Annotated in this window: 59 protein-coding genes, 1 tRNA gene and 1 pseudogene (1 of these 61 running past the window's edge); 24 read left to right on the top strand and 37 right to left on the bottom strand. The window is 53.8% G+C overall.

Annotated elements, in window-relative coordinates:
* The 4 genes in view from HX773_RS12210 to hemA are tightly spaced (at most 41 nt apart) and all read right to left on the bottom strand, a layout consistent with a single transcriptional unit that may run on beyond the window.
* Positions 1–133: the 5' portion of a SirB2 family protein gene (locus tag HX773_RS12210; RefSeq protein ID WP_101764112.1), read on the bottom strand. The gene continues 266 nt to the left of window position 1, outside the view; 133 of the gene's 399 nt are visible here — the first part of the coding sequence; the start codon lies at positions 131–133; the stop codon falls past the left edge of the window.
* 2 nt (positions 134–135) lie between these two features.
* Positions 136–975, bottom strand: a complete 840-nt coding sequence (gene prmC / locus HX773_RS12205) for a peptide chain release factor N(5)-glutamine methyltransferase (protein ID WP_176971702.1) — start codon at positions 973–975, stop codon at positions 136–138.
* A complete protein-coding gene (gene prfA, locus HX773_RS12200) occupies positions 975–2,057 on the bottom strand; it encodes a peptide chain release factor 1 (protein ID WP_176971701.1) in 1,083 nt (360 codons plus the stop codon). The genes prmC and prfA overlap by 1 nt, the downstream gene beginning before the upstream one ends.
* Before the next feature lie 41 nt (positions 2,058–2,098).
* Positions 2,099–3,355 (bottom strand): glutamyl-tRNA reductase, encoded by a 1,257-nt coding sequence (gene hemA / locus HX773_RS12195; RefSeq protein ID WP_176971700.1) that lies wholly within the window; start codon positions 3,353–3,355, stop codon positions 2,099–2,101.
* A gap of 216 nt (positions 3,356–3,571) precedes the next feature.
* Between hemA and lolB the strand changes: the two genes are divergently transcribed.
* From lolB to HX773_RS12175, 4 genes are all read left to right on the top strand, one after another.
* Complete coding sequence (gene lolB, locus HX773_RS12190; RefSeq protein WP_101764109.1) at positions 3,572–4,195, top strand: lipoprotein insertase outer membrane protein LolB; 624 nt, start codon at positions 3,572–3,574, stop codon at positions 4,193–4,195.
* On the top strand, positions 4,192–5,061 hold the full coding sequence (ispE, locus tag HX773_RS12185; protein ID WP_176971699.1) for a 4-(cytidine 5'-diphospho)-2-C-methyl-D-erythritol kinase: 870 nt from the start codon (positions 4,192–4,194) through the stop codon (positions 5,059–5,061). The genes lolB and ispE overlap by 4 nt, the downstream gene beginning before the upstream one ends.
* Positions 5,062–5,185: 124 nt before the next feature.
* Positions 5,186–6,133, top strand: a complete 948-nt coding sequence (gene prs / locus HX773_RS12180; RefSeq protein WP_006118899.1) for a ribose-phosphate diphosphokinase — start codon at positions 5,186–5,188, stop codon at positions 6,131–6,133.
* A gap of 228 nt (positions 6,134–6,361) precedes the next feature.
* Complete coding sequence (locus HX773_RS12175) at positions 6,362–7,537, top strand: GGDEF domain-containing protein (protein WP_176971698.1); 1,176 nt, start codon at positions 6,362–6,364, stop codon at positions 7,535–7,537.
* Here HX773_RS12175 and ychH read toward each other — a convergent pair.
* Positions 7,534–7,809: a stress-induced protein YchH gene (gene ychH, locus HX773_RS12170; protein ID WP_061723496.1), complete on the bottom strand. Its 276-nt coding sequence runs from the start codon at positions 7,807–7,809 to the stop codon at positions 7,534–7,536. The genes HX773_RS12175 and ychH overlap by 4 nt on opposite strands.
* Positions 7,810–8,066: 257 nt before the next feature.
* Between ychH and pth the strand changes: the two genes are divergently transcribed.
* Together pth and ychF are read left to right on the top strand one after the other, a co-directional pair.
* Complete coding sequence (pth, locus tag HX773_RS12165; RefSeq protein ID WP_176971697.1) at positions 8,067–8,654, top strand: aminoacyl-tRNA hydrolase; 588 nt, start codon at positions 8,067–8,069, stop codon at positions 8,652–8,654.
* A gap of 111 nt (positions 8,655–8,765) precedes the next feature.
* The gene (ychF, locus tag HX773_RS12160) at positions 8,766–9,857 is read left to right on the top strand and encodes a redox-regulated ATPase YchF (protein ID WP_008107633.1); all 1,092 of its coding nucleotides are present in this window, start codon (positions 8,766–8,768) and stop codon (positions 9,855–9,857) included.
* A 229-nt stretch (positions 9,858–10,086) separates the two neighbouring features.
* On the opposite strand, the gene HX773_RS12155 is transcribed toward ychF, so the two are convergent.
* The 3 genes from HX773_RS12155 to HX773_RS12145 are packed head-to-tail and all read right to left on the bottom strand — an operon-like array spanning position 10,087 to position 13,008.
* On the bottom strand, positions 10,087–10,962 hold the full coding sequence (locus HX773_RS12155) for a transporter (RefSeq protein ID WP_176971696.1): 876 nt from the start codon (positions 10,960–10,962) through the stop codon (positions 10,087–10,089).
* Entirely contained in the window at positions 10,959–12,008 is a 1,050-nt protein-coding gene (locus tag HX773_RS12150) for a phenylacetaldoxime dehydratase family protein (protein WP_176971695.1), read from the bottom strand. Before HX773_RS12150 ends, HX773_RS12155 begins: the two co-directional genes overlap by 4 nt.
* Before the next feature lies 1 nt (position 12,009).
* Positions 12,010–13,008, bottom strand: coding sequence for a nitrilase (locus tag HX773_RS12145; protein ID WP_218168227.1), 999 nt, complete (start codon positions 13,006–13,008; stop codon positions 12,010–12,012).
* A 154-nt stretch (positions 13,009–13,162) separates the two neighbouring features.
* On the opposite strand from HX773_RS12145, the gene HX773_RS12140 reads away from it, so the two are divergent.
* The gene (locus HX773_RS12140; RefSeq protein WP_176971694.1) at positions 13,163–14,128 is read left to right on the top strand and encodes a helix-turn-helix domain-containing protein; all 966 of its coding nucleotides are present in this window, start codon (positions 13,163–13,165) and stop codon (positions 14,126–14,128) included.
* A gap of 77 nt (positions 14,129–14,205) precedes the next feature.
* Complete coding sequence (locus tag HX773_RS12135) at positions 14,206–14,592, top strand: cupin domain-containing protein (RefSeq protein WP_176971693.1); 387 nt, start codon at positions 14,206–14,208, stop codon at positions 14,590–14,592.
* Here HX773_RS12135 and HX773_RS12130 read toward each other — a convergent pair.
* Positions 14,589–15,263 (bottom strand): GntR family transcriptional regulator, encoded by a 675-nt coding sequence (locus tag HX773_RS12130; protein WP_176971692.1) that lies wholly within the window; start codon positions 15,261–15,263, stop codon positions 14,589–14,591. The two genes, HX773_RS12135 and HX773_RS12130, sit on opposite strands and share 4 nt — an antisense overlap.
* A 115-nt stretch (positions 15,264–15,378) precedes the next feature.
* Here HX773_RS12130 and HX773_RS12125 point away from each other — a divergent pair, with 115 nt between their 5' ends.
* The 4 genes from HX773_RS12125 to HX773_RS12110 are packed head-to-tail and all read left to right on the top strand — an operon-like array spanning position 15,379 to position 19,355.
* Positions 15,379–16,059: a DUF2848 domain-containing protein gene (locus tag HX773_RS12125; protein WP_176971691.1), complete on the top strand. Its 681-nt coding sequence runs from the start codon at positions 15,379–15,381 to the stop codon at positions 16,057–16,059.
* Positions 16,060–16,067: 8 nt separating this feature from the next.
* Entirely contained in the window at positions 16,068–17,411 is a 1,344-nt protein-coding gene (locus HX773_RS12120) for an amidase (protein WP_176971690.1), read from the top strand.
* Between the two features lie 2 nt (positions 17,412–17,413).
* The gene (locus HX773_RS12115; RefSeq protein WP_176971689.1) at positions 17,414–18,049 is read left to right on the top strand and encodes a DUF4286 family protein; all 636 of its coding nucleotides are present in this window, start codon (positions 17,414–17,416) and stop codon (positions 18,047–18,049) included.
* The gene (locus HX773_RS12110) at positions 18,042–19,355 is read left to right on the top strand and encodes an MFS transporter (protein WP_176971688.1); all 1,314 of its coding nucleotides are present in this window, start codon (positions 18,042–18,044) and stop codon (positions 19,353–19,355) included. The genes HX773_RS12115 and HX773_RS12110 overlap by 8 nt, the downstream gene beginning before the upstream one ends.
* Before the next feature lie 74 nt (positions 19,356–19,429).
* Here the strand turns inward: HX773_RS12110 and HX773_RS12105 are convergent, their stop codons facing one another.
* Both HX773_RS12105 and HX773_RS12100 read right to left on the bottom strand, forming a co-directional pair.
* Complete coding sequence (locus tag HX773_RS12105) at positions 19,430–19,633, bottom strand: hypothetical protein (RefSeq protein WP_101764092.1); 204 nt, start codon at positions 19,631–19,633, stop codon at positions 19,430–19,432.
* A gap of 61 nt (positions 19,634–19,694) precedes the next feature.
* Entirely contained in the window at positions 19,695–20,324 is a 630-nt protein-coding gene (locus HX773_RS12100) for a TetR/AcrR family transcriptional regulator (RefSeq protein ID WP_176971687.1), read from the bottom strand.
* Positions 20,325–20,620: 296 nt separating this feature from the next.
* Here HX773_RS12100 and HX773_RS12095 point away from each other — a divergent pair, with 296 nt between their 5' ends.
* A complete protein-coding gene (locus tag HX773_RS12095; RefSeq protein WP_007892931.1) occupies positions 20,621–20,830 on the top strand; it encodes a CsbD family protein in 210 nt (69 codons plus the stop codon).
* Positions 20,831–20,874: 44 nt separating this feature from the next.
* On the opposite strand, the gene HX773_RS12090 is transcribed toward HX773_RS12095, so the two are convergent.
* From HX773_RS12090 to HX773_RS12055, 8 genes are all read right to left on the bottom strand, one after another.
* The gene (locus HX773_RS12090; RefSeq protein ID WP_176971686.1) at positions 20,875–21,147 is read right to left on the bottom strand and encodes a hypothetical protein; all 273 of its coding nucleotides are present in this window, start codon (positions 21,145–21,147) and stop codon (positions 20,875–20,877) included.
* 169 nt (positions 21,148–21,316) lie between these two features.
* Positions 21,317–22,306: an aldo/keto reductase gene (locus HX773_RS12085; RefSeq protein ID WP_176971685.1), complete on the bottom strand. Its 990-nt coding sequence runs from the start codon at positions 22,304–22,306 to the stop codon at positions 21,317–21,319.
* 31 nt (positions 22,307–22,337) lie between these two features.
* Entirely contained in the window at positions 22,338–23,189 is an 852-nt protein-coding gene (locus HX773_RS12080; RefSeq protein WP_176971684.1) for an aldo/keto reductase, read from the bottom strand.
* A 118-nt stretch (positions 23,190–23,307) separates the two neighbouring features.
* Positions 23,308–24,360 (bottom strand): alpha/beta fold hydrolase, encoded by a 1,053-nt coding sequence (locus HX773_RS12075; protein ID WP_218168230.1) that lies wholly within the window; start codon positions 24,358–24,360, stop codon positions 23,308–23,310.
* Positions 24,361–24,696: 336 nt separating this feature from the next.
* Entirely contained in the window at positions 24,697–25,461 is a 765-nt protein-coding gene (locus tag HX773_RS12070; protein ID WP_176971683.1) for a carboxymuconolactone decarboxylase family protein, read from the bottom strand.
* Positions 25,439–25,909 (bottom strand): cupin domain-containing protein, encoded by a 471-nt coding sequence (locus tag HX773_RS12065; protein WP_176971682.1) that lies wholly within the window; start codon positions 25,907–25,909, stop codon positions 25,439–25,441. Before HX773_RS12065 ends, HX773_RS12070 begins: the two co-directional genes overlap by 23 nt.
* A gap of 67 nt (positions 25,910–25,976) precedes the next feature.
* Positions 25,977–27,425, bottom strand: coding sequence for a heavy metal sensor histidine kinase (locus HX773_RS12060; RefSeq protein WP_176971681.1), 1,449 nt, complete (start codon positions 27,423–27,425; stop codon positions 25,977–25,979).
* Positions 27,418–28,107: a heavy metal response regulator transcription factor gene (locus HX773_RS12055; RefSeq protein ID WP_176971680.1), complete on the bottom strand. Its 690-nt coding sequence runs from the start codon at positions 28,105–28,107 to the stop codon at positions 27,418–27,420. Before HX773_RS12055 ends, HX773_RS12060 begins: the two co-directional genes overlap by 8 nt.
* A gap of 223 nt (positions 28,108–28,330) precedes the next feature.
* Between HX773_RS12055 and HX773_RS12050 the strand changes: the two genes are divergently transcribed.
* Entirely contained in the window at positions 28,331–29,374 is a 1,044-nt protein-coding gene (locus HX773_RS12050; protein WP_176971679.1) for an alpha/beta hydrolase, read from the top strand.
* Here HX773_RS12050 and HX773_RS12045 read toward each other — a convergent pair.
* The 7 genes from HX773_RS12045 to HX773_RS12015 all read right to left on the bottom strand — a co-directional run bounded on the left by HX773_RS12045 (position 29,371) and on the right by HX773_RS12015 (position 38,210).
* Positions 29,371–30,582, bottom strand: coding sequence for a multidrug effflux MFS transporter (locus HX773_RS12045; protein ID WP_176971678.1), 1,212 nt, complete (start codon positions 30,580–30,582; stop codon positions 29,371–29,373). The two genes, HX773_RS12050 and HX773_RS12045, sit on opposite strands and share 4 nt — an antisense overlap.
* Positions 30,583–30,703: 121 nt before the next feature.
* Positions 30,704–31,543: a DUF817 domain-containing protein gene (locus HX773_RS12040; protein ID WP_176971677.1), complete on the bottom strand. Its 840-nt coding sequence runs from the start codon at positions 31,541–31,543 to the stop codon at positions 30,704–30,706.
* 159 nt (positions 31,544–31,702) lie between these two features.
* Complete coding sequence (locus HX773_RS12035; RefSeq protein ID WP_176971676.1) at positions 31,703–33,085, bottom strand: NtaA/DmoA family FMN-dependent monooxygenase; 1,383 nt, start codon at positions 33,083–33,085, stop codon at positions 31,703–31,705.
* 19 nt (positions 33,086–33,104) lie between these two features.
* Positions 33,105–34,727, bottom strand: coding sequence for an ABC transporter ATP-binding protein (locus HX773_RS12030; protein ID WP_176971675.1), 1,623 nt, complete (start codon positions 34,725–34,727; stop codon positions 33,105–33,107).
* A complete protein-coding gene (locus HX773_RS12025) occupies positions 34,727–35,584 on the bottom strand; it encodes an ABC transporter permease (RefSeq protein WP_176971674.1) in 858 nt (285 codons plus the stop codon). Before HX773_RS12025 ends, HX773_RS12030 begins: the two co-directional genes overlap by 1 nt.
* Positions 35,581–36,603, bottom strand: coding sequence for an ABC transporter permease (locus HX773_RS12020; RefSeq protein ID WP_176971673.1), 1,023 nt, complete (start codon positions 36,601–36,603; stop codon positions 35,581–35,583). Before HX773_RS12020 ends, HX773_RS12025 begins: the two co-directional genes overlap by 4 nt.
* On the bottom strand, positions 36,600–38,210 hold the full coding sequence (locus tag HX773_RS12015; protein ID WP_176971672.1) for an ABC transporter substrate-binding protein: 1,611 nt from the start codon (positions 38,208–38,210) through the stop codon (positions 36,600–36,602). Before HX773_RS12015 ends, HX773_RS12020 begins: the two co-directional genes overlap by 4 nt.
* Before the next feature lie 270 nt (positions 38,211–38,480).
* On the opposite strand from HX773_RS12015, the gene HX773_RS12010 reads away from it, so the two are divergent.
* The 3 genes from HX773_RS12010 (at position 38,481) to gap (ending at position 41,948) form a co-directional block, all read left to right on the top strand.
* Positions 38,481–39,746, top strand: coding sequence for an acyl-CoA dehydrogenase family protein (locus HX773_RS12010; RefSeq protein WP_255433208.1), 1,266 nt, complete (start codon positions 38,481–38,483; stop codon positions 39,744–39,746).
* A 132-nt stretch (positions 39,747–39,878) separates the two neighbouring features.
* Positions 39,879–40,859 (top strand): GlxA family transcriptional regulator, encoded by a 981-nt coding sequence (locus tag HX773_RS12005; RefSeq protein ID WP_176971670.1) that lies wholly within the window; start codon positions 39,879–39,881, stop codon positions 40,857–40,859.
* 78 nt (positions 40,860–40,937) lie between these two features.
* Positions 40,938–41,948 (top strand): type I glyceraldehyde-3-phosphate dehydrogenase, encoded by a 1,011-nt coding sequence (gene gap / locus HX773_RS12000; protein ID WP_176971669.1) that lies wholly within the window; start codon positions 40,938–40,940, stop codon positions 41,946–41,948.
* Positions 41,949–41,991: 43 nt separating this feature from the next.
* On the opposite strand, the gene phoA is transcribed toward gap, so the two are convergent.
* Complete coding sequence (gene phoA, locus HX773_RS11995) at positions 41,992–43,398, bottom strand: alkaline phosphatase (RefSeq protein WP_176971668.1); 1,407 nt, start codon at positions 43,396–43,398, stop codon at positions 41,992–41,994.
* A gap of 244 nt (positions 43,399–43,642) precedes the next feature.
* Here phoA and HX773_RS11990 point away from each other — a divergent pair.
* Positions 43,643–43,730, top strand: a tRNA-Ser gene (locus HX773_RS11990).
* A gap of 327 nt (positions 43,731–44,057) precedes the next feature.
* Here HX773_RS11990 and HX773_RS11985 read toward each other — a convergent pair.
* The 8 genes from HX773_RS11985 to HX773_RS25925 form a co-directional block, all read right to left on the bottom strand.
* Positions 44,058–44,894 (bottom strand): DUF4942 domain-containing protein, encoded by an 837-nt coding sequence (locus HX773_RS11985; protein WP_176971667.1) that lies wholly within the window; start codon positions 44,892–44,894, stop codon positions 44,058–44,060.
* A gap of 111 nt (positions 44,895–45,005) precedes the next feature.
* Positions 45,006–45,335 carry a TA system toxin CbtA family protein gene (locus tag HX773_RS11980; RefSeq protein ID WP_176971666.1) on the bottom strand — a complete coding sequence of 110 codons (330 nt, stop codon included), beginning with the start codon at positions 45,333–45,335 and terminating at the stop codon, positions 45,006–45,008.
* A gap of 23 nt (positions 45,336–45,358) precedes the next feature.
* A complete protein-coding gene (locus HX773_RS11975) occupies positions 45,359–45,673 on the bottom strand; it encodes a type IV toxin-antitoxin system YeeU family antitoxin (RefSeq protein ID WP_176971665.1) in 315 nt (104 codons plus the stop codon).
* A 12-nt stretch (positions 45,674–45,685) separates the two neighbouring features.
* Complete coding sequence (gene radC, locus HX773_RS11970) at positions 45,686–46,153, bottom strand: DNA repair protein RadC (protein WP_176971664.1); 468 nt, start codon at positions 46,151–46,153, stop codon at positions 45,686–45,688.
* Positions 46,154–46,167: 14 nt separating this feature from the next.
* Positions 46,168–46,611 carry an antirestriction protein gene (locus HX773_RS11965; RefSeq protein WP_370463600.1) on the bottom strand — a complete coding sequence of 148 codons (444 nt, stop codon included), beginning with the start codon at positions 46,609–46,611 and terminating at the stop codon, positions 46,168–46,170.
* Between the two features lie 154 nt (positions 46,612–46,765).
* Positions 46,766–47,122: a hypothetical protein gene (locus HX773_RS11960; RefSeq protein ID WP_176971663.1), complete on the bottom strand. Its 357-nt coding sequence runs from the start codon at positions 47,120–47,122 to the stop codon at positions 46,766–46,768.
* Between the two features lie 189 nt (positions 47,123–47,311).
* Positions 47,312–47,998 carry a YafY family protein gene (locus HX773_RS11955; protein ID WP_176971662.1) on the bottom strand — a complete coding sequence of 229 codons (687 nt, stop codon included), beginning with the start codon at positions 47,996–47,998 and terminating at the stop codon, positions 47,312–47,314.
* Between the two features lie 325 nt (positions 47,999–48,323).
* Positions 48,324–48,752, bottom strand: a complete 429-nt coding sequence (locus tag HX773_RS25925) for a DUF3944 domain-containing protein (protein WP_255433207.1) — start codon at positions 48,750–48,752, stop codon at positions 48,324–48,326.
* A 562-nt stretch (positions 48,753–49,314) separates the two neighbouring features.
* Here HX773_RS25925 and HX773_RS11945 point away from each other — a divergent pair.
* Positions 49,315–49,923: an inovirus Gp2 family protein gene (locus HX773_RS11945; RefSeq protein WP_176971661.1), complete on the top strand. Its 609-nt coding sequence runs from the start codon at positions 49,315–49,317 to the stop codon at positions 49,921–49,923.
* A gap of 551 nt (positions 49,924–50,474) precedes the next feature.
* On the opposite strand, the gene HX773_RS11940 is transcribed toward HX773_RS11945, so the two are convergent.
* Positions 50,475–51,869: a YfjI family protein gene (locus tag HX773_RS11940; RefSeq protein WP_176971660.1), complete on the bottom strand. Its 1,395-nt coding sequence runs from the start codon at positions 51,867–51,869 to the stop codon at positions 50,475–50,477.
* Positions 51,870–51,948: 79 nt separating this feature from the next.
* Complete coding sequence (locus HX773_RS11935; protein WP_176971659.1) at positions 51,949–52,161, bottom strand: AlpA family transcriptional regulator; 213 nt, start codon at positions 52,159–52,161, stop codon at positions 51,949–51,951.
* A 394-nt stretch (positions 52,162–52,555) separates the two neighbouring features.
* Here HX773_RS11935 and HX773_RS11930 point away from each other — a divergent pair, with 394 nt between their 5' ends.
* The 5 genes and pseudogenes from HX773_RS11930 to HX773_RS11910 all read left to right on the top strand — a co-directional run.
* Entirely contained in the window at positions 52,556–53,590 is a 1,035-nt protein-coding gene (locus HX773_RS11930; protein ID WP_176971658.1) for a hypothetical protein, read from the top strand.
* Between the two features lie 407 nt (positions 53,591–53,997).
* Positions 53,998–54,339 carry an Ig-like domain-containing protein gene (locus HX773_RS11925; RefSeq protein WP_176971657.1) on the top strand — a complete coding sequence of 114 codons (342 nt, stop codon included), beginning with the start codon at positions 53,998–54,000 and terminating at the stop codon, positions 54,337–54,339.
* A gap of 8 nt (positions 54,340–54,347) precedes the next feature.
* The gene (locus HX773_RS11920) at positions 54,348–55,028 is read left to right on the top strand and encodes an Ig-like domain-containing protein (RefSeq protein ID WP_176971656.1); all 681 of its coding nucleotides are present in this window, start codon (positions 54,348–54,350) and stop codon (positions 55,026–55,028) included.
* Positions 55,009–55,443, top strand: a complete 435-nt coding sequence (locus HX773_RS11915) for a response regulator transcription factor (protein ID WP_176971655.1) — start codon at positions 55,009–55,011, stop codon at positions 55,441–55,443. Before HX773_RS11920 ends, HX773_RS11915 begins: the two co-directional genes overlap by 20 nt.
* 501 nt (positions 55,444–55,944) lie before the next feature.
* Positions 55,945–56,301: pseudogene (locus HX773_RS11910) on the top strand (restriction endonuclease); the annotation flags it as partial.
* Positions 56,302–56,321 lie beyond the last annotated feature (20 nt).

The following is a 56,321-nucleotide window of genomic DNA, read 5'->3' as shown; positions in this document are numbered from 1 at the left end:
CAATGCGCACCCAGCGGCGCTGCAGCATCGCTGAACCGGTGGTTTGCCAGTAGAAGCGCAGCAAAAACAGACAAATCGTCAGCGCAACGGTCAGCAAGTGAAAATGTTTGATCAGGGGATACCAGCTCGCCATCGTTATTCCTTATTAAAAAATTGTCCTAGTGTGACGCGCGGATTACCGCCGTAATCGTCAATGGTGCTCACCGCCTGATAACCGTGCTGCGTCATGATGGCGCGCACGGCTGCACCTTGCTGCCAGCCATGTTCCAGCAGCAGCCAGCCGCCAGCCTGCAGCCAGTGCGGTGCGGTGTGAATGATGAAACGTAAATCGGCCAAACCCTGATCGTCCGCCACCAGCGCGCTGAGCGGTTCAAAGCGCACGTCGCCCTGCTGCAGATGTTCATCGGCGGCATCAATATAGGGCGGATTGCTGACAATCAGATCAAAACGTTGGGCGGGAAGATCGCTAAACCAGTTGCTGAGGATGAAGCGGGCGTTATCGATGTGCAGACGCTGCGCGTTGTCCTGCGCCAGTTCTACCGCCGCCGCGATGCGATCGCAGCCAATAACCTGGCAGCCTGGCCGTTCGCTGGCCAGCGCCAGCGCAATCGCGCCGGTGCCGGTGCCCAGATCCAGCAGTGATGTTGCGCAGGCTGGCAGATGCGCCAGCGCTTGTTCCACCAGCACTTCAGTATCCGGGCGCGGGATCAGCGTGGCATCGCTGACGCGCAACGGCAGCGACCAGAACTCACGCTCGCCAACCAGATGCGCAATCGGCTCACCGTTGACGCGGCGCGCCAGCAGCGCATTCAGCTGTTCCTGCTGCTGCGCATCCAGTTCCGCGTCATCAAAAGCAATCAGCCAACTGCGCGCTTTGCCCGTCACAAAACCCAGCAATATTTCCGCATCACGCTTCGGGCTGTCGCCGCCACAGAGCGCTACCACAGCCTGCTGTAGCCAGCGACGGATGATCATTAGTCCTGTCCAGCCAGCGCGGCCAGCTGATCGGCTTGATACTCCTGCACAATCGGCTCAATCAGCGAATCCAGCTTGCCTTCCATCACCTCATCGAGACGGTAAACCGTGAGGTTGATGCGGTGATCGGTTACGCGGCCCTGCGGGAAGTTGTAGGTGCGGTTACGATCCGAACGGTCGCCGCTGCCAAGCAGGTTACGACGCGTCGAGGCTTCTGCGGCATTACGCTTCGCCGTTTCCGCCGCGTGAATACGCGCGCCCAGCACCGCCAACGCTTTGGCCTTGTTTTTGTGCTGTGAACGTTCGTCCTGACACTCCACCACAATGCCGGTTGGCAAGTGGGTGATACGAATCGCGGAATCGGTGGTGTTAACGTGCTGACCACCGGCACCGGAGGAACGGAAGGTGTCGATTTTCAAATCGCCGGCGTTGATTTCCGGCATTTCCGCTTCGGGCAGTTCCGGCATCACCGCAACGGTACAAGCCGAGGTGTGAATACGGCCCTGCGATTCGGTTTCTGGCACGCGCTGGACGCGATGACCGCCCGATTCAAACTTAAAGCGGCCATACGCGCCGTCGCCGCTGATGCGGGCGATCACTTCTTTATAGCCGCCGTGCTCACCTTCGTTGGCGCTGATGATCTCGACCTGCCAGCGACGCGCTTCGGCGTAACGGCTGTACATACGGAACAGATCGCCGGCAAAAATCGCCGCTTCATCACCGCCGGTGCCGGCGCGTACTTCCACAAAGCACGAACGTTCATCGTCGGGATCTTTCGGCAGCAGCAGCACTTGCAGCTGTTGTTCCAGCTCCTCACGCTTCTCGCGTGACAGCTTTAATTCTTCCTGCGCCATCTCGCGCATTTCCGGGTCTTCCAGCATCATTTCGGCAGTTTCAACGTCTTCCTGCACCTGCTGCCATTCGCGGAAACAACGGGTAACGTCGCTAAGCTGGGCATATTCGCGTGATAACGCACGGAAACGATCCTGATCGGCAATCACGCCGGCATCGCCCAGCAACGCTTCCACTTCCTCGTGGCGTTCCTGGAGCGCTTCCAGCTTGGCAACAATAGAGCTCTTCATGTAATAGCGGGTATCCCAGTGATAGGTCGTGACTGACCAGATTACTCTAAACCGAGGCTGTCACGTAAGATCTGCAGGCGTTCGCTGTCGCCGTCGCGCGCGGCCTGCTGCAGTGATTTGGTTGGTGCATGAATTAAACGGTTGGTCAGCTTGTGTGCCAGTTCCTGCAGCACTTTTTCGGCGTCAGCGCCCTGCTGCAGCGCGGCCAGCGCGCGTTCCTGTAACTCGGCGCGCACCTGATCGGCCTGCGAACGGTATTCACGGATGGTCTCAACCGCGCTTTGCGCGCGCAGCCAGGCCATAAATTCGCCGCTCTCCTGCACCACAATGCTTTCAGCCTGCACGGCGGCGGCTTTACGCTGCGCCATGTTCTGCTCGATGATCGCTTGCAGATCATCAACGCTGTAGAGATAGGCGTTCGCCAGCTTGCCCACTTCCGGCTCGACATCGCGCGGTACGGCGATATCCACCAGCAGCATCGGCTGATTGCGACGCGCTTTCAGCGCGCGCTCTACCATCCCTTTACCGATAATCGGCAGCGGGCTGGCGGTGGAAGAGATAATGATGTCGGCATCGGCCAGACGGGTTTCGATATCGCCGAGGCCAATCACTTCTGCCCCGACTTCATCGGCCAGCAGCTGCGCGCGTTCGCGGGTGCGGTTGGCGATCATCAGCTTCTTGACGGAGTGTTCGCGCAGATGACGCGCCACTAACTCGATGGTTTCACCGGCACCGACCAGCAGCACGTTAACGGTGCTGAGCGATTCAAAGATTTGACGCGCCAGTGAACAGGCAGCGAAGGCGACCGATACGGCGCTGGCGCCAATCTCGGTTTCGGTGCGAACGCGTTTGGCCACCGAGAAGGTTTTCTGGAACATGCGCTCCAGTTCACTGCTCAGCGCGTGGTCGCGTGACGAATCAACAAAGGCTTTTTTAACCTGACCTAAAATCTGTGGTTCACCCAACACCAGTGAATCCAGCCCGCTGGCCACGCGCATCAGATGGCTGACCGCCGCGTTATCCTGATGCCAGTAGAGGCTGTTGCGCACATCCTCTTCACGCAGGTCGTGATAGTCACACAGCCAACGCACCAGCTGCTCCTGCAGGTCGGCTTGCTGCTCTACACTGAGGTAGAGTTCAGTACGGTTGCAGGTCGAGAGGACCACGCCGCTCTGCACCATCGGCTGGGACAGCAGGCTATTCAGCGCCAGTTCCAGCGTGTCTGGTGTAAACGCAACGCGTTCGCGTAGCGCAACAGGTGCAGTTTTGTGGTTGATTCCGAGTGCAAGCAGCGTCATGTGATTCGGGTTGGGATATCCCAATAGTTGTCAGGGTTTTGTGCAGCGCATTCTACAAGATGCCACAGGTCAAGAAAAGCCATACAAAGCCTATGACAGTAATAAGATTAAACTGATCGTGCGCAATTATTGCCATAACAGCATTGACGGCTTACATGCGGATGGTTAGCGTTACCGGTTACGAAGTAAAAACGTGTCTGAGGAGATGACCACGTGATGCATTTGCCCCCGCGCAAGTTACTGCGCCTTTTACCCCTTGCCAGCGTGTTACTGGCTGCATGTACCATTAACAAACCACAAGGTCCGGGCCCAAGCACCACGTCACCGCAATGGCAGCAGCATCAGCAAGCCGTGGCGAAAATCAGCCAGTATCAGACGCGCGGTGCGTTCGCTTACCTGTCGGATAAGCAAAAAGTCTATGCGCGCTTTAACTGGCAGCAAACCGCTGCCGATCGCTATCGCCTGCTGCTGACCAATCCGCTCGGCAGCACCGAATTGCAGCTGGATGCACAAGGTTCCGTGGTGCAGATCGTGGATAACAAAGGCAAGCGCTACGTCAGTAACGATGCCGAGAAGATGATTTCACAGCTCACCGGCATGGATATTCCGCTCGCCAATCTGCGTCAATGGATGATGGGCTTGCCGGGCGATGCCAGCGATTATCAGCTCAACAACAATTATCAGTTGCAAAGCCTGAACTACAGCCGTAACGGTCAGCAGTGGAAAGTGAACATCTCTGATTACGACAGCAAAGTGAATCCGCCGCTGCCGGCGAATCTGGAGCTGTCTGAAGGCGGTCAGCGCATCAAATTACGCATGGATAGCTGGACCACCCAATGATCACCACGTGGCCCGCGCCAGCAAAACTGAACCTGTTCCTGTATATCACTGGCCGTCGTCCTGACGGCTACCACAATCTGCAAACGCTGTTTCAGTTCCTCGATTACGGTGACACGCTGGAAATCACACCGGATAGCAGCGGCAAGATAACGCTGCTAACGCCGCTGGCTGGCGTGCCGGATAACGAGAACCTGATTGTGCGTGCCGCGCAGGCGTTAAAAACCGTTGCCGCCGCGCGGGGTACTTTGCCCGCGCAGGCCGGTGCCAGCATCGCGCTGGAGAAGGTTTTGCCGATGGGCGGCGGACTTGGCGGCGGTTCTTCGGATGCGGCGACGGTGTTAGTGGCGCTGAATCATCTGTGGCAAACCGGGTTAAGCGTTGCTGAGCTGGCGACGATTGGCATCAAACTGGGTGCGGATGTGCCCGTCTTTATTGAGGGTCACGCGGCCTTTGCTGAAGGCGTGGGCGAACTGTTGCAGCCGGCTGAACCGGCAGAAAAATGGTATCTGGTGGCGCATCCGGGCGTGAGTATCGCGACTCCGGATCTGTTCCGCGATCCCGAACTGACGCGCGATTCACCAATCCGCACATTAGATGAACTGTTACAGCGTCCTTTTCACAATGATTGTGAGGCTGTGGCAAGAAAACGTTTTCGTAAGGTTGATGAGCTGCTTTCCTGGCTGCTAGAATACGCGCCGTCGCGCCTGACTGGGACCGGAGCTTGTGTGTTTGCTGAATTTGACACCGAATCCGACGCACGTCAGGTGCTGGAGCTTGCCCCGAAATGGATTTGCGGATTTGTGGCGCGCGGGCTTAACCTCTCGCCGTTGCAGCGCACACTTTCTGGGCTAAAAGCGTTTACGTGACAGTGTCACCCGTTCCAGACACTGCATGTCGCGCATTAACACACCCGTATGAACATGCTCTTTGGTATTCGCCGGTTACTCTAGAGCCGTTCATTCTCTGGACGCCAAGCCTGAGGTTCTTCTCGTGCCTGATATGAAGCTATTTGCTGGTAACGCCACCCCGGAACTAGCACAACGTATTGCCAACCGCCTTTACACTAGCCTCGGAGACGCCGCTGTTGGCCGTTTCAGTGATGGTGAAGTAAGTGTACAGATCAACGAAAATGTACGCGGTGGTGATATTTTCATCATCCAGTCCACCTGTGCCCCCACCAACGATAATCTGATGGAGCTGGTTGTGATGGTCGACGCTTTGCGTCGGGCTTCTGCTGGTCGTATTACTGCTGTCATTCCTTACTTTGGCTATGCGCGTCAGGATCGCCGTGTGCGTTCTGCTCGTGTACCGATCACCGCCAAAGTGGTTGCCGATTTCCTGTCCAGCGTGGGCGTTGACCGTGTGCTCACCGTTGACCTGCATGCTGAACAGATTCAGGGCTTCTTTGATGTCCCGGTGGATAACGTCTTCGGCAGCCCAATCCTGCTGGAAGATATGCTGCAAATTGGCCTGGAAAATCCGATCGTAGTTTCCCCAGACATCGGTGGCGTAGTGCGTGCCCGCGCCATCGCCAAACTGCTCAACGATACCGATATGGCTATCATCGACAAACGCCGCCCGCGCGCGAACGTTTCTCAGGTGATGCACATTATTGGTGACGTTGCGGGTCGTGACTGTGTACTGGTTGACGATATGATCGACACCGGCGGTACGCTGTGCAAAGCGGCTGAAGCGTTGAAAGAGCGCGGCGCGAAACGTGTCTTCGCTTACGCCACTCACCCAATCTTCTCCGGCAACGCGGTGGAAAACCTGCGTAAGTCGGTGATTGACCAGGTGATTGTCTGCGATACCATTCCGCTGTCTGAAGAGATGAAATCTCTGCCAAACGTGCGTACTTTGACGCTGTCTGGCATGTTGGCCGAAGCGATTCGTCGTATCAGCAATGAAGAATCTATCTCCGCGATGTTTGAGCATTAATTCATCGCGTGAAACCGGGCCTCGTGCCCGGTTTTTCTTTGCGCCCTGCCCTAAATCTGACTCACCGATTAAGCCACTTTCGCCACTGATATTTGCGCGATAAATTTCGTTAAATCCCGCTATTCTCGCTGCCATCCACTCTTTTCTGCTAACTCGCATTGCCGCCCTTTAGCGGTCTAATGATTAATGCTATTTTTCTCCCCACTTTTGCCAAGAGCTCCGACCACTATGACTCTCGACATCTACACTCTGTTTGTTTGCGAGCTCTATGTGCTGGGGTTTTTGAGTATCATTTTGATTTTTGCCTGGGTCGGCGCGCAATACGATCGCGTATTAGGTTGCACCACGCTGGCGCTGGTTTTGACCCTGGCGGCGGTGTTCCTCAGCAGCTTACGCAGTGCGGGATTCCATTTTTTACCGGTTGCGGTCGGCAACGTCATGCTGCTGCTGGCTTATGGCAATCTGCTCAATGCCTTCCGCATCTTCTGCGGTAAAGCGATTGGACTCAGCTGGTTAGGCGGCGGCTTATTGTGGGCAATCCTGTGCCTGTTCCCCGAATTTTACTCCAGCCAGCCGAAGCGTGTGCTGGTGGTTTGCCTGCTGTGCATCATCTATACCGGCGCGCTGATCCGCTTGCTGTGGCGCGTGCGCGCATCGTTAACCGTCACCTTCTGGCCGGCGCAAATCCTGCTGTGGATCCATTTGCTGTTTCACGTGGCACGTATCTTTCTGGATGATGCGGTGGCGACGCCGGTGCGCGGTGCGATTGGCGGTTCCAGCTTCTCGGTATATGTAATTCTCGAATCAATTCTGTTTGTTATTGGCCTGAGCTTCACCATTCTGGCGATGGTCAACGAGCGCACGCAAATCGCTCACAAGCTGGCATCAATGCACGATCCGCTCACCAGCGTGTGGAACCGCCGCGCACTGTTCGAGCAGGCCGATAAAATGATATTGCGCAGCGCGCGGCAGTCACAACACTTAGTCTATAGCGCGGTGCTGTTCGATCTGGACCATTTTAAAAGCATCAATGACCGTTTCGGCCATCAGCAAGGCGATCAGGTATTAATCGATTTTTGTCAGGTGGTGCAGGCGTTATTGCCGGATGAAGGCCATTTTGCCCGTTTGGGCGGCGAGGAGTTTGCGGCTATCATTCCCGGCGATGCCGAGCAGGCGCAGCGGGTGTGTGAACGTATCCGTTTGGCGACACAGCTGTCGCAACCCAACGACGTGCGTTATACCGTCAGCATCGGCTTTGCCACCGCGCTGCAGCCCGGCGAACCTTTCCCGCCGCTGCTGGCGCTAGCCGATGAAGCGTTGTACCGCGCAAAAGCCAGCGGCCGTAACCGCATCGAACGTTATCTCGCGCAGTTACAGCCGCTGCAGCAAACCGTACTTACTTAATGTGATGAGTGATTGCGACGGCAACGCTTATCGCCGTAATGACGCAACCAGTAATAACGATCTTCCACGCGCTCACGTCCGCTGACGCGCGCGCCCACCAGCCACAGCAAAGCGCCAACGAAGATGCTGAACATCGCACCGTGCGCGAGAAATTGCGGCAGGTTGAGTGAAGGAAGCTGATTGATAATGGAATAGCCGACGCCCAACACCATCGTCAGTAAACCCAAACACATCAAACCGTTACCTACAAAGCGGCAATTTTGACGTTTCATGATCCACCTCCATCCTTATAAAAGCAAAACAGCACGTATGGTTAACTAGCCATAAGCTTAGGCAATACTTGCCGCTTAAGTTGCGTACAGGATCACATATCCTTCACAACCTTTGACAAATCTTTACCGCCAGCGCCTTGATTTCGATAGAAAATGATTAGTCACGTAGAGACATTATCTGCGGCGCGTGGCCTTTGTCATCCGTGCCGCCAGGCAGTAAACTATCGCCCTTTCCGCAGCAAGACAGGATAAACATCGTGAGCAGCATTAAACTGATTGTGGGGCTGGCCAATCCCGGCGCTGAATACGCCGCAACGCGCCATAACGCTGGCGCCTGGTATGTCGATTTACTGGCGAGCCGCAACAATCAGTCGTTAAAAGACGAGCCAAAATTTTTTGGCTACACCGCGCGCCTGTCGCTGGCGGGAGAAGATGTGCGCCTGCTGGTGCCCACCACTTTTATGAATCTCAGCGGCAAAGCGGTGGCGGCGATGGCGACCTTTTATCGCATTGCGCCAGAAGAGATTTTGGTGGCGCACGATGAGCTGGATTTACCGCCGGGCGTGGCGAAATTCAAGCAAGGTGGCGGCCACGGCGGCCATAACGGCCTCAAAGACATCATCAGCAAGCTGGGCAACAACAATAATTTTCACCGTTTACGCGTCGGTATTGGCCATCCTGGCGACCGCAATAAAGTGACCGGTTTCGTGCTGGGCAAGCCGCCAGCCAGCGAACAAAAGCTGATTGATGATGCAGTAGACGAAGCGGTGCGCTGCACCGAACTGTGGCTGAAAGAAGACAAGATTAAGGCGATGAACCGCCTGCACGCGTTCAAGGCGGGCTAAGGCCAATTCCCGCGCCGCAGAAGGCAATTCTGTGTATAATGCGCGAAATTTTTTGAATCTGTCGGCGCTGTTTAACAGCGCTGCGCACTCAGTGAGAAAGGTAATCAGACCATGGGATTTAAATGCGGTATTGTGGGCCTGCCGAACGTCGGTAAATCCACCCTGTTCAACGCGCTGACCAAAGCGGGTATCGAAGCAGCCAACTTTCCGTTCTGCACCATCGAGCCAAACACCGGTGTGGTGCCAATGCCCGATCTGCGCCTCGATCAGCTGAGCGAGATTGTTAAGCCACAGCGCGTCGTGCCAACCACCATGGAATTCGTCGATATCGCCGGTCTGGTGAAAGGCGCGTCCAAAGGTGAAGGCCTGGGCAACCAGTTCCTGACCAACATCCGTGAAACCGAAGCCATCGGCCACGTGGTGCGCTGCTTTGAAAACGACAACATCATCCACGTTGCGGGTAAAGTTAACCCGGCGGAAGATATTGACGTCATCAACACCGAGCTGGCGCTGTCGGATCTCGACACCTGCGAACGTGCGATTCAGCGTTGCCAGAAGAAAGCCAAAGGCGGCGACAAAGATGCCAAAGCTGAGCTGGCGGCGCTGGAGAAGTGCCTGCCGCACCTGTCAGAAGCAGGCATGCTGCGCGCACTGAATCTGGATGCTGACGAGAAAGCGGCAATCCGCTACCTCAGCTTCCTGACGCTGAAGCCAACCATGTATATCGCTAACGTCAACGAAGACGGTTTCGAAAACAATCCGTACCTCGATCAAGTGCGTGCGATTGCCGAAGCCGAAGGTTCGGTGGTGGTGCCGGTGTGTGCTGCCGTTGAGTCTGATATCGCTGAGCTGGAAGACGACGAGCGCGACGAGTTCATGGCTGAACTGGGTCTGGAAGAGCCGGGCCTGAACCGCGTGATCCGTGCCGGTTATGCGCTGCTCAACCTGCAAACCTACTTCACCGCAGGCGTGAAAGAAGTGCGTGCATGGACCATTCCTGTCGGTGCAACGGCGCCACAGGCAGCCGGTAAAATCCACACCGACTTCGAGAAAGGCTTTATCCGCGCTCAGACCATCGCGTTTGAAGATTTCGTTGCGTTCAAAGGCGAACAAGGCGCGAAAGAAGCCGGCAAAATGCGCTCAGAGGGCAAAGAGTACATCGTAAAAGATGGCGACGTGATGAACTTCCTGTTTAACGTCTAAGCCTTCATGTTGCCTGGCACGCTATCGCGTCAGACAAAAAATCCTAAAATCCACGCATTGGCGTGGATTTTTTTATCCCGCTTACACAGGCGAATCCGGATCGCCGAACAAACGCTGCGCCAGCGTAGCAAGCATCAACGTCAACTCTTTGATCGCAATAAAAAACCCAGTGCATCGACTGGGTTTTAGGCAATGACGTTAATAAGCCGCTAACCGCATAGTGGCTTACTCAAAACAGCAGCCCCAACCGCAAGCTGATATTGGTGTCCTGCCTGAATCCCTGTTCTACCTTAATATCGCGTCCACCGGAAAGCTGGAGCTGAACGCCAGGCAGTACAAAATGGGCCGCCGACAGCCGCAGATAGCTGCTGTTCAGCCGGTCGTCCTGTGCATTGCCGTTAACCCGACTCTCCGCGCCCGTTATCCATCCGCCGCCGATGCCAAACTGTGTTGCGGGCGTCAGGTTGTAGCGCAAATAAGCCTGATATTCGTAGCGCGGACTCTGCCTGAGCGTGCTGCTATTCGCGCCATAAGCGTCATTCGCCGTAACCCAGGACACGTCAGCGCCGGTTTCAAATGCCCACGACGTAGAGAAATGGTGGATCCACACGCCCTGTAGCAGATAGCGCCAGCGATTCTCCCCGACGTTGAGCGCTTTTTGCGGGTCGTAAGCGCCGGTTGGCGCATAGATAAACGGCGCCAGCGAGAGAAGATCCCGGCCCTGCGCATCCAGATTGAATTTGAACGGCACGCCAAAAATCACGTCACCCAATCCCGAGGAGTTGCCGAGGAAACGGGCATCGCCCATCGCATCCGCGCTAACCAGAGGAATGATTACCTGTGGTTCGATACTGATATTCTCAGCCGGGCGAAAGCCATGGATAAAGCGCAGCAGCGTGGCTTGAGTACGCAAGCGGTAATCAGCGGCGACTTTTTTCCCCTGCGAATAATAATCGTCGCTGTGGGAATACTGGAAATAGGCCAGCGCGAGGCTTTTATCGGCTGGCAGCATTTCGTAATCGCCGGGAGAAAACTCCAGCGCATAAGCAGGTGAGCACAGCGTTGCGGTGACTAAAGTCGCGATAGCAGTGACTGATTTCTTCATAACGATTCTCCGCCGATCTGCCGCAGTAAGCCGGTGTTCGCATGACAGTTGATGTACTCAAAATGCTGAGCCGTGGCCGGAACCACCACGATTTCGTGCCACAGCCGCAGTGCGATATTGAAGTTCAGCTCCTGCACGTAACGCATAAATCCGCCGAAAATCGCCACGTGGGTGGGATGGCTTTTAGCCCACAGCTCAAGTGCCGCCATATCGCTGAAATGCGCCAGGCCAAAGGTCTTCTCCATCAAGGCATGCGAGTTCACATCAAGGACCTGCATATAGCGGCAGTTCAGGCAGCCGATGGTGTGACCGCTGTCGCGCAGAAAGTGCATGCCTTCGCGCAGCACCGGTTCCACCTCGCTAAGGTACTTTTGTCTCTCCTGTTGCTGGGTCGCCGACCAATCCTGCCCGGAGCGGATCAGACAGAGATTTTCCCGGCCAGCCAGCACAACGCGTTTGCCGGTGCGCGTCGCTGATGGCGCCGTTGCGCTGCCACTCAGCGCATCGATCTGCGCGCGCGGCAGGCGGTCGCGCGCACTGCCCCAATAACCGTGCTCCTGCATCTCGCCGCTCATGCCTTCAGCCAGACTGGCCACGCCTTCAGGCGATGCGCGATCGGAGAAAATGGTTTCAAAGCTGTCGGCTTGCGGGCTCACCACCTCGAGAAAATAGCCATATTCGCCCGCTTCTCGTTCCGCTGCGTGCCACCATGCAGAAAATAAGCTGCTGGTTTTCCAGCGCTCAAACTGCTGCGGTGACGGCCAGTAAGCAATGGCGACCAGGTTATGAAACCCGGCATCGTCTATATAGGCAGCCAGATCCCAGTGTGCCGGCGCGTAAGGGGATGAAAAGCGTCCAGTCACCGCATGCAGAGCCGCAGGCGCGATCGCAGTGGCCGCCTGAATGCCGAAGTACGCCATCACCACCTGTCCGGTGAGTGAGGAGAAGCGCGCGGTCCACGCCGGAAAAGGCGGTTGATGATCGTCGGGCATCGCCAGCGGACAGCGGCGCGCGACACGCAGATGTGCAGGAATAGCGGATTCCATGTTATTCCTCCTCTTCCGCTGGCAATTCACTCGGCGGCTCGGCGGGCAAGCCGCGTTTCACCACCGGCGGTTTGGCGGCGGAATTGAACAGAAGCTGGGTGACGTCGGGACGCGAATAGTGACCAACAGGATCGGCTGCCAGTTTTGCGAAGGTGATCGCCGCGGGTGCCAGCGTGGCTAACAGCAAGCCCTCTTCCTGTTCACCGAGCGGTGTGGCGAGCTCGCTGCCGTCCGGGCCATAGATGCGTGCATGTCCACCTCCGGCGCTGAGCAACGCCTGACGGGCATCATCCGGGCACAGCATTTCAATCATCTCTGCAGAAACCACGGCGCAAGGTGCCAGCACGAAACATTGCCCTTCTGCCGCATACAAGCGTGAAGCCGCCGTGTTGACCTCCGGTCCCAGCGCCGCGGTGGCGTTGTTGTAAAGACTGAAGCTCGGCCAGGCGGCGATGTGGATCTCTTCATGCTGCGAATACATGGCATAACGCGAGAGCGGCTGCAGATGTTCCCAGCAGCAGAGCGCGCCGACCACGCCGAGCGGCGTTTCCCAGGTGGTCAGTGAAGAACCGTCGCTCTCGCCGAACAGCGTGCGCTCGACGTGCGTCGCCTTGAGCTTGCGGCGCGTCCCGATGGTTTCACCGTCGCTGCCGATTATCCACTGCGAGATGTAAAGGCTGCCGTGGTCGCGCTCGCTGAATCCGAGTACCACCATCATACTGTTGTGTCGGGCAGCATCGGCAATGCGTTTCGCCTGCACGCTATCCAGAACCAGCGAGTTTTGATGATACTCATACACCAGCGGCATATTGACGGCGGGCGAGTTCAGCCACAAAAACCACGGATAGCCCGGAATCCAGGTTTCAGGAAAGGCGATCAGCTCAGCGCCCTGCGCGGCGGCCTCCTCAATCAGCTTTATGGTTTTATCAACCGTGCCTTCCAGATCCATAAACAGTGGCGCGGCCTGTACGCAGGCCACGGTAATCGGTTTGTTCATCATGTTGCTCTCTCCCAGGTGAATGAAAATAAACTGGCAACAGATATAACCTTCACGCCACGCGCAGGGTTATGACAGGAAGGAAGGGATGCTTGTCCAGAATGGAAATGGCCCGGAGTTTGCAGGAAGTGCCTCACCCCACGCTGAGGATGCAGGCATGAAGACCTTTAATACCGCCGACGTTGTGTATGCCGATCGCACCGATTACTGGCGCCACGCCATCAGCCAGACATTTGTGCCGCTGGAAAGCACCTATGCGGGCAGCGAGCGCAACGGCATCCTGCAAGCGGGCGTTTGGGGCGATCTACGCTTATCCGAAGTGAGTTGCAGCGCGCAGGAAGTGATCCGCGGCCGCAAAGGCGCCGATAACAACCCGGATAATATGATTCTGCTGAGCTTTGTCAGCCAGGGAAAAACCTCGGCGGTTCAGGGCGGCAATCATGCCTCGCTCAGTCAGGGCGAGTTTGCGCTTTACGACACGCGGTTTCCCTACGAGCTGCACCTTGATGGTGAGACGCGGCAACATGTGGTGCAAATTAGCAAAGATCATCTGAGTCAACGAGTGGGGAAAACCGAGCATCTGGTGGCCAACGCCTTTGGCAAACAGCATCCGCTGATGCCCTTCCTGCAGATGCTGTTAAACAATCTGATGACGCTGCCCGAAGACATTTCACTCAAATACGCCGCCATGCTGCACGAGCAGTTTCTCGAACTGCTGACATCGGTGATTGCCGACGAGTGCAGCAACCGAAGCCAGGCCAAAACCTATCACGGCTTGCTGTTCCAGATGAAAATCATGATCAACCAGCGCCTGGCCGATCCGGCGCTGACCGCCGCAACCATCGCTGACGCCTTTGGTATTAGCTCGCGCTATCTCAACATGCTGCTGAAGAAAGATGGCACCTCGTTTGGCCGCTATGTGCTGAATCAGCGGCTGACAAAAGCGGCGGACGCTCTCCATTCCCCGCTGCATCGCGCCACGCCGATTAGCCAGATTGCCTGGCGTAGTGGCTTTAGCGACATGCCGCACTTCTCGCGTGAGTTCAGGGCCAGGTTCGGCTGCTCAGCGACTGAATATCGCCAGCAAAGTAGTGAACCCGTGCAAACCGTCCAGAAGTATTAACCACCTAAACTCGCAGCCTGATCGATTTCCACTATTCTGTGCGTATGAATTTTAATTAACGTATTCAGGGGAATGAGATGAGCGCCGATAACGAACATGAAAACAGTGCAGAAACGTTGCTGCAAAGCGGGCAAGCCTGGAATGGTCAGCATATTGAACACTATCCAGCCGGTAAGCCCGAGATCACGGTGATGAAGATGACCATTCCTGCGCATTCAGAGCTGCCGTGGCATACGCATCCGATGCCCAATACCGCGTATATTTTATCGGGATCGCTCACCATCGAGGACAAAGCCAGCGGCGAGACGAAAACGTTTAACGCAGGCGAAGCTTTTAATGAATCCATCGACATTGCCCATCGCGGTTTCACCACGCATCAGCGTGCCGAGCTGATTATTTTCTACGCCGGGGTTGAGGGCATGGATCTTTCCATTCCGCTGCCGGGTGAAGAAGCCGAATATTAATTATTCAACAGCGCCTGTTTAAACGAATAGATATGCACCCGCGCTGCCTCTTCCGCTAGCTCGGCATTTCCCTGCTCCAGCGCGGCAATGATCGCTTCGTGTTCGGCGATCACTTCGTTCATGTGCGCAGCGCTGGAAAGCGTGGTGGCCCAGAAGCGCTGCGCCTGCGCGTGGATAATGCTGAGAATATCGGCCAGACGACCGTTGGCGGCGATGTCCGCCAGCACCTGATGAAATTCGCGGTCCAGCAGCATCATCTGTTCGCGATCGCGTGAGGCGCTGGCATTGGCAATGCGCTGATTCATGTCACGCAAATAGGCGATTTGCGCCGCATTGACCCGCTGCGAGGCCAGCCGCAAGCACAGCGCCTCATTCACCAGACGCACCTCAATTAACTCCAGCGCATCATCAATCGACAGCGGCGCCACCATCACGCCCTTGCGCGGGATAATCTGCAACAGTCCTTCCGTCTCCAGCCGATGCACCGCCTGATTCACCGGCGTTCTGCCCATCTCAAGGTCGTCCATCACCTGCGCGATATTGAGATAGTCGCCCGGTTTGTAGCGCAGCGTGATCAGCCGGTGCTTGAACGCCAGATAGGCGCGCTCGTTAAGTGAAATGCTCTTCGGGGTCGTCGGCGAGCTCACATTTTCAGCCATCACATTACTCATCGCGCAAATCCTTATTAGGTAACTGAGACATATTACACAAAAACCTGGCATGAAAATGGCTAGATTGAAATCACAGTGAAATTTCACACGCATTTCTCACCTGGAGATCGATCCCATGCAATTACGGTTTACGACAGATTACGCCGATGCGGCAGTTCTGGATGTTGAGGTTAATCAACTTGTTATCGCGGGCTGGGTAGGACGCGATCAGGAAGCGGTGCTGCACCATATCAGGGAACTGGAAGCGCTCGGCGTGCCCGCTCCTGGTGCAGTGCCGCTGTTTTACCGCGTCGCCACCAATCAATTAAGTCAGGAAACGCAGCTGGAAGTGGTTGGCGATCAGACGTCCGGTGAAGCTGAACCCTTTGTGTTTTTCCATCGCGGCGAATATTGGGTGTCGCTGATTTCCGATCATACCGATCGTCATCTGGAAACGTTCAGCGTGGCGCTATCGAAACAGGCGTGCATCAAACCGGTGGCCGGTCACGCGTGGCGCATGGCGGACGTCAAAGCGCACTGGGATCAGCTCGAGCTGCGTGCCTGGATCAACGTCAACGGCGACTGGGTGACTTATCAGCAAGGCGCCCTCGCCTCATTGCTGACGCCGCTCGATCTGTTGAGCCGCTATTTTGCTGCGGGCCAGGTTGAGGAAGGTTTCGCCATGTCGTGCGGCACGCTCAGCGCCATCGGCGGGATTCGTCCTGCCAGTGAATTCCGTATGGCGCTGCACGATCCGGTGCTGAACCGCACGCTGGAACACACTTACATCACTGGCTCGCTGCCGGTTATCGCCTGAGGTTCCCTATGACAACGTTATGGCAAGCGAGCCAGCAGCTGCTCGCCGGGCAAATCAGCCCTGAACCCCTGACGCAGGATGCGCTACGTGCGATCGCGTCGGAAGCCGGTGAAGGCAAGCGCGTGTTCACCAAAGTTTATACCGCGGATGCGCAGCAGCAGGCCGCGCAAGCCGGTGCGCGCTGGCAGCAGCAACAGCCGCGCAGCGCGATTGATGGTCTGCCCATCAGCATCAAAGATCTGTTCGATGTCGCCGGAGAAGTCACCACCGCCGGTTCCCGCTTGCTCAGCAACGCCAGCCCAGCCACGGCGAATGCCAGCATGGTGGATCGTCTGCAGCAGGCCGGTGCCGCCATCGTTGGCAAAACCAATATGAGCGAGTTCGCCTTCACCGGCCTCGGCGTCAATCCGCATTACGGCACGCCCGCTAATCCGTGGCAGCGTCCCCAGCAGCGTATTCCCGGCGGATCCTCTTCCGGTGCGGCGGTAGCGGTAAGCGACGGCATGTGTCTGGCGGCTGTCGGCACCGATACCGGCGGTTCGGTGCGCATTCCAGCGGCGCTGTGCGGCTTAACAGGTTTCAAACCGAGCGCCAGCCGCATCGATCAACGCGGAACGCTGCCGCTGGCGGCATCGCTCGACAGCATCGGTGTGATCGCCCACGACGTGCGCAGCTGCTGGCTGCTCGATAGCGTGATCGCCGATAAGCGGCTGGCGATCGATGAGCGAAATCTGTCAGATGCGCATTTCGTGATTCCGCAGACGCGCGTGCTGGCTGGCCTTGACGAGCACGTCAGCGCCGCCTGGCTGCGCGCGCTCGATCTGCTGCGCGCGCAGGGCGTGAAAATCACCGAGCTGCCGCTGCAAGAGCTGGCGGAACTTGACACCATCAACGCGCGCGGCGGCATTACCGCGTGGGAAGCCTGGCAATGGCATCAGCATTACGCCCAATCACAGCCGGAAGCTTACGACCCGCAGGTTTTGACGCGCATTAACCGCGGCAGCCTGCTGAATGCAGAGGATGCCGCCGCGCTTTATCAACTGCGCGCCGACTGGAAACAGCGCGTCGAGCAGGCGGTTGCGCCTTTTGACGGCATCCTGATGCCGACGGTGCCGCTGATTGCTCCGACGCTGGTCGAGCTCGACGATCCCGCGCGCTATATGCAGGTCAACCTGCTGATGCTGCGCAACACCAGCGTGATCAACATGCTGGATGGTTGTTCAATTTCTCTGCCTTGTCATCAGCCCGGCGCTGCGCCGGTTGGCCTGATGCTCTCTTCCACCCATGGCAACGATGCTGCATTACTCAGCTGGGCTGCCGCGATTGAAACCACCCTGAAACGGAGTAGCTGATCATGACTCAACCCCACGGCATGCTGTTTGTCGCCACTAACATCGACGCTGCAGATGAAGCGGATTTCAACCAATGGTACGACCACGAACACGTTGAAGAGCGCGTGGCGATCAGCGGCTTTCTTAGCGGCACGCGTTATCAGGCAGTGGATGCCGAACGCAAATACCTCGGCCTGTATGAAACCGCATCGCTGGAAGCCTTTACCAGCGCGGATTATCACGCCGCCTTCACGCGCCAGACGGAATGGTCGGTGAAGAACCTCAACAAAATGGTCAATCCGATGCGCCGCGTCTGCGCCATCTCGCATCAGCATGGACAAGGCACCGGCAGCCATCTGGCGGTGCTGACCTTAAAAGCCGGTACAGATGTTGCATCGCTGGGCAGCTGGCAAAGCAGCGTGCAGCAAACGCCGGGCTATATCGCCTCACGTTTGCTAACGCCTGACACCACGCTGAGCTCGCCGCTGCCACGGGAAACCAGCGCGACGCGCCCGATGCATCCGATGCTGCTGCTGACCTGCCGCGACGCGCAGGTGTGTAAAACCCTCGCCGCCGATGCCGCGCAGGCACTCAACGCGGACGTACAGCTCTACTCCCTCAGCTGGCAGTTAACCAAACAGGAGATGGCTCATGGCTAATACCGATTCAACGTTGCCGCACGCTACAGGCGCGCGCGCCAGCCACAGCAAAACCGGTCGCCTCGCGGCGGCCAGCTCCATCGGCACCGCGCTGGAGTGGTATGACTTCACGGTCTACAACATCATGGCGGCGCTGGTGTTTAACCACGTCTTTTTCCCCAGCTTCGATCCGCTGGTCGGTACTATTCTGGCGTTCTCCACCTATGCGGTCGGCTACATTTCCCGTCCGGTGGGCGGCTTTATCTTTGGTCATCTCGGTGATGTCGCCGGACGTAAAGCGGTACTGATCACCACGCTGGTGATTATGGGCGTCACCACCGCGCTGATGGGCCTGCTGCCGGGCTATGCGGCGTGGGGCATCTGGAGTCCGGTGCTGTTGGTGGCCTTGCGCTTTATTCAGGGCATTGCATTAGGCGGCGAATGGGCCGGCGCGGTATTGCTGTCGATGGAGCATGGCGATGCCGACAAGCGTGGCCGTAACGCCTCGTTTGCGCAGGTAGGTCCATCGTGCGGCACGTTGATTGGCACCGGATTTATTACGCTGGTAACGGTGGCGTTGAGCGGCGAGCAGTTTCAGGAGTGGGGATGGCGCATTCCGTTCCTGCTGAGTCTGCTGCTGGTGATGTTTGGCTTATGGCTGCGTCGTGGCGTAGAAGAGACGCCAACCTTTGTCGCGATGCAGCAGGCGGAGAAAACCACGCATACGCCGCTGAAAGAGGTGTTTGTGCGCTATCCGCGTGAGCTGCTGATCGCTGGCGGTTCACGTATCGGCTCCGACGTGTTGTATGCGCTGGTGGTGGTGTTCACCCTCACCTACGTCACTACCGTGCTGCAGCTGCCGCGTCCGCTGGCGTTAATGGCTACCATGCTCGGCGCGATTGGCAATGCGATTACCGTGCCGATGTTTGGCGCGCTCTCCGACAAGCTCGGCCGTCGCCCGGTCTACATTGCCGGTGCGCTGCTGGCGATCGTCTGGTCGTTTGTGTTCTTTGTGCTGCTGGATAGCTCACAGCCGGTGCTGATTGTGCTGGCGGTGATTGGCGGCTTGCTGATTCATGCGGTGATGTATGGACCGCAGGCGGCGTTTGTAACCGAACAGTTCCCCAGCCACGTACGCTACGCCGGATCGTCACTGGCTTACACGCTGGCGGGCATCATCGGCGGCGGCTTTGCGCCCTTGATCATCACGACCTTGTATAAAGAGATGGGCAGCACGCTGTGGGTATCGCTGTATGTCAGCCTGGCGTTGCTGATCACGCTGTTTGCGCTGTGGAAGGCGAAAGAGACCGCGCATCGCCCGCTTTAATCAAATAGGTGTTTGGCGAGGGATTGCCAGACTTCAGCAGAGGAGAACAACAAGGCGCGGCACGCGCGACCCTATTAGTGCAGTTTTTTCGCCAGGATACGAATGGCTTTCTCGCAGGCGACTTTGGTTTTGCTGTCGGTGGAACGCAAACTCAGGCGATACAACGCGCCAATGAGTTCCTGAACGGTAAGCGCTTCATCAGGACGAAGGATACGTGTCACCACCCTTCCCACCAATGCGCGAATCTCTTCCGTAATATCTGAATCTTCGTCTTTCACTTGCCCTCCGGCTTTACGCTTCGCTTATTTAGGAAGTATCCTCCTCCTAATTAGACAAATTTTAGTCCAGCAGCTTCATGACTAACTTGATGGTCTCTGGTTCATCTTTTACATCCGTGATCTTGCCCACAACGCGCATGCCAAAGGCGATGCAGAGGATCAATCCCGCCGCGGTATCCACATCCAGGTTGGGCGTAACCGAGCCATCTTCCTGGCCCAGTTTGAGCAGCGAGGCGAGGAAGTTTTTATTGCGGATCACCGCTTCACTCACCAGTTGCGAAAGATCGTCATCCAGCACCTGCAGCTCCACCGCGCTGCCCACCACTAAACAGCCGGTGCGACCTTCCACCGCCCGCGCGGAATCGAGGTAAAACTGCAGCAGCTCGCCGAGTTTCTCGCGGCCGCTGGTGAACTGTGCCAGACGCTGGCGCAGATCGGCATTGCGCACCGAAAGATAGCGTTCAAACACCAGCAGAAACAGGCTGCGCTTATCTTTGAAAGCCTTGTAGATGCTGCCCGCCGTCAGCCCCATCGCCTCGCCCAGATCGTTGAGTGAAGCCGCATGAAAACCCTTCTGGCGAAAAACAATCATGGCTTTGTCCAGAGCCTGTTCGATATCGAACTCTCTTGGGCGGCCACGTTCTCTGCTTTTCGTGTCGGTGGGTTGCGTTTTGCTCATAGCGGATGGCATTGGGAAATGCGGGTTTCCAAAAGTTGACGGAAATGTCTTATCGGCGGTTACTATATCGCAACCCACCCTTGCCTGTATAGCCGGGCAAGCATAACGCCTTATAGAGCAAAGAGTTAGCGAGTCGCTTTTTGCTATTAACGGCTTTTTTCTCCACGCTGGCTCACACTATCGCAAATTTATGAGTCAGCTCACAGCTCAAGCAAGCAAAGCGCAAATCCTGTGCCAGGATTAATTCACCCGCTGGCATCAGGCTAGCGAAGGGCAGCACACAGTCACCACGAAATAGGGAGATCGACATGAACGAAGATCGTATTAGCGGCAACTGGAAGCAGTTCAAAGGGAAAGTGAAGGAAAAATGGGGCGACCTGACTGATGATGACATGACCGTGGTTGAAGGAAAACGCGATCAGCTGGTCGGTAAAATCCAGGAACGCTACGGTTATGAAAAAGACCGTGCGGAGAAAGAAGTCAAAGAGTGGGAAGATTCGAATAAGTACCGCTGGTAAGCCCGCGCCGTTATGCCGGACAACCCTTGTCCGGCATGCAGCGATCAGTGCTGCGTTGAGTCATCCGCCGCGACGTTTTTCGCCCTAAAGCTCATCACGTTCTCTTCAGATTGCTCAGCGTTATCGATGCTGCTTTTCACCACGTTTAAAGCCAGTCTGGCGATCCGCACCTCTTCCGCCGTACCACCCGCATGTATCATCTTCTCTAATTGCGCGAGCAGCGTGGTGCGCGAAACCGGCGCATCCTGGTTAAATAATTCCATCACCGCATCACCAATCGCGATGTCGCATAACTGTTTGTCATTACTGTTTTTCATGGGCTCTCTGTAATCGTCGCAACCAACCCTGGCCGGAGGATCCTGACGTGGCTGAGCATACCCACTGAGAAAAAAACGTCAAATACAAAAAAGTGTCGATGCAATCGAAAATGCATCGACATGCAACGCTTGCGGCAGCTGAACATCGCGCCGCAAGCGTTAGCCTGGCTTAACCGCCGACCCGCGCCTGCAGAGCCGCAGGATAACGTTCACCCATCACTTTGATGGTCTCCAGCGCCTGATTGAGCTTTTGCAACTCTGCCGCGGAAAGCGCAATTTCCGCCGCGCCAAGGTTTTCCTCCAAACGATGCAGTTTGGTGGTGCCCGGAATCGGTACAATCCATGGCTCCTGCGCCAACAGCCAGGCGAGCGCGATCTGGGCGGAGGTCACGCCTTTTTCCGCCGCCAGCTGTGCCACCAGCGTCACCAGTTTTTCGTTAGCTGCCAGCGCCTCGGCGGCAAAGCGTGGCACTTTGCTACGGAAATCATCCTCACCGAAGGTCGCTCCCGATTTAATCGCGCCGGTTAAGAAGCCTTTGCCTAACGGGCTGAAAGGCACAAAACCAATGCCCAGCTCTTTTAACAGCGGCAAGATTTCCTGTTCCGGCTCGCGCCACCACATAGAATATTCACTTTGCAGCGCGGTGACCGGCAGCACCGCATGGGCGCGACGAATGGTCTTTGCGCCCGCTTCTGACAGACCAAAGTGTTTAACTTTACCTTCACTAATCAGATCTTTTACCGTGCCGGCCACATCCTCAATCGGCACGTCGGGATCAACACGATGCTGATACAGCAGATCAATCACTTCGGTTTTCAGGCGACGCAAGGAACCTTCAACGGCTTCACGAATATGCTCCGGTCGGCTATTGAGGATCTGCTGCTTATTATCAGCGCCAAAGGTGAAGCCAAATTTGGTGGCGATAACCACCTGGGCGCGATACGGCTGTAATGCTTCGCCGACCACCTCTTCATTCAGGTACGGACCATAGACTTCGGCGGTATCGAAAAATGTTACGCCGCGCTCAACGGCCGCCCGGATAAGCTTGATGGCCTGCTGAGTATCCGTTGCCGGACCGTAGCCATGACTGAGCCCCATGCAGCCGAGGCCAAGCGCTGAAACCTCCAGTGCGGAATTTCCCAGATAACGTTTTTGCATCTCTCTGTTCCTCAGGTTGCGTCGGTGATGATTACACGTCGAGTTTGCGGCCTGTCAGCCACTCCACCATCGCGGGATCGCGGTGCGAGAAGAAGGCGCTGGTCGCGCTATCCAGCGCGGTAATTTGCTGCATTTCTGCCTCGCCGAGTTCAAAGTCCAGCACGTTGATGTTTTCTGCCATGCGATCTTTGCGCACCGATTTCGCCAGCGACACGATGCCGCGTTGGAAGATCCAGCGCAGAACCACCTGACCCACGCTCTTGCCGTATTTTTCGCCAATCTTCGTCAGCAGCGGATGCTGGAATAAACCGTTTCTGCCTTCCGCAAACGGCGCCCAGGCTTCGGGCTGAATATTGCGGCTCTTCATCCACGGCACAGCGTGCAGCTGTTGGTTGAACGGATTGACTTCCACCTGATTGACCGCCGGAACAATCTTGTTGAACGCGATGAGATCCGCCAGACGATCCGGCTGGAAGTTGCTGACGCCAATCGCTTTGATCTTGCCTGCCTGCTGCAACTCTTCCATCGCCCGCCACGCGCCGTGCACATCGCCGTATGGCTGGTGAATCAGATAGAGATCGACATAGTCCATCTGCAGGCGATTGAGTGAGCGCTCAAACTGCGCCCTGGCACCTTCATAGTTGGTATCCTGCAGCCACAATTTGGTGGTGACGAACAGCTCATCGCGCGCGATGCCACTCTGCTTGAGGGCATTGCCGACCTGAGTTTCGTTTTGATAGGAGGCGGCGGTATCGATCAGGCGATAGCCGGTTTCAATGGCGTCGATTACCGCGCGCTCACACTCGGCGGCATCGGTCATCTGAAACACACCAAAGCCCAGCAGAGGCATATCGAGGCCGTTATTGAGTTTTACAGTTTGCATGGCGTTATCCTTTTGAGAGTTTCCAAAAGCATAACGCCACCGCATTGATTTGATTAGACCCGGTAATCAGCTAGGGTTTATTAGTTGTGTTCATCAATCAATAAACCCTGCTGATGAGCTATTTCAGATGCTTCTGCTGCAAAAACTGGCTGACCTGATCGGCAATCTGCACATTATTCAGGTCGGAGAACGGGAAATGGGTGTTGCCTTTAATACCAATTTCCGGCAGGTGAATCACCTGCACATCGCCGCCGTGTTTATTCACCACATCTCGCCACTGGCGCGCCATCGCCAGGCGCACTCGCCAGCTATCCTGCGCCGGCATGGCGCTGGGTTTATCCGGGATGTTGTCGCCGTAGAAGATCAGAATAGGAATTTTGGTCAGCGCCATAAACTTATCCAGCGCCACCGGTTCGCCCTTCAGCGTATCGAACGCGCTGGGCATTGCTGGCGGTAATTCATTTTCTGGAAACACAAAGCCGCTACCCGGCTCAAAGGCGACAATCGCTTTAACCTTGCTGTTTTTCATCGCGGTGTACCAGCCAGGACCGCCGCCCTGCGAATGGGTAAACAGAATGGCGGGACCGCTTTTATCGACCACGGCAGAGAGCGCATCTGAAATCACATTGACGTCAAACGGCCCGGTATTCGGCGTCATCTGGCGGAAGTATTGGTTCAGCGCCTCTTTGTCCTGTGAGAACTGCACGCCTTTGAAGAAGGTGGGCCACACGCCGAGGCGGAACTGATTGAACCACAGCTGCTCATCCGGTTTCGGCGTTAGCGTGTTTGCCACCGTGCTGCGACCGGCGCTACCGCGACGCGGCTGATCGACCAGATAAGTAGCGAATCCGCGTCGCAGAAAGAGGTTCTGGAACCCTTCGCGGCCATCCGGCGTGCTCTCCCAGGTGCGGGAAAACTGCCCGGCGCCGTGCAGCATCACGATGGGATATTGATGCGCATGCGGCGGAATTTGATAAAACACCGCCGCGTGATCGCCATGATAAGTCTGGCCTGCGGCATCCAGCGGCTTTTTGGCATCGAATTGCCCTGGCGCGGTTATCACCGTGCCGCCCGCCGCAAAACTACCTTGTTCCTGAATCACTAAAGGTTGCGCCTGTGCGGCGACGATAAAGCTGGTCGCCAGTACGCAAAGGCTGCAGATTTTAATCAATTTCTTCACGTCCCTTCCCCTCTTAATATTCCGCTTAACGTCATCAATTTAGGGTGCGCTATTTGTGCGGGCCCTGACACATCTGCTGCGTCACGGGCCGTCCTCGCGCCGCTAGCGCGGTGCCTTCGGCTTCCACGTTGTGCCAACGGACCGTTCGCGGATCGGCCGTCCTGGCCGGCCCCGAACTGCCTCACGCATCCATGCGTGAGGCTCCTGGCCCAACGTAAAAGCCTCAGCGCTGCGGATAGCCCTTATGCCGCAGCAGACGCGTCAGTGCCTGTAGCAGATGAGCCCTTTTCAAAACTCGCAATTAAGCTCCGGAGCAGGCCGGGCCCGCTACGATGCAGGCTCAAGCGTTGCCTGTAGCGCTGCTTCAGCGCGATCCGCCGCCTGCGCTTCCCCGTTGGTGCGCAACAGTTCCGCCAGCTGCTGCAACTGGCCGCGCGTGATGCCTACACGCAAGCTGGCGCGCGTATGTGACAGCAGCTGCGCTTCCACGCCCGGCGTGGCGGCCAATGCGCCCACTGTCGCCAGCTCGCGGCTTTGCCAGTCAAGGTTGTCACGGGCAAAAATATCGCCAAACAGGTGGCTTTGCAGGAACTGATTGATCACCGGCGCGAAGTCGAAAAGTGGCCCTTGCACCGGCGCGCCAGAAATTTTGGTTTGGTTATCGGTGCCCAGCTGACGCAGCGCATCGCCCACCGGCACCGGCTGCAGCGGCTCTTTGCCGATTTCATCCTTGATACCGCGCTGCTTGCGCGCTTCCGTGACTTTCATCAGCGCACTCAGCGCGTTGAGACTGCGCGGGAAACCGGTGTAGGCATACAGCTGCACCAAGATTTCTTTGGCTTCGTTTACCGTTAATCCGGCGTCCAGTCCCTGATTAAGTGCGCCATCCAGTTTTTCCATGTTGCTGGTTGCCATAAACGCCGCCATCAGCGGAATGGCTTGTTGACGTGCCGAGAGCGTATCTGACGGATTTGATGACTGATTCATTGCAGGTGTCACTCCTTGTTGGGTTGCAGCATAGGTCGCCAGGTTACCGGCGAACATCATGACGATGCCGACGGTGAGTTGCTTAATCGGCGCGATAGTGTTCATCAGTGACTTTCTCCATCCAGGTTACGCTTTTGCCATCCACCACGCCGGTCACCGCGAGGTGCGTCATCGCACTGTTGGCGCTGGCGCCATGCCAGTGCTTGACGCCCGGCGGGCACGACACCACATCGCCAGCACGAATGATCTGCACCGGTTGCCCTTCCTGCTGGGTTAAGCCCACGCCGGAGGTGACAATCAGCCGCTGACCGGCAGGATGCGAGTGCCAGGCCGAGCGCGCGCCGGGCTCAAAGGTGACATAGGCAGCCGAGGCATTGATGTCGCTATCCGCCACAAACAGCGGATCAACTCGCACCTGACCGGTGAAGTTTTGCGCGGGACCGGTCAGCGCTGATTGGCTGCCGGCCGGTGCAATCTGCACCAAAGGTTCGGCGGCAACCGATGAGAAAGCGAGGGAGAGTAATAGCCCCAGATAAACCGATTTTGCTGTCATGCAGTGCGTCCTATTTTGTTGAACATGGATGCGGCGAGGCATCGATTCTAACGAGGCGCAGATGTCGTCATGCTGACGCGTTACTGACAATGTTGTCAGGTTTCAGCGCGGCGACGGGCGCGGCAGACAGCGGTTTAGGTTCCGGCGTTAAGGCAAAGGTCAGCCCAAACGTGTTAATTCCACTTTCACTGCGCGCGAACACGTCACCGCGATGCATGATGGCCACCGCGCGCACAATCGATAATCCCAGCCCATGATGGGTGTCGCTTTTGGCGCGCGATGCGTCCACGCGGTAAAAGCGTTCAAAAAGGCGATGCAGATGCTCGGGCGCGATGGCATCGCCGTGATTCGCAACCGCCACCCTCGCCTGCGTGGTGGATTCACTCAGCGTGACGGTAATGGTGCTGTGCGGCGCGGCATGACGCGCACTGTTCTCCAGCAGATTCGCCAGCGAGCGATGGAATAAGCGCCGGTCGATGTGCACCTGTGCATCGCCGTCAATCTGCAGTCGCAGCTGCTTTTCGGCGAAACTGGGTTCCACGTATTCAGCGGTTTTAGCGGTCTCGGCGCGCAGCGAAACGCGCGTCAGCTGGGAAGCGTGTTCCCCCGCATGCGCGTGCGACAGAAACAGCATGTCGTTGACGATGGAGGTCATGCGTTCCAGTTCTTCCAGATTGGAGCCGAGTAAATCCTCCAGCTCGGCTGGCGAGCGGCGGCGCGCTAAGCCCAGCTGCGTCTGACCGATCAAATTGGTCAGCGGCGTGCGCAGCTCGTGCGCGACATCCGCATTGAAACTCTCCAGCTGCCGCCACGCGACCGCTTGCCTCTCCAGCACGCCGTTAAATGAGGAGGCCAGCGGCTGCAGCTCATCCGGCAAAGTATCGGTGTTGAGGCGCTGGGCGTGATCGCCCGGCACCAAGTGCTGCGCCTGCTGGCTTAGCGCGCCCACCGGACGCAGGCCAATGCGTGAAATGGCATAACCAAGCAGCGCCACAATAAACACGCCAACCAACGCGATAATCAGTAGCGTGCGCGTGAAGGCATCCAGCGTGCCCATGTAAGGCGTGGAGTCGATGGCCACCACATAGCGCAGCGCGGGCCGCTCGCCGTGCGCGGCAATGGTTTTCACCAGCAGGAACAGCGAGCAGGCCTCATCGGTCGCGCCCGGCACTTTATTGAAGCCTTCCTGCAAGGCATCCCAGCGCACGCCGAGCGGCGGCGCACCGCCAACGCTGAAACGCGCATCGTCACTCAAAATCCAGTACCGCACGCGTTCACCTTCCGCGCTGGTTAAGTCGGTGAACTTGCTGGCCAGCGCCGACCAGCCTTCAGGCGAGCTGCGCGCGCTGATCCACGGACTCATCAGCGATGCACGAAACTGCAGCTCGTTGTGCATCTGCTTTTGCAGCGAATCATGCAGCGAACTGCGCAGCAGCAGGCCAATCGTCGAGACAATCAGTACCATGCTGACAACAAACATCAGCGCCAGCCGCGCCGAGATCGAACCTTTAAACATGCTGATCCTCCCGCACTTCCAGCACGTAGCCCATGCCGCGCACGGTATGCAGCAGTTTGACCGCGAAAGGCGCGTCGATTTTGCCGCGTAAGCGTTTAATCGCCACTTCCACCACGTTGGCGTCGCTGTCGAAATTCATGTCCCACACCTGTTCAGCGATCATCATCTTCGACAGAATTTCGCCCTGATGCCGCGCCAGCAAACTGAGCAGCGCGAACTCTTTGGCGGTCAGCTCCAGCCGATTGCCTTGGCGGAATACCCGGCGCGCCAGCAGATCGAGATGCAGATCGTGGATTTGCAGTTGGGTGATGTCGGCACCGTCGGTGGCGCGACGCCGCACCAGCGCCTGGATGCGCGCCACCAGCTCAATCAGCGAAAAAGGCTTGGGCAAGTAATCATCCGCACCGAGCCGCAGTCCTTTTACCCGCTCATCCACCGAACCGCGCGCCGACAGCATCAGCACCGGCGTTTGTTTGCTGCTGCGAATCCCTTCCAGCACGCGATAACCGTCAATGCCCGGCAACATCACGTCGAGGATCACCGCGTCGTAATCAAACTCGAGTGCAAAGTGCAGCCCTTCCGCGCCGTCGGCTGAGACATCCACGGTAAACCCCGATTCACCCAGCGCGCGACTCAGGTAAGTGGAGGTTTTCTCTTCGTCTTCAACCAACAATAAGCGCATAGCTGGGGATTCCTTTATTTACAACGTTGAACGTTATGTTGCGCGCCGCTCACCAACAGCAAGCTGACACTTTGCTGACAGCGCTGTCAGCTTACGCGCAGGTGTAACTGACAAGGTTGTTATGTTCTGGTCATGATGCTGTCAGCCCGTGCGCCTTAAGCTCTCCCGACAATATCCATTACGCGCGCCCCTTTCAGGCCGCGACATTTCTCCGGGAGCAAAGATGAAACTCACTGCTATTCCTGCCCTGCTGTTCACCGCAATCTCCGTCAGCGCGCAGGCCGCTGATTACCGCCAAAACCCTTTCACGCTGGTTTATGACGGCGCGATTACGCAAAACGTGGCGGGCAAGGTCAACATCCATCCCGTGAAGTATGATCTGCACGGCCTGCAAATCGCCGCCAACGTTTACACGCCCGCCCATTACGACCCGGCAAAAAAATATCCCGCCATCGTTATCGCCCATCCTAACGGCGGCGTGAAGGAGCAAGTGGCTGGTTTGTACGCACAGCGACTGGCCGAACACGGTTACATCACCATCACCGCCGATGCCGCTTATCAGGGCGCCAGCGGTGGCATGCCACGCAGCGTGGATATCCCGGCTAACCGCATCGAAGATATCCACGGCATGGCCGATTACCTCAGCCGCTATCCCGGCGTTGATGCTGAGCGCATCGGTCTGCTCGGCATCTGCGGCGGCGGCGGTTACTCGCTGAAAGCGGCCCAGACGGATAAGCGGTTTAAAGCGCTGGCAACCCTGAGCATGTTCGATTCCGGGCGCGTGCGCCGCAACGGCTATCAGGATTCACAGATCGCCACCATTCAGGATCGTTTGCGTGCCGCCACCGAGGCGCGCAGCAAAGAAGCCGCGGGCGGTGAAGTCAGCTACTCCGGCGACGCCAATCTGACCGATGAGCAGATCGCCAAACTGCCGTTCGATCTTTATCGCCAGGGTTACGCCTATTACTGGAAAACCCACGCCCATCCGAACTCAACCTTCCGCTACACCACCAGCAGCCTGCTGGAGTTGATGCGCTTTGATGCGCAAAGCAACATGGAGCTGATCAACCAGCCGCTGCTGATGATGGCGGGCAGCAAAGCCGATTCGCTCTACATGACGCAAAGCGCTTTTAGCAAAGCCAGCGGAACCGCCAACAAAACGCTCTATCTCATCGCAGGCGCAACCCATATCGAAACCTACTGGGTGCCGCGTTATGTCGATGAAGCGATGAGCCAACTCGATCCGTTCTTCGACCAGAACATTTAAGCTTGCGACTTTGCCTTGGCGGCGGTGATCGCCATCACCGCGCTCACCACGGTAAACAGCGCGATAATCCAGCCCATGGTCCACGGCGTGCCGTCGCTTAACAGCGCCAGCAATAACGACGAGATGATGCCGCTGCCGTATTGCAGCGAGCCAATCAGCGCCGAGGCGGAACCCGCCATATTCGGCACCGCATCCATCGCCGCCGCCGTCGAGGTGGCCGCGATGATGCCGTTCATCGAGAAGAACACGAACACCGAGAGGATGATCATCACGATGCCGCCGAGCTGCAATTTGGTGCAGAGCGCGAGGATCAGCGCCGCCACGGTGGCGGTTAGCACCGCAAACTTCAGCAGCGACTCAAGCGGATAGCAATGCACTAAACGTCGGTTCACCATGCTCACCGCCATTAAACCCACCACGTTGACCGCAAACAGCCAGCCATAATGCTGCGCATCGATGCCGAAGTAAGTGATGTAGACAAAAGGCGAGCCGGTAATAAAGGCATACGCCGCAACGTAATAGGCCGCGACGCACAGGGTAAAACGCATGAAATGGCGATTTTTCAGCAGCGCGAAATAGTTGCGAAACGCGCCAGGCAGCGAGGCTTTCACCCGTTTCTCCGGCGGCAACGTTTCCGGCAACCAGCAGATCAGAACCAGCATTACGCCGCCGATAGCCGCCAGCAGCCAGAAGATGGTATGCCAGGATGTCACGCGGATCATCTGTCCGCCCAACAGCGGCCCGGCAATCGGCGCAATCGCCATAACCACAATCAGCGTCGAGAGCATCTGCGCGGCACGCGTGCGAGCAAACAGATCGCGAATCATGGCGCGCGCCAGCATCGGTCCGGTACAAGCGCCCAGCGCCTGGAATACGCGCCAGAACACGATGTGGGTAATGTCAGTGGAGAGCGCACAACCCGCTGAGCCGATGACAAACAGCGTCAGCCCAACAAACAGCGGCGCTTTACGGCCAAAGTGATCGCTCAGCGGCCCCCAAATCAGCTGGGCAATACAGAAGCCGATGAGAAATCCAGTGATGGTGAGTTCTGCATCGCCGTGCAGCTCGCGCGCCATGATCGGCATGGCGGGCAGATAGATATCCGTGGATAACGAGGTGATCGCCATCAACGCACTCAGAATGAGAATAAACGGCAAACCGCTCGACTTGACGGTAAAGGATTGCGGGCGCGTTGAAGCGTGATCCATGTTGAATTCCAGAGAGCTCGAATTCATCCATGTTAGCGGAAGGGATTGTGAAGATAATGGCCTGAAATAGCATTACGCCTATGAGGAAAATTCATTAATAGGCGCATTGGCTCGACATGACTTACTGCGCAATATGCACGCGTTTTTTTATATCTTTCAGAAACAGCGTGATGGTAAACGTCATCATCACCAACATTGACCATGCGCCCCACTTGCCGACATGCACCGTCGCCCACGCGCCAAGCTGATTGGGATATTGCCAGACGCCAAAAAAGGTACCCAGATTCTCTGCCAGCCAGATAAAGAAACCGATCAGGATAAACGCCACCAGCAGCGGCATACGGAATGGACGATCGTAGGGCGTAAATATCACTTCCGAGCGTGCATATAAGCCCAACGCCACCGCTGCGATATACCAGCGGTAATCACCGATATAGTGATGGGTAAAGAAATTCGCGTAGAGCGCTAGCGAGAGCAGCACGGCATGAAGAATCGGTGGATGATGGCGGATTTTAAGATCCATCAGACGCCAGCACTGAATAATGTAGCTCCCCACCGCCGCATACATAAATCCGCTAAAGAGCGGCACACCACCGATTTTACTCCACCCCGCCTCGGGGTAATGCCATGAACCAATGGCTGAAGAGGTTTTGAATAACTCTAAACCAAAGCCGAGCAGATGAAACAGGGTGATGGATTTCAGTTCATCCCAGCTTTCCAGTTTGGTGATAACCATTATTAGCTGGATTGACACGGCGATCATCAGCAGCAGGTCGTAACGCGCAATGCCAAACATGCCGCCACGCGGCACACAAAATATCGCGAGGAAAAACAGGCCAGCAAATAAGCAGGCTCGCGCCTCTTTGATGCCGAACCAGAGAAATTCGATGCCAAACCGCCGAATTCCGGTTAAGTCCATAGCGGGAGGATGGATGAGAAACTGGTCGAGGCGATTATGCATAACGGATTTCCTGCGCAGTGAAACATCCTTTTTTATCAGCATAATCATAAAGTCAGGCAGCGTCGCGTAAATGCTTATTCGTCGGTAAGCGCGGTCGCCATGAATGGCGCCCCTACGCTTTAACCAGGTGCGCATTTATGCGCACCTGGTTAAAGCGTGTTACTCACCCAACCTCAACGTCCGTTGCGGATGCGACGCCGGCAGCTTGCTCTCCTTGCCAAAAATCTTCTCGCGCAGCGTGCCTGATTTATACGCCGTTTGCGCCAGGCCGCGTTTTTGCAGCACCGGCACCACGTGTTCGACCCACTCATCCCACCAGCCGAGCGTGGTGACCGGCACCACATTAAAACCATCAACGCCGGCATCGGCAAAATGCTGCACCCGATCGGCGATCTGCTCTGGCGTACCGGCGAAGCGGCCCGGCAGCAGCGCGTGCTGGATCAGGTATTCGCGCCACGTCAGCACGCGGCCTTGCCCATAATCGGCATCGACCGCGATACGGAATTTCGAGCGCATGTGCTGGCTGAACTCCTCGCGGCGGCTCAGTTCGGTCAGTGGCGTATCGGGATCGATATTCGCCAGATCGATGCCCGAACCGCCGCTGTAAAAGCCCTGCAATGCATTGATATCAATATTGTCGAACAGATATTGCTGCTTGCGCTTCGCCTCCTCTTCGGTCGATCCAATCACGGTGGAAAGCATCACCAGCTTCTTCAAATCCTCCGCCTGGCGACCGTAATCGACCACATCCTGATTGAGGATGGCGATATCTTTGCGCGCGGTGTCTGGCGTTTGCGATGGCAGGAACGTCACTTCGGCGTTGCGCGCGGCAAAGCGGCGTCCGGCGTCGGAATTGCCGGCCTGGAAGAATACCGGGCTGCGCTGCGGCGACGGCTCAACAATGTGCGGCCCTTCCACCCGATAGCGCTTACCGACGTGATTAATCTTGTGGATCTTGTCGGCATCGAAAAAGCGGTTGGTGGCGGGGTCGTGCAGCACTGCGCCCTCTTCCCACGACAGTTCCCACAGCTTATACGCCACATCGAGATACTCCTGCGCCCATTCGTAGCGCTCGTCGTGCGGCACAATGTCCTGATAACCGTAGTTACGGAAGCCGTTGGAGAGATACGAAGTGACGATATTCCAGCCAATGCGACCGCGGGTAAATTCATCCAGCGAGGAGATTTGGCGCGCAAACGAGAACGGATGGGTCTGAATCACGTTGCTGGTCACCACCAGACCGAGATTTTCAGTCGCTAAACCCAGCGCCGAAAGAATGGTGATCGGATCCGGCTCGGGGAACTGGGTGCCGGCACGCATGGTGGTTTTGCCGTCGCCATATTCGATGTCATACACGCCCACCACATCGGCGATGAACAAGGTATCAAACAGCCCTTTCTCCAGGGTTTTCACCGTCTGCACATAGGCATCAAGCTGGTTGTAGTTGTACTGCACCTGACCTTCCGGCGTGCGCCAGTAACCGTGGCTGTGATGGTTCGGCGTGAGATGCAAAAATCCGTTATAAATCAGTTCGCGTGACATGTTCGCTCCAGTAGCAAAGTTAAGCGGTTTCCAGCGCGGCCAGGCGTGGCAGCGAGGCAAGTAATGTCTGGGTATAGGGATGGCGCGGGCGGTAGAACACCTCATCGGCGGCGCCCTGCTCGACCGCCTGGCCGTTCTGCATCACCAGCACGCGATCGCTCATGTGATGGATCACGCCGAGATCGTGCGAGATAAACAGATAACTGACGCCGAGCTGTGCCTGCAGATCGCTGAGCAGATCGAGAATCTGCGCCTGAATGGTGACGTCCAGCGCCGAGACCGCTTCGTCGAGCACAATCACTTTGGGATGGGTCGCAATCGCGCGGGCAATCGCCACACGCTGACGCTGGCCGCCCGACATGCGCGCCGGCCATTGGCTGAGATGCTCCGCCCCGAGCCCAACCGATTGCAGCAGGCTAATCGCCCGCTCGCGTGGCGTTTGCGTCGGCGCATGCCGATCGAGCGCAATCGCATCCAATAGGATGTCGGCCACGCGCCAGCGCGGGTCGAACGAGGAGAGCGGATCCTGGTACACCACGGCGATCTGGCGGCGAATGGCGCGCTGATCGGCGGCGGACGCATGGCTCCACGGCTGACCAGCAAACAGCACCTCGCCGCTGTCCGGTGATTCCAGCGCTAGCGCGATGCGCGACAAGGTGGTTTTGCCCGAACCCGACTCGCCGACAATCCCCAGCGTCTCGCCGCGCTTCAGGGTAAAGGAAACGTCATCGACGGCGCGGTGCCCGCGAAAACGCTTCACGATATGACGCGCTTCCAGCAGCACTTCCGCTGAGGGCGTTACGGATGGGATTGGCACGCTGGGCGCGCTGCCGGAAAGGCGCTGCCCTTTGGTGTGTTCGCTGGGAATCGCGTTTATCAAACCTTGGGTATACGCATGCTGCGGCTGTTGCAGCACCTGCTGCGCCGTGCCCGCCTCTACAATCGATCCGCCCTGCATCACCAGAATCTGATCGGCGATTTTCGCCACCACCGCCAGATCGTGGCTAATCAAAATCACGCTGGTGCCGCGATCCAGCATCTGCCGCAGCACTTCCAGCACCTGCGCCTGCACTGTGACATCCAGCGCGGTGGTGGGCTCATCAGCGATCAGTACATCCGGATGCAGCGCAATCGCCGAAGCGATCAATGCGCGCTGGCGCAAGCCGCCCGACAGCTCTCCCGGCCGTTGGCTGGCGCGATAAGCCGCCTGCGGCACGCCGACCTCTTCCAGCAAGGCCTGCACTTTCTGCTGGCGGCTGGCGGCGTTGCCCCAACCATGCAGCGCCAGCGCTTCGGCGATCTCTTTGCCCACCGGGCGCAGCGGATCCAGCGACACCAGCGCGTCCTGCAAAATGAATCCCACTTTGCTGCCGCGTACCTTGCGCCACCAGCTATCGCTACGCTGCTGCAGCGTCTCATCGTGCAGGCTCAGCGTGTCAGCCTGCACGTGTAATCCGTCACCGGCTAATCCCACCAGCGAACGGGCGGTGACGCTTTTTCCCGAGCCCGATTCACCCACCAGCGCCAGACATTGCCCGCGTTGCAGCGCGAAGCTGACGTTCTTCACAATATGGCGCGGTTGCCCGCTTTCGCTGCTGGCCCAGATATTCAGGCCGCGCACATCAATCACATTGTTGCTCATTAGCGCTTCTCTCCTTCCGCTCGCTGCTGGATGTAGCGGCCAATCTGCGTAAACGACAGCGCCACCAGCACAATGGCAATGCCCGGCAGCACTTCCAGCCACCAGGCGACGGTGACGTTAATTTTTCCGGCTTCGAGCAGCGCGCCCCACTCCGGCGACGGCGGCACCACGCCTAATCCGAGAAACGACAGACCGGATGCCCACACCACCGATTGCCCGATGCCTAACGCCACCAGCGAGAACAGCGGCAGGAACACGTTGGGCGCAATGTGCTGGGTAAACAGCCGCGGCCACGGATGTCCGAGCGCACGCGCCGCTTCGACATAACCGGATTGTTTGACCTGCAATGCCTGGGCACGCACCAATCGCGCATAGCCGGGCGCGGTGCCAATGCCGACCGAGATCAGCAAACTGCTGGCGGAGGGACCCAGCAGCGCGACAAACAGCAGCGCCAGCAGCAAGGTGGGAAACGCCAGCAGGATTTCCAGCAGACGATTAACCGGCTCCGCCAGCCAGCGCGGTCCCAGCGCGGCACTAAAGCCAAGCACCACCGCACCCAACAGTGCGATCACCATCGCGCCGATGCCAATCAGCAACGACTGACGCGTGCCCCAGATAATGCGGCTATAGAGATCGCGGCCGATGTCATCGGTGCCGAGCCAGTTAGCCCACGAAGGCGCTTGCAGCGCGCGATAGAGATCGGTGCTGAAGGGATCGTGCGTCGCCAGCACGCCAGGCGCGATGGCCGCGACAATAAAGAACAGCGCCACAATGGCGGAAAGCAGCACCGAAAGCGGCAGCTGCCAGCTGACGCGCGCGGTGCGCGGCCCGGCGTAATCCGTGAGATGAGTTGTCATGCGCGACCTCGCAGGCGGGGATCGACGATCAGGTAAATCAGGTCAACCACCAGGTTAATGACGATGTAAAGGAAACTGATGAGAATCACGATGCCGGAGACCAGCGCAAAATCCTTGTTGCTCACCGCATTGACCAGCACGTTGCCGAGGCCCGGGCGGGCAAACACCGCTTCCACCAGCACCGCGCCAGAGAGCAAATTGCCAATCGCCCAGCCGCTGAGCGTGATGGCCGGAATCAGCGCGTGGCGTAACACATGGCGCAGCCGCACGCCCGCCAGACTCATGCCGCGCGCCCGCGCCGACAGCACAAACGGCTGCTGCATGCTGCGTTCAAATTCGCCGCGAATGGCGTGACCAATAAACCCCGCCAGCGGAATCGCCAGCGTGATGGCGGGCAGCACGGTGCCGAGCAGGCTGGTGCCGCCGACCACCGGGAACCAGCGCAGGCCGATGGCGAAAACGATCAGCAGCAGAATGCCAATCCAGTACTGCGGCAATCCGGCCATGATGGTTTCCACTGCCGAACCGAATGCCGCCAGCCGACGATTACGTCCGGCGGTGAGCAGCGTCCACGGAATGGCGATAATCCACGCCAGCAGCAGCGCGGCAATCGCCAGAGTAAAGGTCGGCAGCAGCTGCTCGGCGATGATGTGCACCACCGGACGCTGTAACTCAAAGGAGAAACCAAAATCGGCGTGCAGCAACCGCCAGAAATAGTGCAGATACTGCTCGACAATCGGTTTATCGAAACCGTACTGCGCGTTGATCGATGCCAGCTCCGCCGGCGTGCGTTCAATCACCTGCCCGGAAGTGATATTCAGCAGGATGGTGGCGCGATCGCCCGGTAGCACCGACAGCACTAAAAATGTCACGGTGATGGTGCCCCACAGCACGAACAGCGCTGAGGCGATGCGCAGTGAAATCCGCCGCAGCAGTGACGCCGTGCGGCTGCGTGGTGCGGCAACGCTGACCACATCGGCGGCGCTGTTTTGCGGCGACGATGACGTTAATTCACTCATGGCTGCTCCTGCACGAAGTAAGCATCGTTAAAGTTCAGCAATCCGTTGCCCTGATCCTGCCAAAGCCCGCGAATGTTGTTGGCGATGGCCACGTTGTAGGTGAAGTTGTAGCCGCCGATGGCAATCGCCTGATCGTCAAACCACTTTTGCAGCAGGTTGAATTTTTGCTGACGCCGTTGCGCATCGGGATCGCGCTGTGCATCAAGGATTTGCGCTTCCACTTTGGGATTATTGAAAAAGCTGGTGTTATTGCCGTTGAATGCGCCGTTGAGCGCATGGTTGTAGACGATGTCGAGGATGTTGGGCGACGGCCAAACCCAGTAACCAAAGCTGATCTCTTTATCCGCCGGACGCGAACGTGCACCGGCAAAGCCTTCGGTTTGCGTCAGCGGGATCAGATCCAGCTTGATGCCGACGCGTTTGACCTGATCCTGCACCGCCTGCAGCATCAGCGCGCCTTCCTGGTCGATAATCGCCTGAATAAACGGCAAGCGCGCATCCAGCGTTTTGCCGTCTTTGGTGCGATAGCCAGCGGCATCGCGTCCGCTCCAGCCGGCGTCATCCAGCAGCTGGTTGGCTTTGGCAATATTGAGTGAATAGCGATCGTCAACATTGAGATAGAGCGGCGTGCTTTTACTCAGCGAACCGTTGCCCTCATACGGCACCGCGCCTTTGAACACGGTTTTGACGATCTGCTTGCGGTCCAGTGCGTAAGCAAACGCCTGGCGCACCCGCTGATCGGTAAACGGACCGCGCTGCACATTAAAGGAGAACGCCTGCGGCCGTCCGGTGGCGACATAAGAGAGCGTTTGATAGTGACGCTGCAGCGCCTGCCACTGCGCGGACGGCGGCTGATAAATGACGTCCGCGCCGCCACTCACCAGCGCACCCCAGCGCGTGGTGGCATCCGGCACGAACTTCCACTCCAGATGCTTGATATACGCCGGGCCGTTGTGGTGCGCGTTTGGCGGTGCCCAGCGATAGTCGTCATTGCGCACAAAACTGATGCCATCGCCGCGCACCCAGCGCGCCACTTTCCACGGTCCGGTGCCGACCGGTCGTAAGCACTTCTGCTCGCTGCTGTTATGCGCCAGCGAATCGGGTGATTGAAATCCGTAATGACCGTTTGCCAGCACGTTATAGATTTCAGGATTCGGCTCAGATAAATGCAGCGCCACGGTATAATCATCGACCTTGGTAAAACCGGTCATATAAGTAAAACCGTGCCAGCCAATGCCTTTTTGCCACGCCGGATAATTCGCAATAACCGCATCGGCATTAAACAGATCGCCATCGGTAAATTTAACGTCGTGGCGCAAATGAAAAGTAATGGTTTTACGATCGGCGGATTCACTCCAGCTGGCAGCCAGCCACGGACGAATCTGTCCGTTGTCATAACTCACCAGATAATCAAAAACCTGACGCGATAAATAAGCTTGCTGCACCCAGCCGCCCCACAAGCAAGGCGGCTCCTGCTCATGCAGATAAACCAGCGTGCCGTCGCTATAACGGGGCGGCGCGGTCTGCGCGCTGACGCTTAAGGGCAACGCACCACTTATCGTCGCCAATATTGGTATGAATAAGCGCTGAAGAGGCTGATATTTCATTTCTCACTATTTTCCCGGTCAAAAGCTAATAACAGATTTCGCGTGGATCTATTCCGCTTGAAATTATATTTTCTGGAAATTAATGGGTAATTTTCGGAGTCGCGTTTGAATAGAGCACAGATATAAAACGCGGCAAATAACAATAGTGGCAGTCAATATGCAGAAATGAATTATTTGTTCCATATAGTGAAATAAGCTGAGATTAGTTATTTGGCGAAATAGCTTGCGCAGAAAAAGCATTAAATCGCGCCCGATGGCGATGACATAGTAATGAAAATTTCTATGCTGGAGAGAAGCGTCATGTCGCACATCGAATCAGGTTGGGGAGCTGGCCCGTCATCCCGTTATGAACAGCTGGCGGAGCGTTTCCGTCCTGTGTTCAAGAACATACGCGCGGGCGCGATTGAGCGAGAGCTGCAGCGTCAACTGCCGCTGGAGCAAATTGCGTGGCTGAAACAGAGCGGCTTCACCGCACTGCGCGTGCCGGAGAGCCATGGCGGCCTGGGCGCGACGCTGCCTGAGCTGTTCGCGCTGCTGATTGAGCTTGGCGAGGCGGATTCCAATCTGGTGCAATCGATTCGCGGTCATCTCGGCTTTGTGGAAAACGTACTGAACAGCGGCAGCAGCGCGTTTCGGGATAAGTGGCTGACACGCCTTGGACGCGGTGAAATCGTTGGACCGGCGTGGAGCGAAACCGGCGATGCGCGTCAGTCTGAATTCTCCACGCGCATTGCGCGCAGCGGCGAATCCTGGCGGCTTAATGGCCGCAAGTTTTACACCACCGGATCGCTCTATTCTGACTGGATTGATATCGGCATCACCGATGAAAACGGCAAAGGCGTATCGGTGACGGTTTCCCGCACCGCAGAAGGCGTGAAGGTGCTCGACGACTGGAACGGCTTCGGCCAAACCCTGACCGCCAGCGGCACGGCGATTTTTGCCAACGTGGCGATCGCCGCCGATGACATCAACGAAGAGATTCATTTCAGGTATTCACCGGCGTTTTATCAGCTGATACATCTGGCGACGCTGGCCGGCATTGGCCGCGCGCAGAGCGGCGAAGTGGCGCAGCAGGTGGCGTCGCGCACCCGCACTTACAGCAATGGCAATGCGCCGCGTGCCGCGCAGGATGCGCAGATTTTGCAGGTGGTTGGACGCCTGCGCGGCGCAGCCTACAGCAGCGGCGCGATTGTGCTGCACGCCGCCAGCGCGGTGCAGCGAGCGTATGACGCGCACTTCAGCGGCGATCAGGAGGTGGAGAACCATGCGGTGGCGATCGCCGAGTTGGAAGTGTCGCAGTCGCTGAATGTGGTGAGCGATCTGCTGCTTAACGCCAGCTCGACGCTGTTTGATGCGCTGGGCGCGTCGGCCACGCTGAAGCCGTTGGCGCTGGATCGCTTCTGGCGCAACGTGCGCACCCTTTCTTCGCACAATCCACGCATTTACAAGGATCGCATCGTCGGTGATTTCGCGGTCAACGGCACCTTGCCGCCCGAGCAGTGGCGCATCGGCGTAGCGGATAAATCATCCGTGTAATCGATATGGATCATTGCACCATCCCGTAGCGGCGCAATTTATTGCGCAATAAATTGCGCCGCTACGGATTGTGCATGCTATTGCCGCCATGAGACACTCTGGCCTATTCCGTCATAATGTCCATTTCACGCCATGAAAACCTTTCTGATTATTGTGCCCGACGGCGGCATGCTGTTTGAAGCGGCGGGTATCGCCGATATCCTGATGCGCGCCAATCAGCATCTGCCGGTTGGCGTCGATCAGCAACGCTATCGCGTCAGCCTCGCCACCACCCAATCGCATCAGGTGATCCACGGCCAATCTGGCCTCAATCTGTTAGCCGACCTCAAACTGGCCGATCTCGATCCGCGCAGCGCGTGGGACACCATCATGATCACCGGACGCGGCGACAGCGCGGAAGAAGGCAATATGGTGGTCGATTTCATCAAGCTGGCGGCTCCGCAGGCGCGCCGCGTGGTGTCGGTGTGTGGCGGCGCGATGCTGCTGGCGGAATCCGGTTTGCTGGCGGGCCGCCGCGCCACCACGCACTGGCGCTTGCTCGATACCTTGCAATCGCGCCATCCCGAGATTCAGGTGGAAGGCGGCCCGCTGTTTATTCAGGACGGACCGATCTGGACCTCCGGCGGCGTCAGCTCGGGCTTTGACCTGACACTGGCGCTGGTGGAAGAGGATTTCGGCTTTAGCGTGGCGCGTGATATCGCGCAGGATATGGTGATGTATCTGCGCCGTCCGGGCGGACAGATGCAGTTCAGCCGTTTTCATCTGCAAACGCCGAGCGGCATCGGCCCGATTGGTGAGCTGCAGCGCTGGATCCGCGCCAACCTCGCCGACGATCTGTCGGTGGAGAAACTGGCGGAGCGCGTCGCCATGAGCCCGCGCAACTTTACCCGCGTGTTCACCCGTGAAACCGGCGCACCGCCCGCGCGCTATGTGGCCGAAGCGCGCCTCGCCGCCGCGCGTGAACAGCTGGAACAAAGCAACGACACGCTGGAGCGCATCGCGCAACATACCGGCTTTGGCAGCAGCATCAATCTGCGCCGCAGCTTTGAGCGCCAGCTGCATCTCACGCCGGGCGAATATCGCCAGCGCTTCCACTGCCGGAAATTGGCGTAAAGTGATCCTTTTTTGGCGTTTACGCCATCACACCATCGGCTTAGAGTGACTCCAGCATCTTCGGAAAAGGAGTCAATCATGACTAAGATCGGCATTAACGGCTTTGGCCGTATCGGACGTAACGTTTTTCGTGCAGCGCTGGGCAGCGATGATATTGAAATCGTCGCCATCAACGACCTCACCGACAGTAAAACCCTCGCGCATCTGTTGAAACATGATTCCCTGCTCGGCAGGTTACCGGCGGAAGTGGAAGCCGGCGAAGGCAAATTACGCATTGATGGTAAAGCGGTGCGGGTGTTTAGCGAACGCGATCCGGCGAATATTCGCTGGCGCGACGTTGGTGTGGATATCGTGATTGAAGCCACCGGCTTCTTCACCGAACGCGACAAAGCCGCTGTGCACATCACCAGCGGCGGCGCTAAGCGCGTGATTATCTCCGCGCCGGGCAAGAACGATGACCTGACGATTGTGCTGGGCGTGAACGATCAACGTTACGATCCGCAGCAGCACTTTGTGGTGAGTAACGGCAGCTGCACCACCAACGGCTTAGCGCCAGCGGCGGCGGTGCTGCATCAGGCGTTTGGAATTGAGCACGGTTTAATGAACACCACGCATGCTTATACCAACAGCCAGGTGCTGCACGATCAGCCGGAGAAAGATCTGCGCGGTGCGCGGGCGGCGGCGCTGTCGATTGTGCCTTACTCAAGTGGTGCGGCGAAGGCGTTAGGTCGGGTGATTCCGGAGCTGGATGGTCGATTGACCGGCTATTCCCTGCGCGTGCCGGTGCCGGTGGTTTCGATTGTGGATTTGACCGTGACGCTGAAACGCGACGTGACCGCAGAAGAGGTGAATGACGCGTTTAAAGCCGCGGCGGCAGAAGGTCCGCTGAAGGGGATTCTCGGATACAGCGACGAGCCGCTGGTATCGAGCGATTATCAGGGCGATGCCCGTTCATCGATTATTGATGGGCTTTCGACGCTGGTGATTGGCGGCAATCTGGTGAAGATCCTTGCCTGGTACGATAACGAATGGGGCTTTTCCAACCGCCTGGTGGATTTAGCGCGGTTGATGGCAAAACGCGGATTGTAATGTAGGGTCGCCATTAATGGCGACCTTTTCACCCATCACTCCGTTAATTCAACCCCATCGCATCCTTCAGGGTAAAGAACAGATCGGTCTGATCGGTCAAGCCCACCACGTTGGCCGCATGCGGGCCGTACGCCGCAATACGCACCTGCGTGCCGGTGTGTTCCTGCGAATCCTCTTCTGAATTGCCGTAGCTGATGGTCATCACCGCGCCATCTTTGGTATTCACCGCCTGCGTCAGACCGGGCGCTTTGGTGCCATTTTCCACGATCTGGCTGCTGTGCGCGTGATCGGCGGTCACCACCACCAGCGTGTCGCCATGCTCGCGCGCAAAGGCCAGCGCCTGCTGCACCGCTTCATCCAGATCGACGGTTTCACCAATCTGACCGCATGGATTAGCCGCATGATCCTGCTTATCAATCGACGCGCCTTCCACCTGCAGGAAGAAGCCTTTCTCATTGGTGCTCAACAGATCGATGGCTTTTTTGGTCATCTGCGCCAGCGTCGGTACCGAAGCCGGACGCTCTTTATTCACTTCACAGGTCACCACCGGCTTATCAATATTGCCGTGATAGCTGGCTTTCGGTCCCTGCCAACGCACCGGCATATTGCCGTCGGCGAACAGACCGAGCACCGGCTTGCTCTGATCGGCCTGTTGAATCGCGTTCATGCCATCGAGATTATCAATCCACTGATAACCTAAAGCCTGTGCCTGTTCGCGCAGGGTTTTGCCCTGATACTCACCAGCTTTGGCGGTTTCGCCGAAGGATTTCGCGCCGCCGCCCAGCGTGACGTCCGCGCGGGTTTTCAGCATCTGCTCGGTAATCGATCCTTTACCGCCCTGCTCCAGCGCGTTAGCCGGACACAATTCGCTGGTTTTCTCCGGGCCGTAGCATTTGCGCGAAGTGACGTGGGCAATCAACGCTGCTGGCGTGGCATCCTGCAGCTCGGCAGTGGAGACGTTGCCGGTGGCTTTACCGGCGGCTTTCGCCAGCTCAAGAATCGTTACCTGATCTTTGCCGTTCACGTCGACGCCAATCGCGCCGTTATAGGATTTGGTGCCGGTGGCCCACGCAGTGGCCGACGCGGCGGAATCCGTCACGTAATTCGGCTTGTGAGTTTTCTTATCCAGGGAATAGTGCGTGTATTGACCGGTGAGCGGCAGCGCATCAAGGCCGGGGAAGAAACCGCCCGCACCCCGCGCCTGATTACGCGCGGCGGTGATTTCCGAATCTCCCATGCCATCACCAATCAGCAGAATCACGTTTTTCGCGGTGCTATTGCTTAATGACGCTTTCAGCGCTTCGGTCTGATCGCCGGTGAGACGACGCGCGCCGCCGTGCTCGGTGACATCGCCGGTGGCGGCGCGGGAATAGTGTGCATCGTCTGCCACTGCTGATGTCGCGATCAGAGAAGCCAGCAGCGTAACCGTAAAGAGAGGTATCTGTTTCATTTATAAGCATCCTTTTCCGTAGATATAACCAAATATTTCCGCGGACAAGTCTGCGACAGTGCGGTGACATTTTTGTGACAGATAGGGAATGATTTGATGACAGAATCGCCATGATGAGCAGGCTAACGGCAATACGCTCAGAGCTTAAGCGAATAGAACAAAAGGAGAAAATAGCACTTGACCCTTTTCAGCGATCTCCCTATAGTAGCGCCCCGTTGACCCAGCGCGGTTGACAAAAAAATGTGGTGAGGTGTCCGAGTGGCTGAAGGAGCACGCCTGGAAAGTGTGTATACGGCAACGTATCGGGGGTTCGAATCCCCCTCTCACCGCCAAATTTAGAGCCCAAGCTATTAATTAGCTTGGGCTTTTTCAATTTATAAGGTTTTCAGCATGCCATCTGGTATGCCATGGCACACTGGCTTGGATGCGATGAAATCGCGTTGCGTTAGACAAGTTCGGAATCGATACAGTGTATTGGCGGCATGACTTCCCATATCTTCTGATCAGGAGTTTGGTAGAGTTCACACCATGCTGCTATCTCTCTTGACTACTCTTCATCAACTGCACCCCTGTTATTTCCGCTACTGTAGCGAGAATAGCTACCTGATTTGGCATGTTCGCTAAAATTCTATTAGCCAAACTTATTCGCTTCGCTCCGTCTATGAGGATGAGGCGAGTGCTTCCGGATAGTGTCTGATCAAAACATCATTGAGCCTGTCGGTGATTGCCTCCTGTTTGAAAGTTATGTGTGCTGAACCTTTCTGAAAACATCGAATACTGAAGTAGTCATCTTCGTAGGTTGAGGATTCTCTCTGAGCATGAAGATGAGCATCTAGTCGCTGAGAAATATCGGCCCGATTGTCCGGCAACGGCTTTCCATCGAACAGAGTCACCATACGCTCGAGATCAACTAACTGATCACGTCTAATCCCCCAGTTAAGTCGAAATCCCCATTGCGAGTAACACACCAAATTGTTCATGATGATCTTACGACCAAACTTTATCGGACTATTAGTTTTGTAATTCCAGCTCAAACCTTTAAAAAGATTGATGACGCCTCTTTCAAAGACCTCTCCCTTATTTATATGCAGCTGCTCGAACGTTGAGATGATGTTGTTCTGATTAACCGCTGGGACATCGCCCTCTTCCAGACTCTTGTGCCACTGTTCACGCGCTTGGGCATCCATTAACGACAACATACCGGATTTAAGCATCAAATCGCGCCAAATGCTGCGGTCAATGTTATTAGTGATTTTAGGCAATGCATTCTCAGGTTTTTCCATCAACCAACAGCCATAGCGATGACCTGACTTCATTGCCCAATCAATTGCGTTACCGCCGCCGATTCCGGCAGTGAGTTGAGAGATGGAACTGAGTTCTTGAATTACTAACTCAATCTTACCCAATGCTGCATCACGTCCGGTAACAATGCGTTCAATGTTGGTCGAGTTGATCAACTCGGTATGTTCAGTAATGACTTCAGGTTCTATTTGCATTGAAAAATTCCATATATATTAATGCCCCTGCCGGTTATGGCAGAGGCGTTACGTGTTGTGTGATATTGAGAAGAACTGCAGAGGGTAAATCTTGAAAGCGGTATACAGGTTTCAACTGAGATTGCGCTGCGTTAATCCAGTAGCTCGACTTGCCTTCAAGATATCGGCGGCTGTAAGAAATATTTCTGACTCAGAATACGCTTTGCTGCTGATATCTACGCGCACCAATTCATATTTTTCAATATTGAAATTGATGGCATCGGCTAAGGTAATACCCGCTTCAATGTGCTGTAGGATGACTGACTCGCTGCAAAATGGCGTATCGTTTAACTCCAATCCGAAATGCTTTTCCAACAGATATACGAGAAGTATTCGCCAGTGTGATTCGGGCGGCAGACAGCGTAATACTTCCTGCCCCTGGCCTATTGCGGAGGTTGGCATAGTGATATTCCTTTGGTGTTCTACTATGGTGTTGGATAAATCGCGATATAAACGTAGCCATGTGAGCCGAGGGTATCGGCTTCACATGTCAGCCCATTGTGATATATCGTGACACAGTGCTGCTGGATAGGATTGAGTTCGCCAGTTGTCAGAAGATGTTCGAGCATCCCGACCATAAGTGGGAATGACTTATCAAGACGGTTAATTTGCTCTTCGCTGAGCATTCCTGTAATTCCTGCCCTGTCAGCCAGATAGTGCAGTCGGTTTTCATCTTGCACCAACCTGCATCCAAAGCGTGGAATGAAACTACGTTTGAGCCCCCATTCATTGTTGTTCATCTAATCCTCCCGTCAAAGCCAGCCGAGTTCAGTAAAAGACACGACTTCCTTACTACCCACCACTAAATGATCTAAAAGGCGAACATCAACCAACGTTAGCGCCTTCTTCATTCGTTCAGTGATATTCCTATCTGCATCACTGGGCTGAGCAAACCCGGATGGATGATTGTGGGCAAGAATCACTGCTGCAGCGTTATGCCGCAGTGCCGCTTTGACCACTTCGCGCGGGTAAATTGCTGTGCTATTTATCGTGCCGTGGAACAACGTTTCATGTGCCAGCAGCCGGTTCTGATTATCCAAAAACATCACCATAAACAGTTCCCTTTCATGATTGGCTAACTGAAGGCGAATCCAGTCACGTGAAAAAGGAGTCGAGGTGAAAGCTACGCCTGGTTCACGCAGATGATTTTCAAGCAAGGTTAGCGCGCGCTTAATGGTGCGCTGTGATGCTAGTGGGAAAACCAATGCAATATTTTCCATAATTTTCTCCGGCTTTAATCGATGATGCGCATGATGGCGATACTTTCAGGATGGCTCAGTGCAAACTCACGCAGGCGATAAAAATGTTCGCTCATGGCTGAGCTACCTGTTCTGCAGGCATGATGGCTCCAGTTCATCAAGCAAACAGCTATACCTACGGCCTCGCTGCTCATCTCAGCGCTGTTACCATTTAGCTTGTTATATACTGACCAGCTCTGCTCGCTGTCAGGTGCGATGTAGGCACCGCCATTGCTGAGGATACAAAAACACCAAATACCGCCGTTATATTGTTTGCACAATCGACTCATCCAGCTAAATGCTAATGTTTCAAGCGTCATCCATTGCGGAATCTGACCGAATTGCTGCTGCCAAAAATGGGGGCGAAACTTATCTGGTACTAAACTGGACTGAATAAAACGGTATGAAGAACAATTCATAGCTTTATTATTAAATGTCATGTTGATTCCTTATTGACGAAAAAAAGCAGGCTATAAGCAGCCTGCTTCATGATTGTTTATATTGAAGATCTAAATTAGAAATTATAAAGCATCACAATTAATTAAAGCTGATTTAACTCAACCAAGTTATATCAGCCTAAGCTCGCATGAAAAATCATTCATATTTCCATGACCATGATCCCTTGTTTGTCACAACATCAACCTGTGAGGCGTTGCATGGTCCTGAAAAATCAACCGTCACAACCTCACCATAGTGAATATGTTTTGGTATCTTTTTCATTCCATTATTCAAACCTTTGAAACGTTGATTTTCTATTTTGCAACTATCCCTATTTACAATGATATCCTGGATCTCAATATCATCCACCAGTGAGCTAACACTAACACTCACATAGGGCAGATTAATGTACTGATTCACTTTATTGAATGTTTCTACTTTTATGTCTGGTTCCTCATCATCACATGCGCAAAGTAATAGAATGGCCAGAACGAGCAAAACTTTATATTTCACAATATTCATCCTTAAATTAACATTTAGTAAAATAGAATGCGTATTCAGCTCTTACATAGTAAGCACTGATAATCATCTGATTTTATAAATTGCTTTCTATAATTACGGGTACAAATTCATGTCAAACTTCCGATACAGCTAAAACCAGCGCTAAACTCATTAACATGGCGATCGCTATTAATGAGTCGCTTACTTTCCTATAACTTCGATAACTCTTCGAACATACTGAAAATGTGGCAGGGATTGGATGAAATGCTGCTCTCCTGTAAGTTCATTTATCTGTCGTCGGCGAAGGAATGGCTGTCTTGTCATCAGAACATCGGTGATACTGCCAAGTATGAATACCTGTAATTGCTGGCGATTCTCGCCGACTAAATACCAGCTATGTTCGAAATAAATTAATCGGTAAGGCGCAAACCAGCGATGCTGCTGACCATCAACCGTCAGATCAAGCAAGGTCCGATCAAGAATGGCTTGAGTAATACGCCAGAAGCCACCAAAAAGTGATGGTTTACGATCCGGTGGAGCCAAGCTAACAATAAAGGGCGACTCTTCAACGCTATCAATAAGGATAGAAATGAGTTTGGTGTCCATCGCCGGGAATAACTGATCAGTACAGGTAACACGCGCAAAATGCAGAATATCCCTGTTTGTTCGGATACCTTCTTGTAATCTCGCGAGAGAATAGCCGCCTTCAGCATATTGAAGTTCCAAACAGCTCAGTCGCTCACGGAAATCTCGTCTAAGTGTTCTTTCTGAGATCATAAACTCCTGAGCCAGTTTCTTAACTTCCAACCGCTCTCCTGTAAGTAAACGACTAATAATGACTGCAAGCCTTGATGCCATGCGGTCATGTTGTTTCTTTTGCGCAGACATAGCTTTTACTTCCAAAATTATTGTGTTCTATGCAAGTACTGCTGTCTCAAACAGGCAATGAGCAGACATGCCGGAACGGTGACACGCCAAGCTGGACCGCTGATTCCTGCAATGAGCCAGCCAGTACTTAAAGTCCATCCGACCGGCCCAGCCAAAATGCCAATCGATCTTGTGAGAGTCAGATATGCCACCATAGGTAAGCTTCGTCCCAGAACGACTTTTGCAAGGGTACTCAACATCATTACCGAAAGGCGATATGCAGCAAAGCCCGACGCTTTTACTGCCGTCTGTATCGCCATGAGGATCAAAGGCGCTGTAGGCCTTGTCAATTCAGCCCCATGCTGTCTGCAAACGCCTGAAGTTCTTCCTGGGACATACCGTCCAGACTTTTAGCTAATAGTCCCATCAAAAGCGCAAGTTCAATGGTTTCAGTTGTTTCGTCTTTGTGATGTTTTACATCTACGTGGTCGCACACATCGCACAAAACTTCGCGATACATCACACCTTTTCCTCCTCTAAATACACTCACTATACTGCTAGCTCCGAAGGTCTGGATTTCAGCGGCTATTTCACGCCAATAATTTCGGTGAGCAGGAAAGTAGCTTTTATATTTTTCATTTCCCGACAGGTTTTCTGTCCAACGGAGCGCGCCGTCACGAGGATCATGAGTAATCAAGCTGACAAGCAAATCTAGCTCCTCATTTTCACATCGACTTAAAAAATGCAGGTCAGGATCATCCCGATAAACAGCCATTTTTTTCTCCAGGTATGAATCGTTGATGCAAAAACGATAACAAACCCGTCTGCATGGTGATGTCCTTGCAGTTAGAAAAATATTGTTGTTAGCCAGATAAAAACGGACAGGTTGTGTCCGCAGTGAATGAATGAAATTAATGATGCCAAAAGTGTTGGATGCAGTAGTAATGAGTTATGAATTCAGATAGCAATGAAATTAAATCACCCACTGTTAGCATCCCCCATACCACTGAAGTAATATAGATTTATAAAACTTTTATTTGATGTGATATGAAAAAAACATCATCTGTTTTTTATTACATCATAAGCATATTAGATGAAATAAGTTCCCCTCATAATTTTTACTAAAAAAATAACTCCAGAATTTAATTCGCCCTCAGACGAAGAAGATTTACAAAGAACCTATCAGCGCAACGCATCCTTTATTGATAATCGAAACCCGGATAAAGTAATATATATAAAAGTATTAATTAAAGTTATGCGATGTGTTTTCTGAATGTTGAGTTGCCGAATTTCAATCAGCTATCACCTTTCACTAAATATAAAGAGTGTTATACATTATGTTTACTTACAATCCTCGCTATACAAATGGTGTAGAACGCACATTGAATGCGGCAGTATCGCAACACGCAAGGTTGTCTACCTTTAGAGTGGATCTTCATTTCCCTATTGATGGAGAAGGACGGCGAGATGAATTAGTGATTTCACGTTTCTTTGACTCTTTGAAATATCACCTCTCTGCATTAATTGAAAGAAAAAGAAATGACGGACTCACCTGCCACAACATAACAGCATTGCACTATGTATGGTGTCGTGAATTCGGACCAGTGAATGGTAATCGTCATTACCACGTGATGCTGATGCTAAATAAGGATGTATTCGGCTTTCTGGGAAACCTCCAGCATCTACCAGGTCAAAATCCATCGCTGGCAAATCTGATACAACGTGCTTGGTGTAGCGCACTAAAACTCAGCGTAGAACATTACGCACACCTTGCTCATTTTCCTGATTGCCCCGTGACCTGGATTGAGCGTAATAGCCTTCAATTTACTGAACAGATGAAAACTGCTTGTAATCGTGCGATGTATTTAGCTAAGACTGCAAGCAAACAAATTGGTAATGGTCGGTCATTTGGTTGCAGCCAGCATAATCCGAGCTTGATTAGATAACACTTATAGCTATCTGCTACCAACAAAAAGGCCGCAATCGCGGCCTTTTGATCAAAATCTAATTAGAAATCTAAAAGCAATGCAAGTCATAATGTGAATTGCGGGCACAGCGTATGAATGCTTCACAGTACATGATGATACTATCCGATTTTAAACTCAACATAGATGCAAAGTCTTCGGGGCGAATACGCCAGCTTGGTCCATGTCCTGTAAACAGATAACGGCTGAATGGACGGCTGGGACCAAAGTAACCAATAGTTTCTTCGTCACTCACTATGAAGCGTGAGTGGTTAATGTGATCACGTCCAATACATATGACTGAAATCATCGCACATTGATCATCAATCGAGTATTTAGATAAAAATTGATTTGCTGAATATTGGCATGACTGAATATTACTCTTCAAATCACTGATCAAAGCTACTACACAAGTCATTTTAAGTAACCTTTAATAATTTCATCTCTTAGTGGTGCAACATCTACAAGTAGATATTAAAAAATTAAACATTCAAACAGGGTTGATTATCAAATAAGAGGCATTAGCCAATACTCTAATCCATCCAATAATTAACTGTTATCACCTTTGCCTTACCATTATGATTTATATAAATCAAATTTCTTCCTTGAAGAATTTCAAGTAAAGCATTAAGTTTACCCAGATTGCGAAATCGGTTTGGGCCATATTGCAAGACAGTGTTCTTAGAAAGATTACGAGCATTATTCTTAGAGCAATATTCTTTGAGCCAATTAAAAAGAATATTGGAGTCATCAAGCGCATTCTCTTTTTTACCAACGAGCTCAATAAAATGGTGCCCATACCACTCAATGATTTCTATGGCTATGTTTACTGCTCTTAGACAAATCGTATTTTTCCCGGTGTAAAAATATTCTATCAACGCAGACAGTCGTGCAACGTTCTCTGGCATTTTAGAGGCGTAATCTTTGAATTCATTTAAGGAGTAATATCCTGGTTCGCCAATCAGCCTTTCAATCTTGTTATAAAAATCAAGCCAAGATTGCTCTGCGTCATTATTAAAACGCATAATAATTCGGGAACCATCCGTAGGCATTGTGGCTATAGCAACTAATCTCTTGTGAAACAGATTCAGATACTCAGCTGAAGTATCTCCTTGCTCAATTTGCCGAGTCCCCTGAGTTGACTGTGGATAACACATTAAGCATCGTGCCAAAAAACCTGTATCCCGAGCTTCACCTTTACCACGGTGTAAAAAACTCTCAACAACACTAGGCTGTGCCATAAGTAACATCGTCATTCTGACGTCTTTAACAGTAATTTGAGTTGCGTTTGCACGGTCAACGATGAAAGGGCCACCATCCCAAACCTTATTAAGCATAGGCAGCTGTTCAAGAGCCTTACCGCCAAATAACATCCCCGCTTCATCTGACATAAGCCCGGTTGAAGCACCCTCTTCTGCCAGAATATGCTTCAGTGCAGCAGGTGTTACGTCATTAATCAGCCACCTTTGACGTATAGGCATAACCGGTTTTTTTATCTCCAGTGCTTTCAACCTTTCCTTGGTATTATCAGTATCTAAATCTAATTTAGTTTCGCTTTTGAGCCTGGACATCAACGCTTGCTTTTGAGCTAAAAAAAGTTCCATTTCTTCGTCGAAAATGGCACGAGCCAAACGGTATGACTCTGCATTCTCTTCATCAATTTGCAGTATTGGACGCATAATCATGCTATCCACGGTGCTTTTACGCTCTCCAGACTCCGCAATGGTGATCATGAACAGTGAAACCGGTCCCTCCAATTGACCAGGTCTTTCAACATTGATTCTACGCTGGCAAACCAGCGATATTGCGCCGAGCATGGAGGCAATGATCAACGCCAGCGGCGCCTTAGTTCTCCGTTGTATTTCAAAAATCATCGCGTTAAGTTGCTTTGGTAAATTGCGGTAGGGGAATTCATCGTTCATTGACATTGTTGGTTCCATAAATTGCGTTGATAAACCTCAGTAGCAGGCTGACGAAAGTCAGCCTGCTACTGCTTTGGTTTAATGATTATTTTTTTACAGGACCCAGCTTTAACAGCCAGTCGTCGATTTCGGATTCCATCCAGCCAACGGCCTGAAGCCCAAGTCGGCGCTGCTTTGGGAACGTTGAGTCATAGCGCGCAGACTTAGGGTTGAGCCAGTCGTAGATGGTAGAGCGGCTTACGCCAATTTTACGAATGACCTGAGCGATGCGCAGGATTTTGATTACTGATGTTTCCATGAAGATTTATCCTATCTGGTCTGAAGTGACGCTACAGATAGTAAGTAAGACCGATCATGGAAGTGATACACCTGCATCTGTAATTAAACATACAGAATAAAATTTTAAAAAAACACCATGAAACCACTTAAAACACCACAATTAAAAAACAACCAAAGATAGATCATCCAAGTTAAATTGCCGTTGTGATATATATGAAATCTCCATCTGTTCTTCAATAATCAGGACTGATTTGATGTATGCCAAAAAAAGTTTCTAAAGAGGAAGAACTCGGTTTATCTTTCTTTAATTTTTTATTAGCTTGTAATGTGCTGACTAGCAATTCGAATTGAGTTTACCATTAACCACTATTAACTTTTAAAAGCATGAACGGCACTAATTGAAGAGAGGGACTATGTCTACTGCAGACTCACATTTTTCTTATAACTATATTAAAAGTAAATTTGAACTTACTTTGAAGGTTTACCATGAGATGCCAATTAGCAGTGATGCTCATCACGAAAAGAATTTAGAAAAAAATGAAATATTAAAAGCTTTAAATAGAGAGGAATTTAAATTATTGCAATCCATGATGGCTAAGCAAAGTTATGCTCGTAATACCAGCTGGATACTAAAATATTTACAAATTTTGATGAGCAAAAAATTGAAGGGGTTTATTAAGGAAAGCGGTAGTGAAAACAATGCTATTCAAGAAATCATATTGCAAACTCAAAATTTTGACAAACTCAAGGGAGAGATTGATTTTAATAATATCAGATTGCCATGCCCATCTAATATTGAAGAGATACAAATATTCGAGTCTGAACTTCAGCAAAAAGTATCATCCGATGGCTACACAAACTCGCCTTTATCTGAATACATTGCTGACTTTCATTTTAAGGCCAGTATCGGTGGTGAATATTATCGATACTTATACCTTGCATTCATTCATTTTAATTGGAGTGACGTTCTTAAGAAAAATAATTATTTAGAAGAAGCATTTATTTCAATGCATAAAGCCTATAACTATTTATCTCAATGGCAGGCAGTATTTGAGCAACTTTATAAAGACAACCAACAATCTGACAAAAACAGAGCTGGAGGGATCGTTAAAGGAAAAAAATTAAAACAGAAAGGAGAGTTATTAAATAGCTTAAAAGATGAACTCTACAGTAATGCGGAATCTCTTTTGATTGAAAGAATTAAAGAGCGAAAGAATATTCAATTTAAAAACAAAATGTCTGCTATAGAATCAATACAATCAGAGCTTGAAAAACATTTTACCAATGACTGTGTTACTAAAAGATTGAGTCTCGAAAACACTGATGAAATTGAATATCAAATAAAAGAATTTAATGAAAGCATAGTCTCCATGTTGTTCGATGCATCATTAGATAGGACTAATGTTTTACATGATGCTTTTAAAAAAGCAGTTAAAGGCCTAAAATAACTTACAAGACTCAAGTTGATAAATAACATTCCAGCAAACTTGCCCTCGTTGAAAAATCAATCACGGGGCAAGAATAAGTTATTTTTTGTTAACCAAAATATTCTTTAGAGTCTTGCCGGGATTTTTCAAGATCAAACCCGAGTTAATTTAATCAAACCCTGTAAATTATAAACATTTCGTTATTTATTGAAGGTAATTAGTATGAGGCAATTCAGAACGACTCCACACACCATAGGTTAAAACAATTAATATCAAATAGTTACGCAAGAATCACCCCATTTCAATCCAGCTAATAAATTAACTTCCTCCACTCTGTTTAATGCATTTTTTAAATATAAGCCACGTCTTACGAATGTTTTGAGACAATTCGTTATTTAATTACTTTGACTTTTAACGAGGGAAAGAAAATGTCAAAACAACACCATCAAACTCAAACATCTCTGACTATCACACGTGCATTGGACGATGTGGGTCAGCATCAAGTGCTATCAGGCAATCTCGGTGGCCCAGCCACTGACGACGCACGCCCAGAATTTCAGGGGCAAGCCACGCCGGGTGAACCGGTGCAGCTCTACAATGATGACGAACTGGTTGGTAGCGCTATCGCCGACGCAAACGGTGCATGGTCAATCACACCGGAAAATGATTTGCCAAACGGCACCCAGACGCTGATGGCAAAAATGCTGAACAGCAAAGCGGAGCTTTCTTTGTCAATGTCCAAACCAATGTCCCGATCGTCACGCCTCTGAAAATCGACATGGCTTTCGATAACGTCGGTCAACAGCAATATTTGAACGGCGTAAAAGGCCATCAAGTCGCTGATGATACCCGCCCAGAATTACGCGGCCGTGCCACCGCTGGCGAAGTGGTTAAGTTATATGACGGTGAGGTTTTAATTGGCAGCACCGTGGCTAATCAGTATGGCAACTGGACGATTACCCCGGTTAGCGATCTGTCAGATGGCACGCATGCGCTGGTTGTCAAAACGGCTTCTCAGCAAAGCAGTGAGTTCTTCGTCAACGTAAAATCCGCCGCCAGCGAGCCGGTAGTGATTTATCAAGCTTATGACAATGTCGTTCAGCATCAGTATCTCGGCGGCGCCAAAGGTGAAGTCACGGATGATCCGCGTCCAGAATTTACCGGACGTGCCTGCGCCGGGGAATTGGTGAAACTGTACAGTGGCAACCAGTTGACCGGCAGCGCCATGGCAGATGCAGGCGGCATGTGGCGAATCACACCGTCAATCGATCTGACTGATGGCACGCATGCGCTGGTCGCCAGCACCGCCACTCAACTCAGTGAAGCATTCAACATCACCGTGCAAGGCCCAGCCAGCACGCCGGTATTAATTGATTACGGTTTTGATGATGTCGGCCAACAGCAGTATTTGTCCGGTATGAAAGGTCACCCTGCAACGGATGATGCACGCACGCAATGAAATCATGCCGCATCTGCAAGAAGATCACATTGACCTGCTCATTCTCGATTACTTATTGGGTGAAGGCGAATTTGATAGTTTGCAGTTGGTGAAACAGATCTATATTCGCTTCCCGTTCTTGCGCGTACTGATCTCTTCTTCGGTGGAAAGCCCGGCGGTAGTGCAGTTAATGAGTAAAGCCGGCGCACGCGGCTTTATTGGCAAAAGTAAAAGCCAGATTGAATTGATCAAAGTTATCCGTACCGTGGCACGTGGTGAACGTTATTTAAATGAAGATATGATCTTCCAGTTAGATCAAATCCACGAAAGCGACAAAGAATTGCATGAGTTTATGGAGCCACGCCAGGAGATCGGCGAAAACCCAATGACGCTCAAAGATCTCACGCAACGTGAGTTAGAGGTTATTCGCTGCTAACTCAGCGAGATGACGCTGCCATAGATTGCGGCGAAGTATTCGCGTAGCCGGAAGACGATTAGTGGGCAGAAGCAGTCGGCGTTAAGAAAGTTGGGGCTGAGATCGGATTTGGAGCTGTTTAAGTATAGCCATCATTTTTTTGAGGAAAAGTAGAGTTCTGTCAGTCATATAAGGGGCACTCTGCCCCTTCTGCTTTGCTAGATGGTGCAGCATGTTAATTTCTAGCCATGCTCCTTAAGATGTTGATGTGACAACATACGCCGTTTCATAAACGAGTGACGGTCAGTTATGAACTGTAAAAATAGCCCTTACAGTAAAACGGATAGATGAACTTGAATAATTTGCGTTAAATATGAGGATAGTGAGAAAAATGATTTTTGTTCAAAATTGCATTTAGGTCAATATCCACATCTTAGAAATTGAATCTTTCCCGATGTTGTGCTAGAAAATTAATTCGCATTTTTAAGAGTTCATTTTCACAGAGTAAACGGAGAGATTCTGATGATTTACCAATGTTACTCATGCAATAAAACATCTTTCGAAGTTAATTGCCCATGGTGCTCGGGTGGTGTTTCTGCAGCAACAAACGGCTGGGGTACTAAAAATCCCCTACCAGTCACTTCGGAGCAAATGATTCCACTGAATCCTTCCTTCTATCCAGAATTTCAATACCAATCAAAAGGTATTTTAAAGGACTTATTCGGAAAAAAGAAAGAGCAGTCTCAGCTCAACCAGTTGCTGCAGGATGTTCTAGATAACTATTCAAGTTTCAAAGATCCATATTTTACTAACTTCATATACACCGCCAAAATTTCACACGATAATAAATCTGACAGTAACTTCTCCACCGATAACAATGTAGTGGCATACTGAATTTG

This window comes from Pantoea sp. B9002 (assembly GCF_013385945.1).
Classification (GTDB): Bacteria; Pseudomonadota; Gammaproteobacteria; order Enterobacterales; family Enterobacteriaceae; genus Pantoea.
This window is presented reverse-complemented; position numbering and strand designations above follow the sequence as displayed.

Bases quoted from the DNA above. Each gene is read 5' to 3' on its own strand.
- prmC (WP_176971702.1), bottom strand. From the start codon at position 975: ATGATCATCCGTCGCTGGCTACAGCAGGCTGTGGTAGCGCTCTGTGGC.
- prfA (WP_176971701.1), bottom strand. From the start codon at position 2,057: ATGAAGAGCTCTATTGTTGCCAAGCTGGAAGCGCTCCAGGAACGCCAC.
- hemA (WP_176971700.1), bottom strand. From the start codon at position 3,355: ATGACGCTGCTTGCACTCGGAATCAACCACAAAACTGCACCTGTTGCG.
- lolB (WP_101764109.1), top strand. From the start codon at position 3,572: ATGCATTTGCCCCCGCGCAAGTTACTGCGCCTTTTACCCCTTGCCAGC.
- ispE (WP_176971699.1), top strand. From the start codon at position 4,192: ATGATCACCACGTGGCCCGCGCCAGCAAAACTGAACCTGTTCCTGTAT.
- HX773_RS12175 (WP_176971698.1), top strand. From the start codon at position 6,362: ATGACTCTCGACATCTACACTCTGTTTGTTTGCGAGCTCTATGTGCTG.
- ychH (WP_061723496.1), bottom strand. From the start codon at position 7,809: ATGAAACGTCAAAATTGCCGCTTTGTAGGTAACGGTTTGATGTGTTTG.
- ychF (WP_008107633.1), top strand. From the start codon at position 8,766: ATGGGATTTAAATGCGGTATTGTGGGCCTGCCGAACGTCGGTAAATCC.
- HX773_RS12155 (WP_176971696.1), bottom strand. From the start codon at position 10,962: ATGAAGAAATCAGTCACTGCTATCGCGACTTTAGTCACCGCAACGCTG.
- HX773_RS12150 (WP_176971695.1), bottom strand. From the start codon at position 12,008: ATGGAATCCGCTATTCCTGCACATCTGCGTGTCGCGCGCCGCTGTCCG.
- HX773_RS12145 (WP_218168227.1), bottom strand. From the start codon at position 13,008: ATGATGAACAAACCGATTACCGTGGCCTGCGTACAGGCCGCGCCACTG.
- HX773_RS12140 (WP_176971694.1), top strand. From the start codon at position 13,163: ATGAAGACCTTTAATACCGCCGACGTTGTGTATGCCGATCGCACCGAT.
- HX773_RS12135 (WP_176971693.1), top strand. From the start codon at position 14,206: ATGAGCGCCGATAACGAACATGAAAACAGTGCAGAAACGTTGCTGCAA.
- HX773_RS12130 (WP_176971692.1), bottom strand. From the start codon at position 15,263: ATGAGTAATGTGATGGCTGAAAATGTGAGCTCGCCGACGACCCCGAAG.
- HX773_RS12125 (WP_176971691.1), top strand. From the start codon at position 15,379: ATGCAATTACGGTTTACGACAGATTACGCCGATGCGGCAGTTCTGGAT.
- HX773_RS12120 (WP_176971690.1), top strand. From the start codon at position 16,068: ATGACAACGTTATGGCAAGCGAGCCAGCAGCTGCTCGCCGGGCAAATC.
- HX773_RS12115 (WP_176971689.1), top strand. From the start codon at position 17,414: ATGACTCAACCCCACGGCATGCTGTTTGTCGCCACTAACATCGACGCT.
- HX773_RS12110 (WP_176971688.1), top strand. From the start codon at position 18,042: ATGGCTAATACCGATTCAACGTTGCCGCACGCTACAGGCGCGCGCGCC.
- HX773_RS12100 (WP_176971687.1), bottom strand. From the start codon at position 20,324: ATGCCATCCGCTATGAGCAAAACGCAACCCACCGACACGAAAAGCAGA.
- HX773_RS12095 (WP_007892931.1), top strand. From the start codon at position 20,621: ATGAACGAAGATCGTATTAGCGGCAACTGGAAGCAGTTCAAAGGGAAA.
- HX773_RS12090 (WP_176971686.1), bottom strand. From the start codon at position 21,147: ATGAAAAACAGTAATGACAAACAGTTATGCGACATCGCGATTGGTGAT.
- HX773_RS12085 (WP_176971685.1), bottom strand. From the start codon at position 22,306: ATGCAAAAACGTTATCTGGGAAATTCCGCACTGGAGGTTTCAGCGCTT.
- HX773_RS12080 (WP_176971684.1), bottom strand. From the start codon at position 23,189: ATGCAAACTGTAAAACTCAATAACGGCCTCGATATGCCTCTGCTGGGC.
- HX773_RS12070 (WP_176971683.1), bottom strand. From the start codon at position 25,461: ATGAACACTATCGCGCCGATTAAGCAACTCACCGTCGGCATCGTCATG.
- HX773_RS12065 (WP_176971682.1), bottom strand. From the start codon at position 25,909: ATGACAGCAAAATCGGTTTATCTGGGGCTATTACTCTCCCTCGCTTTC.
- HX773_RS12060 (WP_176971681.1), bottom strand. From the start codon at position 27,425: ATGTTTAAAGGTTCGATCTCGGCGCGGCTGGCGCTGATGTTTGTTGTC.
- HX773_RS12055 (WP_176971680.1), bottom strand. From the start codon at position 28,107: ATGCGCTTATTGTTGGTTGAAGACGAAGAGAAAACCTCCACTTACCTG.
- HX773_RS12050 (WP_176971679.1), top strand. From the start codon at position 28,331: ATGAAACTCACTGCTATTCCTGCCCTGCTGTTCACCGCAATCTCCGTC.
- HX773_RS12045 (WP_176971678.1), bottom strand. From the start codon at position 30,582: ATGGATCACGCTTCAACGCGCCCGCAATCCTTTACCGTCAAGTCGAGC.
- HX773_RS12040 (WP_176971677.1), bottom strand. From the start codon at position 31,543: ATGCATAATCGCCTCGACCAGTTTCTCATCCATCCTCCCGCTATGGAC.
- HX773_RS12035 (WP_176971676.1), bottom strand. From the start codon at position 33,085: ATGTCACGCGAACTGATTTATAACGGATTTTTGCATCTCACGCCGAAC.
- HX773_RS12030 (WP_176971675.1), bottom strand. From the start codon at position 34,727: ATGAGCAACAATGTGATTGATGTGCGCGGCCTGAATATCTGGGCCAGC.
- HX773_RS12025 (WP_176971674.1), bottom strand. From the start codon at position 35,584: ATGACAACTCATCTCACGGATTACGCCGGGCCGCGCACCGCGCGCGTC.
- HX773_RS12020 (WP_176971673.1), bottom strand. From the start codon at position 36,603: ATGAGTGAATTAACGTCATCGTCGCCGCAAAACAGCGCCGCCGATGTG.
- HX773_RS12015 (WP_176971672.1), bottom strand. From the start codon at position 38,210: ATGAAATATCAGCCTCTTCAGCGCTTATTCATACCAATATTGGCGACG.
- HX773_RS12010 (WP_255433208.1), top strand. From the start codon at position 38,481: ATGAAAATTTCTATGCTGGAGAGAAGCGTCATGTCGCACATCGAATCA.
- HX773_RS12005 (WP_176971670.1), top strand. From the start codon at position 39,879: ATGAAAACCTTTCTGATTATTGTGCCCGACGGCGGCATGCTGTTTGAA.
- gap (WP_176971669.1), top strand. From the start codon at position 40,938: ATGACTAAGATCGGCATTAACGGCTTTGGCCGTATCGGACGTAACGTT.
- phoA (WP_176971668.1), bottom strand. From the start codon at position 43,398: ATGAAACAGATACCTCTCTTTACGGTTACGCTGCTGGCTTCTCTGATC.
- HX773_RS11985 (WP_176971667.1), bottom strand. From the start codon at position 44,894: ATGCAAATAGAACCTGAAGTCATTACTGAACATACCGAGTTGATCAAC.
- HX773_RS11980 (WP_176971666.1), bottom strand. From the start codon at position 45,335: ATGCCAACCTCCGCAATAGGCCAGGGGCAGGAAGTATTACGCTGTCTG.
- HX773_RS11975 (WP_176971665.1), bottom strand. From the start codon at position 45,673: ATGAACAACAATGAATGGGGGCTCAAACGTAGTTTCATTCCACGCTTT.
- radC (WP_176971664.1), bottom strand. From the start codon at position 46,153: ATGGAAAATATTGCATTGGTTTTCCCACTAGCATCACAGCGCACCATT.
- HX773_RS11965 (WP_370463600.1), bottom strand. From the start codon at position 46,611: ATGACATTTAATAATAAAGCTATGAATTGTTCTTCATACCGTTTTATT.
- HX773_RS11955 (WP_176971662.1), bottom strand. From the start codon at position 47,998: ATGTCTGCGCAAAAGAAACAACATGACCGCATGGCATCAAGGCTTGCA.
- HX773_RS25925 (WP_255433207.1), bottom strand. From the start codon at position 48,752: ATGGCTGTTTATCGGGATGATCCTGACCTGCATTTTTTAAGTCGATGT.
- HX773_RS11945 (WP_176971661.1), top strand. From the start codon at position 49,315: ATGTTTACTTACAATCCTCGCTATACAAATGGTGTAGAACGCACATTG.
- HX773_RS11940 (WP_176971660.1), bottom strand. From the start codon at position 51,869: ATGTCAATGAACGATGAATTCCCCTACCGCAATTTACCAAAGCAACTT.
- HX773_RS11935 (WP_176971659.1), bottom strand. From the start codon at position 52,161: ATGGAAACATCAGTAATCAAAATCCTGCGCATCGCTCAGGTCATTCGT.
- HX773_RS11930 (WP_176971658.1), top strand. From the start codon at position 52,556: ATGTCTACTGCAGACTCACATTTTTCTTATAACTATATTAAAAGTAAA.
- HX773_RS11925 (WP_176971657.1), top strand. From the start codon at position 53,998: ATGTCAAAACAACACCATCAAACTCAAACATCTCTGACTATCACACGT.
- HX773_RS11920 (WP_176971656.1), top strand. From the start codon at position 54,348: ATGGCTTTCGATAACGTCGGTCAACAGCAATATTTGAACGGCGTAAAA.
- HX773_RS11915 (WP_176971655.1), top strand. From the start codon at position 55,009: ATGATGCACGCACGCAATGAAATCATGCCGCATCTGCAAGAAGATCAC.